At 66.8% G+C, this 55,630-nt stretch carries 55 protein-coding genes (1 of these 55 cut by a window edge); 29 read left to right on the top strand and 26 right to left on the bottom strand.

The window, feature by feature from the left end:
* Positions 1 to 231, top strand: the final stretch of a protein-coding gene (locus QMZ16_RS11245; RefSeq protein ID WP_282603323.1) for a PAS domain-containing protein. Its footprint begins 1,347 nt before the window's first position; the window shows 231 of its 1,578 coding nt (coding positions 1,348-1,578); its start codon lies off the left edge, out of view; its stop codon occupies positions 229 to 231.
* 9 nt (positions 232 to 240) lie between these two features.
* On the opposite strand, the gene QMZ16_RS11240 is transcribed toward QMZ16_RS11245, so the two are convergent.
* From QMZ16_RS11240 to QMZ16_RS11210, 7 genes are all read right to left on the bottom strand, one after another.
* Positions 241 to 4,716 carry a translocation/assembly module TamB domain-containing protein gene (locus tag QMZ16_RS11240; RefSeq protein WP_282603322.1) on the bottom strand — a complete coding sequence of 1,492 codons (4,476 nt, stop codon included), beginning with the start codon at positions 4,714 to 4,716 and terminating at the stop codon, positions 241 to 243.
* Positions 4,716 to 6,572 (bottom strand): autotransporter assembly complex family protein, encoded by a 1,857-nt coding sequence (locus tag QMZ16_RS11235; RefSeq protein ID WP_282603321.1) that lies wholly within the window; start codon positions 6,570 to 6,572, stop codon positions 4,716 to 4,718. Before QMZ16_RS11235 ends, QMZ16_RS11240 begins: the two co-directional genes overlap by 1 nt.
* Before the next feature lie 99 nt (positions 6,573 to 6,671).
* A complete protein-coding gene (locus QMZ16_RS11230) occupies positions 6,672 to 7,598 on the bottom strand; it encodes a glucokinase (protein ID WP_022708087.1) in 927 nt (308 codons plus the stop codon).
* Positions 7,599 to 7,611: 13 nt separating this feature from the next.
* On the bottom strand, positions 7,612 to 8,718 hold the full coding sequence (gene ugpC, locus QMZ16_RS11225; protein ID WP_282603320.1) for a sn-glycerol-3-phosphate ABC transporter ATP-binding protein UgpC: 1,107 nt from the start codon (positions 8,716 to 8,718) through the stop codon (positions 7,612 to 7,614).
* Between the two features lie 4 nt (positions 8,719 to 8,722).
* Positions 8,723 to 9,577, bottom strand: a complete 855-nt coding sequence (locus tag QMZ16_RS11220; RefSeq protein ID WP_022708085.1) for a carbohydrate ABC transporter permease — start codon at positions 9,575 to 9,577, stop codon at positions 8,723 to 8,725.
* Positions 9,567 to 10,439 (bottom strand): sugar ABC transporter permease, encoded by an 873-nt coding sequence (locus tag QMZ16_RS11215; RefSeq protein ID WP_090732106.1) that lies wholly within the window; start codon positions 10,437 to 10,439, stop codon positions 9,567 to 9,569. The genes QMZ16_RS11220 and QMZ16_RS11215 overlap by 11 nt, the downstream gene beginning before the upstream one ends.
* A 71-nt stretch (positions 10,440 to 10,510) precedes the next feature.
* Entirely contained in the window at positions 10,511 to 11,746 is a 1,236-nt protein-coding gene (locus tag QMZ16_RS11210) for an ABC transporter substrate-binding protein (protein WP_282603319.1), read from the bottom strand.
* 186 nt (positions 11,747 to 11,932) lie between these two features.
* Here QMZ16_RS11210 and QMZ16_RS11205 point away from each other — a divergent pair, with 186 nt between their 5' ends.
* The 3 genes from QMZ16_RS11205 (at position 11,933) to QMZ16_RS11195 (ending at position 14,542) form a co-directional block, all read left to right on the top strand.
* Positions 11,933 to 12,637, top strand: a complete 705-nt coding sequence (locus QMZ16_RS11205; RefSeq protein WP_022708082.1) for a response regulator transcription factor — start codon at positions 11,933 to 11,935, stop codon at positions 12,635 to 12,637.
* Entirely contained in the window at positions 12,630 to 14,036 is a 1,407-nt protein-coding gene (locus QMZ16_RS11200) for an ATP-binding protein (RefSeq protein ID WP_282603318.1), read from the top strand. The genes QMZ16_RS11205 and QMZ16_RS11200 overlap by 8 nt, the downstream gene beginning before the upstream one ends.
* Positions 14,037 to 14,113: 77 nt before the next feature.
* Positions 14,114 to 14,542 (top strand): hypothetical protein, encoded by a 429-nt coding sequence (locus tag QMZ16_RS11195; RefSeq protein ID WP_022708080.1) that lies wholly within the window; start codon positions 14,114 to 14,116, stop codon positions 14,540 to 14,542.
* 54 nt (positions 14,543 to 14,596) lie between these two features.
* Here QMZ16_RS11195 and QMZ16_RS11190 read toward each other — a convergent pair whose 3' ends face one another.
* From QMZ16_RS11190 to QMZ16_RS11180, 3 genes are read right to left on the bottom strand one after another with little or no spacing between them, the layout of a single operon-like run.
* Positions 14,597 to 15,337: an amino acid ABC transporter ATP-binding protein gene (locus tag QMZ16_RS11190; protein WP_282603317.1), complete on the bottom strand. Its 741-nt coding sequence runs from the start codon at positions 15,335 to 15,337 to the stop codon at positions 14,597 to 14,599.
* Positions 15,334 to 16,008: an amino acid ABC transporter permease gene (locus tag QMZ16_RS11185; protein WP_282603316.1), complete on the bottom strand. Its 675-nt coding sequence runs from the start codon at positions 16,006 to 16,008 to the stop codon at positions 15,334 to 15,336. The genes QMZ16_RS11190 and QMZ16_RS11185 overlap by 4 nt, the downstream gene beginning before the upstream one ends.
* 4 nt (positions 16,009 to 16,012) lie before the next feature.
* A complete protein-coding gene (locus QMZ16_RS11180; RefSeq protein WP_282603315.1) occupies positions 16,013 to 16,786 on the bottom strand; it encodes an amino acid ABC transporter substrate-binding protein in 774 nt (257 codons plus the stop codon).
* Positions 16,787 to 17,016: 230 nt separating this feature from the next.
* On the opposite strand from QMZ16_RS11180, the gene QMZ16_RS11175 reads away from it, so the two are divergent.
* From QMZ16_RS11175 to QMZ16_RS11160, 4 genes are all read left to right on the top strand, one after another.
* On the top strand, positions 17,017 to 17,358 hold the full coding sequence (locus tag QMZ16_RS11175) for a DUF2853 family protein (protein WP_028725948.1): 342 nt from the start codon (positions 17,017 to 17,019) through the stop codon (positions 17,356 to 17,358).
* A gap of 116 nt (positions 17,359 to 17,474) precedes the next feature.
* A complete protein-coding gene (locus QMZ16_RS11170) occupies positions 17,475 to 19,028 on the top strand; it encodes a DUF2125 domain-containing protein (protein ID WP_282603314.1) in 1,554 nt (517 codons plus the stop codon).
* A gap of 11 nt (positions 19,029 to 19,039) precedes the next feature.
* Positions 19,040 to 20,383, top strand: coding sequence for a TldD/PmbA family protein (locus tag QMZ16_RS11165; RefSeq protein WP_282603313.1), 1,344 nt, complete (start codon positions 19,040 to 19,042; stop codon positions 20,381 to 20,383).
* Entirely contained in the window at positions 20,370 to 21,149 is a 780-nt protein-coding gene (locus tag QMZ16_RS11160; protein WP_282603312.1) for a 3'(2'),5'-bisphosphate nucleotidase CysQ, read from the top strand. Before QMZ16_RS11165 ends, QMZ16_RS11160 begins: the two co-directional genes overlap by 14 nt.
* Here the strand turns inward: QMZ16_RS11160 and QMZ16_RS11155 are convergent.
* On the bottom strand, positions 21,146 to 22,684 hold the full coding sequence (locus tag QMZ16_RS11155) for a tetratricopeptide repeat protein (RefSeq protein ID WP_282603311.1): 1,539 nt from the start codon (positions 22,682 to 22,684) through the stop codon (positions 21,146 to 21,148). The two genes, QMZ16_RS11160 and QMZ16_RS11155, sit on opposite strands and share 4 nt — an antisense overlap.
* Positions 22,685 to 22,794: 110 nt before the next feature.
* Between QMZ16_RS11155 and QMZ16_RS11150 the strand changes: the two genes are divergently transcribed.
* The 4 genes from QMZ16_RS11150 to QMZ16_RS11135 all read left to right on the top strand — a co-directional run bounded on the left by QMZ16_RS11150 (position 22,795) and on the right by QMZ16_RS11135 (position 26,189).
* Positions 22,795 to 23,856 (top strand): phosphatase PAP2 family protein, encoded by a 1,062-nt coding sequence (locus QMZ16_RS11150; protein ID WP_282603310.1) that lies wholly within the window; start codon positions 22,795 to 22,797, stop codon positions 23,854 to 23,856.
* Positions 23,847 to 24,035: a hypothetical protein gene (locus QMZ16_RS11145; protein ID WP_282603309.1), complete on the top strand. Its 189-nt coding sequence runs from the start codon at positions 23,847 to 23,849 to the stop codon at positions 24,033 to 24,035. Before QMZ16_RS11150 ends, QMZ16_RS11145 begins: the two co-directional genes overlap by 10 nt.
* Positions 24,032 to 25,765: a hypothetical protein gene (locus QMZ16_RS11140; RefSeq protein ID WP_282603308.1), complete on the top strand. Its 1,734-nt coding sequence runs from the start codon at positions 24,032 to 24,034 to the stop codon at positions 25,763 to 25,765. Before QMZ16_RS11145 ends, QMZ16_RS11140 begins: the two co-directional genes overlap by 4 nt.
* 91 nt (positions 25,766 to 25,856) lie before the next feature.
* Entirely contained in the window at positions 25,857 to 26,189 is a 333-nt protein-coding gene (locus tag QMZ16_RS11135) for a hypothetical protein (protein WP_022708068.1), read from the top strand.
* A gap of 107 nt (positions 26,190 to 26,296) precedes the next feature.
* On the opposite strand, the gene QMZ16_RS11130 is transcribed toward QMZ16_RS11135, so the two are convergent.
* The 7 genes from QMZ16_RS11130 to QMZ16_RS11100 are packed head-to-tail and all read right to left on the bottom strand — an operon-like array spanning position 26,297 to position 32,947.
* The gene (locus tag QMZ16_RS11130) at positions 26,297 to 26,932 is read right to left on the bottom strand and encodes a PqiC family protein (protein ID WP_022708067.1); all 636 of its coding nucleotides are present in this window, start codon (positions 26,930 to 26,932) and stop codon (positions 26,297 to 26,299) included.
* A gap of 3 nt (positions 26,933 to 26,935) precedes the next feature.
* A complete protein-coding gene (locus QMZ16_RS11125; protein WP_282603307.1) occupies positions 26,936 to 28,987 on the bottom strand; it encodes an MlaD family protein in 2,052 nt (683 codons plus the stop codon).
* 37 nt (positions 28,988 to 29,024) lie between these two features.
* Positions 29,025 to 29,684, bottom strand: coding sequence for a paraquat-inducible protein A (locus QMZ16_RS11120; RefSeq protein WP_022708065.1), 660 nt, complete (start codon positions 29,682 to 29,684; stop codon positions 29,025 to 29,027).
* Positions 29,681 to 30,355, bottom strand: a complete 675-nt coding sequence (locus QMZ16_RS11115) for a paraquat-inducible protein A (RefSeq protein WP_051142378.1) — start codon at positions 30,353 to 30,355, stop codon at positions 29,681 to 29,683. The genes QMZ16_RS11120 and QMZ16_RS11115 overlap by 4 nt, the downstream gene beginning before the upstream one ends.
* Positions 30,356 to 30,395: 40 nt before the next feature.
* Complete coding sequence (locus QMZ16_RS11110) at positions 30,396 to 32,186, bottom strand: sensor histidine kinase (RefSeq protein WP_022708063.1); 1,791 nt, start codon at positions 32,184 to 32,186, stop codon at positions 30,396 to 30,398.
* A 7-nt stretch (positions 32,187 to 32,193) separates the two neighbouring features.
* Entirely contained in the window at positions 32,194 to 32,760 is a 567-nt protein-coding gene (locus QMZ16_RS11105; RefSeq protein WP_022708062.1) for an RNA polymerase sigma factor, read from the bottom strand.
* Positions 32,761 to 32,800: 40 nt separating this feature from the next.
* The gene (locus tag QMZ16_RS11100; protein ID WP_022708061.1) at positions 32,801 to 32,947 is read right to left on the bottom strand and encodes a NepR family anti-sigma factor; all 147 of its coding nucleotides are present in this window, start codon (positions 32,945 to 32,947) and stop codon (positions 32,801 to 32,803) included.
* 94 nt (positions 32,948 to 33,041) lie between these two features.
* Here QMZ16_RS11100 and QMZ16_RS11095 point away from each other — a divergent pair, with 94 nt between their 5' ends.
* Positions 33,042 to 33,845 (top strand): response regulator, encoded by an 804-nt coding sequence (locus tag QMZ16_RS11095; protein WP_282603306.1) that lies wholly within the window; start codon positions 33,042 to 33,044, stop codon positions 33,843 to 33,845.
* 15 nt (positions 33,846 to 33,860) lie between these two features.
* On the opposite strand, the gene QMZ16_RS11090 is transcribed toward QMZ16_RS11095, so the two are convergent.
* From QMZ16_RS11090 to QMZ16_RS11075, 4 genes are read right to left on the bottom strand one after another with little or no spacing between them, the layout of a single operon-like run.
* Positions 33,861 to 34,754 carry a YihY/virulence factor BrkB family protein gene (locus QMZ16_RS11090; protein ID WP_022708059.1) on the bottom strand — a complete coding sequence of 298 codons (894 nt, stop codon included), beginning with the start codon at positions 34,752 to 34,754 and terminating at the stop codon, positions 33,861 to 33,863.
* Positions 34,755 to 34,808: 54 nt separating this feature from the next.
* Entirely contained in the window at positions 34,809 to 35,516 is a 708-nt protein-coding gene (gene dnaQ, locus QMZ16_RS11085) for a DNA polymerase III subunit epsilon (protein ID WP_282603305.1), read from the bottom strand.
* Positions 35,509 to 36,096: a dephospho-CoA kinase gene (gene coaE / locus QMZ16_RS11080; RefSeq protein ID WP_282603304.1), complete on the bottom strand. Its 588-nt coding sequence runs from the start codon at positions 36,094 to 36,096 to the stop codon at positions 35,509 to 35,511. Before coaE ends, dnaQ begins: the two co-directional genes overlap by 8 nt.
* Positions 36,093 to 36,947 carry a shikimate dehydrogenase gene (locus QMZ16_RS11075; protein ID WP_282603303.1) on the bottom strand — a complete coding sequence of 285 codons (855 nt, stop codon included), beginning with the start codon at positions 36,945 to 36,947 and terminating at the stop codon, positions 36,093 to 36,095. The genes coaE and QMZ16_RS11075 overlap by 4 nt, the downstream gene beginning before the upstream one ends.
* 501 nt (positions 36,948 to 37,448) lie before the next feature.
* Between QMZ16_RS11075 and hemJ the strand changes: the two genes are divergently transcribed.
* The 7 genes from hemJ (at position 37,449) to QMZ16_RS11040 (ending at position 44,710) form a co-directional block, all read left to right on the top strand.
* Positions 37,449 to 37,895: a protoporphyrinogen oxidase HemJ gene (hemJ, locus tag QMZ16_RS11070; RefSeq protein WP_282603302.1), complete on the top strand. Its 447-nt coding sequence runs from the start codon at positions 37,449 to 37,451 to the stop codon at positions 37,893 to 37,895.
* 129 nt (positions 37,896 to 38,024) lie between these two features.
* Positions 38,025 to 39,296: a transcription termination factor Rho gene (rho, locus tag QMZ16_RS11065; protein ID WP_022708054.1), complete on the top strand. Its 1,272-nt coding sequence runs from the start codon at positions 38,025 to 38,027 to the stop codon at positions 39,294 to 39,296.
* A 10-nt stretch (positions 39,297 to 39,306) separates the two neighbouring features.
* Positions 39,307 to 40,572 (top strand): tRNA uridine-5-carboxymethylaminomethyl(34) synthesis GTPase MnmE, encoded by a 1,266-nt coding sequence (mnmE, locus tag QMZ16_RS11060; RefSeq protein WP_282603301.1) that lies wholly within the window; start codon positions 39,307 to 39,309, stop codon positions 40,570 to 40,572.
* A gap of 2 nt (positions 40,573 to 40,574) precedes the next feature.
* On the top strand, positions 40,575 to 42,443 hold the full coding sequence (gene mnmG, locus QMZ16_RS11055) for a tRNA uridine-5-carboxymethylaminomethyl(34) synthesis enzyme MnmG (protein WP_282603300.1): 1,869 nt from the start codon (positions 40,575 to 40,577) through the stop codon (positions 42,441 to 42,443).
* A complete protein-coding gene (gene rsmG / locus QMZ16_RS11050) occupies positions 42,440 to 43,033 on the top strand; it encodes a 16S rRNA (guanine(527)-N(7))-methyltransferase RsmG (protein WP_282603299.1) in 594 nt (197 codons plus the stop codon). Before mnmG ends, rsmG begins: the two co-directional genes overlap by 4 nt.
* Positions 43,026 to 43,811: a ParA family protein gene (locus QMZ16_RS11045; protein WP_282603298.1), complete on the top strand. Its 786-nt coding sequence runs from the start codon at positions 43,026 to 43,028 to the stop codon at positions 43,809 to 43,811. Before rsmG ends, QMZ16_RS11045 begins: the two co-directional genes overlap by 8 nt.
* On the top strand, positions 43,811 to 44,710 hold the full coding sequence (locus QMZ16_RS11040; RefSeq protein ID WP_282603297.1) for a ParB/RepB/Spo0J family partition protein: 900 nt from the start codon (positions 43,811 to 43,813) through the stop codon (positions 44,708 to 44,710). The genes QMZ16_RS11045 and QMZ16_RS11040 overlap by 1 nt, the downstream gene beginning before the upstream one ends.
* A 43-nt stretch (positions 44,711 to 44,753) precedes the next feature.
* Here QMZ16_RS11040 and QMZ16_RS11035 read toward each other — a convergent pair whose 3' ends face one another.
* Genes QMZ16_RS11035 through rph form a run of 4 tightly spaced genes read right to left on the bottom strand, consistent with a single transcriptional unit; the run spans position 44,754 to position 47,607 of the window.
* Positions 44,754 to 45,110 (bottom strand): YbaN family protein, encoded by a 357-nt coding sequence (locus tag QMZ16_RS11035; RefSeq protein ID WP_022708048.1) that lies wholly within the window; start codon positions 45,108 to 45,110, stop codon positions 44,754 to 44,756.
* A gap of 1 nt (position 45,111) precedes the next feature.
* Positions 45,112 to 46,296: a radical SAM family heme chaperone HemW gene (gene hemW / locus QMZ16_RS11030; protein ID WP_282603296.1), complete on the bottom strand. Its 1,185-nt coding sequence runs from the start codon at positions 46,294 to 46,296 to the stop codon at positions 45,112 to 45,114.
* Entirely contained in the window at positions 46,280 to 46,897 is a 618-nt protein-coding gene (gene rdgB / locus QMZ16_RS11025) for an RdgB/HAM1 family non-canonical purine NTP pyrophosphatase (protein ID WP_282603295.1), read from the bottom strand. The genes hemW and rdgB overlap by 17 nt, the downstream gene beginning before the upstream one ends.
* Entirely contained in the window at positions 46,894 to 47,607 is a 714-nt protein-coding gene (rph, locus tag QMZ16_RS11020) for a ribonuclease PH (protein ID WP_282603294.1), read from the bottom strand. The genes rdgB and rph overlap by 4 nt, the downstream gene beginning before the upstream one ends.
* A 72-nt stretch (positions 47,608 to 47,679) precedes the next feature.
* Here rph and hrcA point away from each other — a divergent pair, with 72 nt between their 5' ends.
* The 9 genes from hrcA to rfbA all read left to right on the top strand — a co-directional run bounded on the left by hrcA (position 47,680) and on the right by rfbA (position 55,544).
* Positions 47,680 to 48,735, top strand: coding sequence for a heat-inducible transcriptional repressor HrcA (gene hrcA, locus QMZ16_RS11015; RefSeq protein WP_022708044.1), 1,056 nt, complete (start codon positions 47,680 to 47,682; stop codon positions 48,733 to 48,735).
* A 6-nt stretch (positions 48,736 to 48,741) separates the two neighbouring features.
* A complete protein-coding gene (locus tag QMZ16_RS11010; protein ID WP_282603293.1) occupies positions 48,742 to 49,269 on the top strand; it encodes a nucleotide exchange factor GrpE in 528 nt (175 codons plus the stop codon).
* A 146-nt stretch (positions 49,270 to 49,415) separates the two neighbouring features.
* Positions 49,416 to 50,543, top strand: a complete 1,128-nt coding sequence (locus QMZ16_RS11005) for an S-(hydroxymethyl)glutathione dehydrogenase/class III alcohol dehydrogenase (protein WP_022708042.1) — start codon at positions 49,416 to 49,418, stop codon at positions 50,541 to 50,543.
* An 81-nt stretch (positions 50,544 to 50,624) separates the two neighbouring features.
* Entirely contained in the window at positions 50,625 to 51,257 is a 633-nt protein-coding gene (locus QMZ16_RS11000) for an ATP-dependent Clp protease proteolytic subunit (RefSeq protein ID WP_022708041.1), read from the top strand.
* 54 nt (positions 51,258 to 51,311) lie between these two features.
* On the top strand, positions 51,312 to 52,145 hold the full coding sequence (fghA, locus tag QMZ16_RS10995; protein WP_282603292.1) for an S-formylglutathione hydrolase: 834 nt from the start codon (positions 51,312 to 51,314) through the stop codon (positions 52,143 to 52,145).
* A 78-nt stretch (positions 52,146 to 52,223) separates the two neighbouring features.
* Positions 52,224 to 52,784, top strand: a complete 561-nt coding sequence (gene rfbC, locus QMZ16_RS10990; protein WP_282603291.1) for a dTDP-4-dehydrorhamnose 3,5-epimerase — start codon at positions 52,224 to 52,226, stop codon at positions 52,782 to 52,784.
* Positions 52,781 to 53,818: a dTDP-glucose 4,6-dehydratase gene (gene rfbB / locus QMZ16_RS10985; RefSeq protein WP_282603290.1), complete on the top strand. Its 1,038-nt coding sequence runs from the start codon at positions 52,781 to 52,783 to the stop codon at positions 53,816 to 53,818. Before rfbC ends, rfbB begins: the two co-directional genes overlap by 4 nt.
* Positions 53,818 to 54,675: a dTDP-4-dehydrorhamnose reductase gene (gene rfbD, locus QMZ16_RS10980; protein WP_282603289.1), complete on the top strand. Its 858-nt coding sequence runs from the start codon at positions 53,818 to 53,820 to the stop codon at positions 54,673 to 54,675. The genes rfbB and rfbD overlap by 1 nt, the downstream gene beginning before the upstream one ends.
* A complete protein-coding gene (gene rfbA / locus QMZ16_RS10975) occupies positions 54,672 to 55,544 on the top strand; it encodes a glucose-1-phosphate thymidylyltransferase RfbA (protein ID WP_282603288.1) in 873 nt (290 codons plus the stop codon). Before rfbD ends, rfbA begins: the two co-directional genes overlap by 4 nt.
* Positions 55,545 to 55,630: the final 86 nt, after the last annotated feature.

The raw sequence follows: 55,630 nt of genomic DNA, 5'->3' as shown, positions 1-55,630 counted from the left end.
TGGGAGGCCCGCATCGGCGCCGGACCCGCGCTTGCGGCCCTGCGCGACGCCCTGGGACGGGCCTTCGAGGACCGCCCCCTCAGCGGGGCGATGGCGGGGCCGGGCGACCGGCTGCTGGGTTGGACGCTGACCCCGCTGTCGGGCGACCGCGCGATGCTGCGTTTCCGCGCGGTGGCGGCCCAGCCCGTTCCGGGCCGGGCCGAACTGTTCGAGGCCGTGGGCGATTACTGAGGCGCGGCCTCAGTAATCCCTCTCGAAGAAGACGCCCACGCTGCTGGTCCCGTCGCTGCCGACCGAGCCGCGCGCGCGCAGCGAATTGGTCAGGTCCAGGTTCAGGTTGATCGTGCTGGTCCCGTCCGCGTCCACCGCGACATCGGTATAGACGTTCTCGGAGATGTAGCGTCCGGCGCGGACCTGCACGTTCCCGTCGTCATCCGTCGTCAGGTCCAGATCGTCCAGCCCCGCGCTTTCGCGCAGGCTGCCGATGATCCCGTCGCCCCCGCGCCCGGCCAGCACCGCGATGGCATTGGCCAGCTGTGCCGCCTGCAGCGGGCTGATATTGTCCAGCCCGCGCCCGAACAGCAGCTGCGACAGCACCTCTTCCTGCGGCAGCTCGGGCGAGGATTCGAACGTGATCTCGGGATCGCGGACCTCGCCGTCGATGATGATGCGGGTGGTGATCCCGTCGCGATCCGTCTCGGCGACAAGGCGGATCACGGGGATCAGGCTGCCCTGCAGTTCGACCAGGCCCTCGGTCAGGTCGAACCGGTTGCCCAGCAGATCGACCCGGCCCCGGATCAGCTCCAGGTTCCCGATCGGCACCACGTTGCGCGAGGTGCCCTGGATGCGGAAGCCGCCGCCCATCTCGGCATCGACGCCCCGACCGCGCACGAAGACCTGGTTCTGCGCGTTGATGACCAGGTCCAGGCGCGGCGGATTGGCGGGCGGCGTCGCGGGCGGACCGCCAAGACCCGCCTCGGATGCGGCGCGGCTGGGGTACCCCTCGAGGCCGGCGCGCGCACGGGTGGCCCGGACCGGCGGCCGCTGGCTGCCCACATGGTTGATGTCGGGAATGGCGGTCGCCCCGCCCAGCCCCGTCGAGGGGATGCGGAACTCGGTCTGCAGCAGGTCGATCTGCCCCGAGACCAGCGGCCCGGCGGCAAGATTGCCCGCGATCGTGATGTCGCCATCCACCAGCGTCTCGTAGAGATTGGGATCGCGCAGCTTCACCTGCCGCAGCCCGATGCCCAGATCCAGCGTGTTGCGCGTGATGTCGAAGGGCCCGCTCATGCGCATCTGGCCGCCGGCGGCCACGTCCACAAGCCCGTCGATATCGACGATGCCGCCCCGGAAGCCCATGGTGAAGTCCATGTTCTGCAGCCGAAGCCCCAGCCCCGGATCGACCATCTGGCCATCCGACAGGCGGATCTGGCCGCCAAGCGATTGCAGCGCGGGCGGCCCGTCGATGCGCAGCGCGATGTCCAGCGGCCCCGCGAAGTTCCGCGTGCGCATGACCATGTTGGCCAGCGTCGCGCTGGAGCGGCCGTCGATGCCGATATCCAGGTCCGAGCCGTCCTTGGCCGCGGTCCCCGTGATGGCCAGCCGCGTGTCGCCGGGCGCCGTCGCGTCCAGGTCCAGCGCATAGGTCGCGCCCTGTTCGCGCACCACGCCGTCCAGCGTCACCGGCCCCGCGAAGTTCGGAACCAGCAGCTCCAGGTTCGCCAGCCTCCCGTCCAGGTCGATCCCCGCGGCGGGCGATCCGCTGGCGACCAGGCTGACCTGCGGATTGCGCAGATCCAGCCGCTGGACGGTCACGCCGCCCGCACCCTGCGATGCCGCAAGGTCGAAGCTCGTCTGGCCCGCCAGCACGGCATCGGCCTTTTCCTGCCCGATGCGCAACCCATTGGCGGTGCCGTTCGCTGTGATGCTGCGACCATCGGCGGTCTCGGTCAGGCCCAGCTGCGCATTGACCGATCCGCCGAAGCCGCCGCCCAGAAAGCGCAGGTCGCTGGCGCGCAGATCCGCGGTGACATCGGTTTCGCCGCCGCCCACGCGTCCATCCGCCTCGACCTGAAGCCGGGGGTTTTCCACCTGCGCGGTCTCGATGCTGAAGACGCCGTCCTGTTCGGTCCCGGCGACGCGCAGGCGGGTCTCGCCCGCCAGCGCGCCATCGACCTGCGCCTGCCCGAAGGACAGGTCGCGGCCCGTGCCGTCCACGCTCAGCCTGCGGATGCCGTCACCGGCCTCGGCAAAGGTGCCGCTGGCGGTGACGCTGCCCTGCCAGCCCTGGCCGAAGGGCGCGAGCGAGGCGATCTCGACATCGCCGCCCAGATCGGTGACGCCCTGGCCCAGAACGCCCGACACGACCGCGCGCAGCTGGTCGTTGCTGACCCGCCCGTCCGAGATGGTCAGCACGCCGTCCTTCTCGGTCGCCTCGACCAGCAGGCGCGTGGTGCCCGTCAGCGCATCCGGCCCGGTCCCGAGCGACAGGTCCTGCCCCGTGCCCGTCAGCCGGATGCTGCGGGTGCCGTCATCCTCGGACAGGGTGGCATTCGCGTCCAGCCCGCCCGACCAGCCGTCCTGAAGGCGGCCCAGATCGGTCAGCGACAGGTCCATTTCGGCGTCCAGATCGCCGGGCGCGAAGCTGCCCTGCGCATCCGCGGCGAATTGCGGGTTCGACACCTGGAAGCCCTGCAGGACATAGCTGTCGTCGGACTGCACCGCCTCGGCGGTCAGGTCGGTGCGGCCCGCCATCAGCTTGTCCAGCATCTCGATGCCCAGGCGCAGATCGACGGCCTGCCCGTCCAGCGACAGCTTGCGCGCGTCGTTGGGGCCGGTCACGCGGGCGGTCACGTCCAGCGAACCGCCCATCGTCTCGTCCGCCTGCGCCAGCGAGGGGGCCTCGATCCGGGCGGTCACATCGCTGGCATCGGAACTGATCGTCCCCGAGGCATCCGCCGTCAGACCCTGTGCGCGGATCGCCAGCGCGTCCAGCGTGGTGCCGGTCTCGTCGCGGCGGGCATCCAGGTCGATGGTCGAACGCCCGCGCAGCAGCCCGTCCAGCTGCGGCTGGTCCAGCGTGATGTCATCGCCCGCGATGCTGGCCTGGATGTCGAAACCGTCGGTCAGCAGGGTGTAATACCCGCGGAGGCTGGCATCGGCAGCGCCGCTCATGGGGCGTCCCGCCAGCGTCGAGATGCGGGCCAGATCGCCATAGCGTGCCGTCGCGTCGGCGGTCAGGGTGATGCCGCTATCCAGCCCCGCGACCAGGAAATCGCCGTCCAGCCCGAAATCGGCGCCTTCAAGCGTCACGTCGCGGATATCCAGCGCATTGCCGGGGGCAAAGTCGAAATCGGCGCGGCCGGTGATGGCGGTGCCGATGGCTTCGGTCAGGCCGGGATCGACAAAGCCCATGTCCTCGGCCGCGAACTCCAGCGCGCCGGTCACGTCGGTCAGGGCACCGCCATCCAGCAGCACCTCGCCCGCGCCGTTCAGGTTCAGGTCGCCCATGCGGACCGAGCCCGTGTCCAGCTGGCCGATATTGCCGGACAGCGTCCAGCCCTCGCCCTGCGCGGCGTCGTAATCCAGAAGCAGCCGCCCCGATTCCACGGTCGCGTTCTCGCCCGCCATGGGCAGGGCCACGGGCAGCTCGGTCGCGCCGGCATCCTTGCCCAGGGTGACGGTCAGCAGCGCGCGTTCGGGCGCGGACTGGTCGTTCGTCGCCAGCTGGCCTTCGACATGCAGCGCGCTGGTGCGCAGGTCCAGTTCCGGGATCGACAGGCGGCCCGTATCGGCGCGGAAGCCCTGCGCGACCAGCTGCGTGTCCCGCCCGAAGAAGGCGCGGTCGTCGGGCGGCAGCAGCGCCGCGATGTCGCCGCCGATCCGCATGTCGAAGCCGGTGCCCGTGGCGCCAGTGTCATCGGTGGTGCCGGTGGCGCTGACGCGGCCGGTGATGCGGGGCTGGCCATCGCTGGACAGGCGGATGTCGGCGGCGAAATCGCTCAGCGCGCCTTCGCCGCTGATCTGCGCGGCAAGGGCAGGGCGGTCGTGGATGCCCACGAGGTTCGCCAGGATCCCGTCCTCGGCCTCGTCCAGGCCCAAGTTCAGGCGCAGTACCTCGGTCTCGTTCGAGTATCCCGCGTCCAGCACGAACTGGCCGCGCGGGCCGTCCAGGCGGTCGATGGTCAGGTCGGCATCGCCCTCGCCCCCGGCAAGGCCAAGATTGCCCGCCACCTTCAACGAGGCCGCGACGCCCATCACCGGCTCGCCCAGGCGGACGCGATCGGCGCGGATCTCCTCGATGTTCAGCGACACGGGCAGCTCGGGCAGGGCGAAGGGGGTGGCCTCGGCCTGAACCTCGTCCTTCTCGCCGCCGGGCAGGCGGGGCAGGTCGATCTCGGATGCCGACAGCTCGGCGATCTCGACGCGGCGGCGCAGCAGGGCCGAGCGGTTCCACTGGATCGCGCCGTCCTTCAGCGTCAGCCAGGCGCCGTCCTCGTCGGCGATGCGGATCTCGTCGAAGGTCGCGCGCGAGGACAGCGCGCCCTCGAAGCCGATGATGGTGATCTGCCGACCCTCGCCCGACAGGTTCTTTTCCAGAAGCCGCGTCAGGAACCCCTTGTCGTCGGATTCCGATGCCGCGATCTCGGCGATGTCCTGCGCCAGCACGGCCAGCGGCAGCATGGTGACGGCGGTGATGATGAGGAACCTGCGCATCAGAATGCCTGCCCCAGCCCGAGATAGAGTTGAACGCCATTGGCGGTATCGCCGCTGACCGGTCCCGCCACGTCGAAGCGCAGCGGCCCGACCGGCGTGTCGTAGCGCACGCCGACCCCGGCGCCGACATGTTCGCCCGACGCGCCGTCGAAGGCCCCCTCGGACCAGACGCGCCCGTAATCGGCAAAGGCCACCAGCCCGATCTTCTCGCGGACCTGGAAGCGGAACTCGGCGGTGGCGGTCGCGGTGGACATGCCGCCGGTCTTGATCGCGCCGTCGCTGCCCTCGATCACCTCGACGCCCAGGGATTCGTAGGGATGCCCGCGCACGGTGCCCCCCCCGCCCGAGAAGAACAGGTAGTTGCGCGGCGTGTTCTCGATCTTGGCCCCCAGGATCGAGCCGAGGCGCGCGCGACCCGCCAGCGTGAAGCGGTCGTCGCCGAAGCTGTAATAGGCCCGCCCCTCGCCCAGGGCGCGCAGGCCGCTGTCGGTATCCTCGAACCCGTAGAAGGGCGTGGCGTCGCCCTGCAGCCAGAAGCCGTTCTTGGCGTTGTTCTGGTCGTCGCGCTTGTCCCAGGTGACGCCGGCGGGCAGGGCCAGCACCTTGAAGTCGCGTTCCAGGTCGTCGTCATAGGCGCGCGAGAACTGGTATTGCAGCGCGATGTCGGCGGTCAGCTCGTCGCTGAAGATGTGGTTGAACCCGAAGCCGAGCGTCGCGACATCCTCGTCGTAATCCTCCTCGCGGATCTGGTCGGCCTCGAATTCGACGAAACCGGTCGTGTCGGGCGTCAGCGTGGCGGGACGGTCGATGCGGATGCTGTAGCTGTCGTCGCGGCCGCTGCTGTCGGACCCGATATCCTTCACCTCGGCGTCGATGCGCAGGCGCTCTCCTCCGCCGAACAGGTTGCGATGCATCCAGTAGCCCGAGACGAGGATGCCGTCGGTGTTCGACACCTCGAAGCCCGCGCCCAGGCGGCGGGTCTTCTGTTCGATCACGGTCAGGTCCACATCCATGCTGTCATCGGGATTCAGCGTCTCGGATTCCTCGAGCGTGATGGCCGAGAAGACCCCCGAGCGGCGCAGGCGCTTGCGGACGTCGGACAGCTCCTCGGGGTCGAAGCGCTCTCCCTCGGGGAAGCCCGCGATCTTGCGCAGGCGGCGTTCGGACAGGCGGCGGTTGCCGCTGACGTTCAGGCGGCCGAAGGACACGGCGGGGCCGGGGTCCAGCCCGATCCGGGTATCGACCTGCCGCGCGTCGTGATTGGCGGTGATGGACTGGGACGCGACATCGGCCTTGGCATGGCCGTAATTGCGCCAGCCCTCGACCCCGGCCAGTGCGGCGCGGCGCATGACGCCGGTGCCCGCGGTCTCGCCCACGGCGAATTCGGGCGGGATCTCGGATTCGGGGGCGACGGGGGCAAGGTCGGCGCGGGCGAAGGTGAATTCCGGGCCGGGGGTCACGACCACATGGGCGCGACTGACGGCATCGGGCGCGTCCAGCAGGGCGACCTCGGCGGCCTCCTGCCCGTCCAGCGTGATGCTGACCTCGGCGTCGTAGAAGCCGTTGTCATAGAGCACGCCCAGGATGCGCGCGTAATCGCCCCGCGCCGCCGCCAGCACGTCCTGGCCGGTGGTGCGATCCTCGGACAGGGCGCCCGCGATCAGCGAGGTCTGCCGGATGCGCGTGGCCAGCGTGTCGTTGCCGCCCTCGACCGTGATGTCCAGATCGACCGGCCCCTCGGTCGGGTCGTCCCGCGAGAACAATCCCGAAAACGGCGAGGAGGACTGCGCCCAAGCGATCCCCCCGCCCGAAATGGCCGTGGTGGCGACCAGCATCGCCGTCACATATGCGCGCATCGAACCTGCCCCTGCTCGTATTCTGGCTTGCGCCGATCAAACCAGCTTGGGGCCTCGGGGTCCAGCAATTGTTGCGAACCGAACGGTTCGCGGCAGGGTTCAGCCCAGTGCGGCAAGGCAGCCGTGAAGCGCGGCCATGTCGTCCAGGATCAGGTTGACCGGCGTGTTGGCCGGGATGTGGCCCATATGCGCCTGCGACAGGAAGGCCGGGGTGAAGCGGTCCATCCGGTCCGCGATGCTGCGCCCGACGCTGCCCGCAAGGAACAGCCCCTCCAGCGGCATGAACCGCAGGGACAGTTCGCGGCACAGAAGGCCGACCAGCTCGGTGAAGAACTCGTAGGTCTCGATCGCGGCGGCATCGCCGGCCTCGGCGGCGCGGGCGACCTCTTCGCTGCGCACCGGCTCGGTTCCGGTCATCGCAGCGTGCAGGCGCGACAGGCCGCGACCCGCGAAGGTCTCCTCGGTCGAGAAGAAGCCAGCCGCGGCCTCGGGCCCCACGCGCTCGACCAGGCGGGCCATGATGTTGGCGGGAAGGTGGGTATGCCCCTCCTCGGCCTCCAGCGCGGTAATCGCGCCGCCGGGCAGGACCCGCACGGCGCAGACGTTGAAGCCGGTGCCCAAGCCCACGACAAGGCCCTGGCCGTTGCGGGCGCGATCCTCGGGCGCCTCGCGCAGGACGGCGATGCCGCTGCCCCGCAGGGCGGGCGTGGCATAGCCGAGCGCGGTCAGGTCGTTGATCAGGCGCACGTGATCCGCATCGGTCAGGCGCGCCAGCTCGTTCTCGTCAAAGGACCAGTCGCGGTTGGTCAGCCGCGCGCGTCCGCCGCTGACCGGGCCCGCGACGGCGATGCACATGGCCGAGATGTTGGGCTGGTGCTGTTCCGCCATGAACTGGCGCACCACGTCGTCGAAGCTGGCGAAGTCGTCCCCGCGAAAGCGCGTGACCGTCGCCGCATCGATCAGACCGTTCCGCGCGATCGCAAGCCGCGCGTTGGTCCCCCCCACATCGCCAAGAAGCATCGCCATCCGTCTACCCCGCTCAGTTCAGCCTCTGGCCATCCTTAGGCGAGAAGTAGGACACTTTCGAGAGGTCGAATGCCAGCGGAAACGGCTGACGCGCCTGAACCGGGCTTTCGGCCCGAAGACGCGCCGTCACCGGCTTGCCGCCCAGCTGGGCGACCGCGAAGGTGTCCGCGCCCGCGGGTTCGACGATGTCGATCAGCACGTCGCCATCCGCGCGTTGGGCATTGCCCGGCAGATGCGCGCCTTCGGTCGCCTCGTGGATATCCTCGGGGCGGACGCCCAGGACGATGTCGGCGGGCAGGTCGCGGGCCACCGGATCGGTGATGACCAGGGGGGCTGCGCCGGGGCGGTCGATCTCGATCCGGGTGGTGCCCGCATCCGCGCGCGCGCGGGCCGGGATCAGGTTCATCGCCGGGCTGCCCATGAAATCGGCCACGAACATGTTGGCCGGGCGGTTGTAGATTTCCGCGGGCGTCCCGATCTGCTGGATCACGCCGCCCTTCATGACGACGATCTTGGTGGCCAGCGTCATCGCCTCGATCTGGTCATGGGTGACATAGACGATGGACGCGTTCAGGTCCTGGTGCAGCTTCTTGATCTCGGTCCGCATGCTGACGCGCAGCTTCGCGTCCAGGTTCGACAGCGGCTCGTCGAACAGGAACAGCCGCGGATCGCGCACAAGGGCCCGGCCCATCGCGACGCGCTGGCGCTGGCCGCCCGACAGCTGGCCCGGCTTGCGGTTCAGCAGCTGTTCGATCTGCAGCTGGGCCGCGACCTGTTTCAGCTTGGCGTCCTGCGTGGCCTTGTCCACGCCGCGCACCTTCATGCCGAAGGTGATGTTCTTGGCGACCGACATGGTCGGGTACAGCGCGTAGGACTGGAACACCATCGCGATGTCGCGGTCCTTGGGCGACACGCCCGTCACGTTGCGCCCCGCGATGCTGATGTCGCCCCCGGTGATGGGTTCGAGGCCCGCGATGCAGTTCAGCAGCGTGGACTTGCCGCAGCCCGACGGGCCCACCAGCACCAGGAAGTCGCCTTCCTCGATGCTGATGTTGATGTCGTGCAGGATCTGCGTCTCGCCATAGGATTTCTGCAGGTGGTCGATTTCGAGGATCGGCATGGGATCACCCTTTCACGGAGCCGGCGGTCAGGCCGCGGATGAAGTATTTGCCAGCGACGACGTAAACCAGAAGCGTGGGCAGGGCGGCGATGATCGCGGCGGCCATGTCCACGTTGTAGGCTTTGACGCCGGTGGTCGAATTGACGATGTTGTTCAGCGCGACGGTGACGGGCTGGCTGCCCGGACCGCTGAAGCTGACCCCGAACAGGAAGTCGTTCCAGATCTGGGTGAACTGCCAGATGACCGAGACGGTGATGATCGGCAGCGAGATCGGCAGGAAGATCGCGAAGAAGATGCGGAAGAAGCCCGCGCCGTCGACCTTGGCCGCCCGCACCAGTTCCTGCGGAATGGTGACATAGTAGTTGCGGAAGAACAGCGTGGTGAAGCCGATCCCGTAGATCACGTGCACGAAGATCAGCCCCGGAATGCTGCCTGCCAGCCCCAGGAAACCGAGCGCCTGCGCCATCGGCAGCAGCACGACCTGGAAGGGGATGAAGCAGCCGAACAGGATCGCCGCGAAGAACAGGTTCGCACCGCGGAACTGCCATTGCGCGAAGACATATCCGTTCAGGGCGCCCACCACCGTGGAAATGGCGACCGCGGGCACGGCCATCAGCACGCTGTTCCAGAAGAACGGGCGCAGCCCCTCGCACTGGGTGCCGGCGCAGGCGGTGGACCAGGCCTCGGCCCAGGGGGCGAAGGTGATCTCTCGCGGCAGGGACAGGAGCCCGCCGGTGCGGATCTCCTCCAGCGACTTCAGCGAGGTCGTCAGCATCACGAACAGCGGCATCAGGTAGAAGGCCGCGAACAGGATCAGGACCGCATAGAGGCCCCAGCGAAGCAGGGTGTTAGTGGTCACGGCGCGGCCTCAATTCACTGTAGAGATAGGGAACGACGATCGCGAAGATGACGCCCATCATGACCATGGCGCTGGACGCCGCCTGGCCCAGATCCCCGCGCGAGAACGCCATCGCGTACATGTAGGTCGCGGGCAGGTCGGTCGAGTAGCCGGGGCCGCCATTGGTCAGCGCGATGACAAGGTCGAAGGCCTTGATCGCCAGGTGCGCCAGCACGATGAAGGCCGACAGGAAGATCGGCGCCATCGTCGGAATGATGATCGCGGAATAGATGCGGTGGTTCGGGATGCCGTCCACCTGGGCTGCGCGGATGATCTCGGTATCGACGGACCGCAGGCCCGCAAGGAACAGCGCCATCACGAAGCCCGAGGCCTGCCACACGGCGGCCAGCACGACGGTATAGATCGCCATCTCGGGCTTGATCAGCCAGTCGAAGGTGAAGCTCTCGAAGCCCCAGCCGCGGACGGTCTCCTGGATGCCCAGACCCGGGTTCAGGATCCATTTCCACGCGGTGCCCGTCACGATCAAGGACAGCGCCATCGGGTACAGATAGACCGTGCGCAGGACGCCCTCGGCCCGGATCCTCTGGTCGAGGAAGATCGCCAGCAGCAGGCCGATCACCATCGAGATCACGATGAACAGGCCGCCGAAGATGAACAGGTTGTTCATCGCCACGTCCCAGCGCGGGGCCGCGAACAGGCGTTCGAATTGCCCGAAGCCGTCGATCTCGTATTTCGGCATCAGGCGCGATTTCGTCAGGCTGATCCAAGCGGTCCAGGCGATGAAGCCGTAGACGAAGATCAGGATCGCCACGAAGGACGGCGCCAAGACAAGCTTGGGCACGTTGCGTTCAAGCCATTCCATTCCGGATAACCCTTCAAAGAAAAACCCCGCGCCCTGACCGCAAGTCGGGGCGCGGGGCGTTCAGCCTTCGATCACATCGCGTTCGCGACGGCGTCGGCCAGTTGCTGGACCGCGTCTTCCGACGACATGTCGCTGTTGAAATGCGCGGTCACGACATCGGTGATCGCGCCTGCGGGTGCGCCGCGCAGGGCCATGCCATGGGCATAGCTGGGCAGCAGCGAACCGTCGGCCGCATCCTCGTTCATGTCCTTGTTCGACTGCATGGCGCAATCGTCGAACTCGTCCAGGGCCACGTCGGTGCGCGCCGGGATCGAGCCCTTGTTGAGGTTGAACGTCTTCTGGAAGTCGGGGCCCATGATCAGCTTGGCCAGCAGTGCCTGGCCGTCCTGCTTGTCCTGGCCGTCGACCTCGAAGAAGGCGAAGCTGTCGACATTGTAGAGGAAGCCCTCGCCCGGGGTGGGGGCGCAGACGAAATCGGCGCCCGGCTCCTTGCCGGCGGCCAGGAATTCGCCCTTGGCCCAGTCACCCATGATCTGGAAGGCGGCCTCGCCGTTCATGACCATGGCGGTGGCCAGGTTCCAGTCGCGGCCCGAGAAGTTGTCATCGACATAGCCGCGGATGGTCCGCATCTCGTCGAAGGCCTGCTTCATCGTGTCCGAGGTCAGCGCCTCGGGGTCCAGGTCGACCAGCGCCTGCTGATAGAACTCGGGGCCGCCAAGGCCCAGCACGACCGCCTCGAAGACGGTCGCGTCCTGCCAGGACTGGCCGCCATGGGCCAGCGGCGTGACGCCCGCCGCCTGCAGCTTTTCGGCTGCGGCGTTGAATTCGTCCCAGGTGGTCGGCATCTCGATGCCGTGCTCGTCCAGGATCTGCTTGTTGCCCCAGATCCAGTTGACGCGGTGCACGTTCACGGGTGCGGCGCACCATTCGCCCTCGCACTTCATGTGCTCGGCGATCTGTTCGGGCAGGACGTCGGCCCAGCCGTTCTCCTCGGCGACGGCGCCGATATCGGCAAGGCCGGTCTCCTCGTACCATTCCTGGATGGCGGGGCCCTTCAGCTGCACGGCGGTCGGCGCGTTGCCGGCCAGCACGCGGGCGCGCAGCGCGGTCATCGCGGCATCGCCGCCGCCGCCCGCGACGGGCATGTCGGTCCAGGTGCCGCCCTCGGCGCCGAACTGTTCCTGCAGGACGGCGACGGATTTCGCCTCGCCGCCCGAAGTCCACCAGTGCAGAACCTCGGCCTGCGGTTCGGCCATGGCCGGTGCGGCCAGCATCACGGCGGTCGAGGCCGCCAGAACGGATTTCATGTGCATGGATCCTCCCAGATCTTGTCGAGACGGAATCGGGTCCGCTTCGGTGATCCGATCATGCCCGATCGCCTGCCATGCGTTCAACGCAGGACAGCCATGCAACAGGCAGATTTCGGGCGCAGGTGTTACAAACTGTTACGAAGCGCCGCGCGGGATGCTAAGCCCCGTGGCAGGAGGACCCGCATGACCCTGCAACGCCTGCTTCTGGTCGAGGACGACGCCGAGATGGCCGCGATGCTGGCCGCCTATCTGCAGCGGCAGGGCTTCCACGTCACGCAGGCGCATGACCGCGCGGGGGCGCTGGCCGCGCTGAAGGGGGCGCGGGTGGACCTGATCCTTCTGGACGTGTCCCTGGGCCCCGACGACGGCGTGGCGCTGTGCGCCGAAATCCGGGACCAGCAGGACGTGCCGATCATCATGGTCTCGGCCCTGTCGGCGGATCACCAGCGCATGGCGGGCTACGAGGTGGGCGCCGACGACTATATCGCCAAGCCCTTCAACCCCGACCTGCTGCTGGCCCGCATCCGGGCGGTGCTGCGCCGTGCGGGGCGCGTTCCCAGCCTGGTCCATCGCCGCCGCGACGGCGTGATCGGCTTCGCGGGCTGGAGCTATGACGCAAGGCGCGACGAGGTGACGGCCCCGGGCGGCTGGCAGGTCGCGCTGTCATCGCGGGAACTGGCCCTGCTGCGAGTGTTCCTGGCCAATCCGCGCATCCCCCTGACCCGAGAGGAGATCGCCGCCGCGCTGGACGACGGCGACGCCGCCGAGGGACGGGCCATCGACATGCTGGTCGGCCGGTTGCGCCAGAAGACCGACCCCGCCCTGATCCGCACCGAACGCGGCACCGGCTATGTCATGGCGGCCGAGGTGGCGCGGCAGGATGGCTAGGCGTGCCAGCCTGCGCCAGCTGGCGGGCGTCTGGATCGTCGCGGCCATGCTGGCGGGGGCCGCCTCGGCCTGGCTGTGGATGTCCAGCGTCGCCGCCTGGAACGCGCATCTGGATCGCGCTTATGTCGCGGGTCTTGCGCTGCACGACGCGCTGGAGAATGCGGGCGGCCTGCCCCCGGGCCTGGGCCTCGTGCAGATGCGCGCCGAACCCGTCCTGCCCCCCGGCTGGCGCGAGACGCGCATCACGCTGACCGGCGGCGGACGGCCCGACCTGACGCAGGGCGAACGGCTGGGCGTGCGGATCATGTCGCCCGACATCCGGTACCCCGTGGCCGAGGTCCAGAGCCTGGGCGGCGGATCGCAGGCGGCGGGGCTGGCATCGCTGACCCGCGCGATGGCCCGCTTCTGCAGCGACCCGCAGCTGTTCATCCAGCGCGACGATGCCGACTGGGTCCGGGTCGAGGGCGCGACCGTCTGGGGATGCGATGCGGCCCCCGCCGACCGTCGCCTGCTGGCGGCGGCCATCGGCATCGGCGTGCTGGGCCTGCTGCTGGGCTGGGTGGCAGAGGTGTCGGGCGCCTTCGCGGGCTTTGCCGCCGCGCTGCGCGATCACCGCGCACGCAATGCCGACCTGCCCGTCGGCGGGGTCGAGGAGCTGCGCCAGACCGCCGAGGCCGTGAACGCCTATGTCGCCCATGACCGCGCGGCGCTTGAAAACCGCGCGATGGTCCTGTCGGGCATCAGCCACGACCTGGGCACGCCCGCGACCCGCCTGCGCCTGCGCGCGGCCCTGATCGGGGATGACGACCTGCGCGGGCGGCTGGAACGCGACATCGACGAGATGACGACCATGATCGACGGCGCGCTGACCTATACCCGCGCCGAGATCGGGGCCGAGCCCTTCCGCCGCATCTCGCTGGTATCGCTGGTCGAGGCGGTGGTGGCCGATTACCAGGATGTCGGCATGGGCGTGACGCTGCGCGATGCGCCGCCCCATCCGACGCAGGCGGGGACGCTGTTCTCGCGCGTGACCTCGCGGGACGCGCCCGAACGGCAGGTGGTGCTGATGCGCGGGCAGCCCACGTCGCTGCGCCGCGCGCTGTCGAACCTGATCGACAACGCGCTGAAATACGGACGAGAGGCCGCCGTCACCGTGGATGCCAATGCGGATCGCGCCTGGATCGACGTGACCGACCGCGGCGCGCGCCTGACCGAGGCCGACATGGCCCGCCTGACGGGCGCCTTCCAGCGGGGCGAGAATACCGTCGGCAAGCCCGGCGTGGGGCTGGGTCTGGCCATCGTCTCGACCATCGCGGCGCAGCATGGCGGGACGCTGGAATTCGCCAACGAGCCCGACGGATTGCGGGCCCGCCTGACCCTTGCGCGGCGGTGGGCCTGAGGGGCGCCGCGGGAACCCTGCGGCGAAAACCTGCGTTTTGCTGGCGAATTCGCATCGTCAGATGAAAGGCAAGGACCATGAAACGCATCGCCAAGAACATCGCCTGCACGACCGCAGCCGCCGGTGTCGCGCTGCTGTCCGCTCTGCCCGCAGCCGCCGCCCCGCAACCCGGTGCCCCGGTCGAAGGCTGGAGCGCGATGCGCGGCATCCAGCCCGCCGCCATGCTGGAACATATCGACGCCATGCCCCTGTCCGAGGACGCCGTGGCCGACCAGCCCTATTGCGCCAGCGACGAAGAAATTCAAGCGACCCTCGCCCATGACTTCAGCGAGGAGCTGATCGTCACCGCAGGCTTTGCCGCGACCGAGCTGTGGGGCTCGGACCAGATGGGCACCTGGACGCTTGTCGCCGCCCGCGCCGACGAAACAAGCTGCATCATCGCCTCGGGCACCGGCTTCGACGACCAGCGCACGCCGGACGTCTATTTCCAGACCGCCGGACTTTGATCGCGACCGAAATGAAAAGGGGCGGCCATCGCGGGCCGCCCCTTTCTCATGTCCTCAGCCGACGCGCCGCAGGAAGGCCCGTGTCCGGTCGTCCTGCGCATTGCCGAAGATCTGCGAGGGCGGGCCCTGTTCCACGATCCGCCCGCCTTCCATGAAGATCACGCGATCCGCGATCTCTCGGGCGAACTGCATCTCGTGGGTGACGATCAGCATGGTCTGGTTGCCGTCGGCGATGCGCCGGATCAGGTCCAGAACCTCGCCCACCCATTCGGGATCCAGCGCGCTGGTCGGTTCGTCGAACAGCATCAGTTCGGCATCCAGCGCCATCGCCCGGCCGATGCCCACGCGCTGCTGCTGGCCGCCCGACATCGCGGCCGGATAGCTGTCGCCCCGGTCGCCCAGCCCGATCTGGCGCAGGATGTCGTCGGCCTTGGCCGCGGCATCCTGATGCGACCACCCGCGCACGACGGTCAGACCCTCCATCAGGTTCTGGCGCGCGGTCTTGTTGGCGAACAGCGCATAGTTCTGGAACACGAATCCCGTCCGGCGCCGCAGCGCCAGCACGTCCGCCTTGCTGGCCCGCGCGGCATCGACCGACAGGTCGCCGATGGCGATGCGCCCCGCGTCGGGACGGTCGAGGAAGTTCAGACAGCGCAGCAGCGTGGACTTCCCGGTGCCGGACGGCCCGATGATCGCGACCCGTTCGCCGGGCTCCAGCGCAAGGTCGATCCCCGCAAGCACCGTATTGTCGCCGAACCGCTTGACCAGCCCTTCGATGCGGACCTCACCGCTCATCTTGCCACCGCCTTTCCAAGCCGCGTCTCCAATGCGCGCTGCCCGACGGACAGCGTCTCGACGATCACCCAGTAGAAGATCGCGACGATCAGATAGGCCTCCAGATAGAGGAAGCTGCCGGCGGCCTCTTTCTGGGCCGCGCCCATCATCTCGGTCACGCCAAGGGTGAAGGCCAAGGACGTGCCTTTGATCATGTCGATGAAGTAGTTCATCAGCGTCGGCGCGACGGTGCGCGTCGCCTGCGGCAGGATGATCCGCCGCAGCAGCTGGCCCTGCGTCATGCCGATCGACTGCGCGGCCTCCCACTGGCTGCGGTCGACGCCCAGGATCGCGCCGCGGATGCTTTCGGCCATGTAGGCCGCGAAATGCAGCGTCAGGCCGAAGATCGCGGCACTGACGCCGTTGATGCCCTCCAGCGCGGTCAGCAGCTGGGGCAGGCCGAAATAGAACAGGAACAGCTGCACCAGCAGCGGCGTGCCCCGGAAGAAGCTGATGAACAGCGCCACCACCCGGTCGAGGACCGGCAGGCGCTGCACGCGCACGATCGCCAGAAGCGATGCCAGCACCAAGGCCGCCAGCATCGACACGACGGCCATGAACAGCGTCAGCGGAACATAGCCGAGGATCACCGGCACGAGGTCCAGCATGTATCCCAGATCGAGCGCGCGCATCGGCTCAGCCGTCCGTTTCGGCGGCGTCGGCGGCGGGCTGGGTCACGTCGGCGTTCAGCCATTTCTCGGAAATCTCGGCCAGCTTGCCGTTCTCCTTCAGGGTCGTGATCGCCGCATCGACGCGGTCGCGCAGGGCGCGGCCTTCCTCGTCGTCACGGAAGGGCAGCGCGTTGCGGATCTCCGAGAAGGGCTCTCCGGCCAGGGCCAGGGGCAGCGGGCTTTCGGCGATGACCTGACCCGAGCTGACGCGGTCCATCACGAAGGCATCGACGCGGCCCAGGGCGGTGTCCTGCGCGATGTTGCTTTCATAGGTGCGGATCTCGATCTCGTCGCTGTAGGGCAGCTCGCGCAGCAGCGTCTCGAAGTTGGACCCGAGGTTCACGGCGACCGCACGGCCCTTCAGGCTCTCGGGGCCGGTGATCTCGGTCTCGTTTCCGGCCTTCACGACAACCTGCGCCCCGTCGAAGACATAGGGCTGGGTGAAGGTGAAGCGCGCCTCGCGTTCGGGCGTGACGGTGATCTGGTTGGCGACCGTGTCGATGCGGCCCGAATCCAGCGCGCCGATCAGACCGGAGAAGGACATGGTGACGAACTCGATCTCGTCGCCGGTCTCCTCGCCGATGGCGTTCAGGAAATCGACCTCGAAGCCCTGCAGTTCATCGGCGCGGGTGAAGGTGAACGGGAAGTAGCCGCCCGACATGCCCACGCGGATCGTGTCGGCTGCGGCGGGCAGGGCGGCGGTCAGGCCCAGGATGGCGGCGATGGCGAAACGGCGCATCGGAATCTCCTACGATTGTCTGGCCCCCAGATGCGGATTGGCATCCGAAGGCACAAGCCGTGACGGCAAGAAAAGGACATGCGGACCACTGCCGCGCGCCCACAGGAACGCCTGTCGCGTCCCAAGGGTCCGTAACGGAACGACATTCCTCGATTTTTCTTGATCGGGAAAGGGGGGCTGGGCAATCTGGTCGCGCGACAACGATGGACTGGGACGAGGAGGAAACGGACATGGGAAGACGTGACGACCTGATCGCGAAATACGCCAACGACATCGAGACCAAGCTGGGCGAGACCCCCGACATGGACCTGCTGCGCAAGGTCACGATCGGTCTGGGGCCGTCCATCTACAACGCCGATTCCGAAACGGTGGCCGCCAGCGACAAGACCGAGCTGGACCGCTTCCGCGACAACTATCTCAAGAAGAAGCTGGGCCTTTCGGACGGCGACGGGCTGGATGCCGCGCTGGACAAGGCCATCGACCGCTATGGCCGCGCGAACCGTGCGAAATACCGCGCGGTGCTGTGCTACATGCTGTGCCGCCAGTTCGGCCGCGAGGGCGTCTACGCCTGATCCGGCGCATGGCCGGGGGCGCCCGCTCTCGGCCATGTCACGACATGTTCCCTTCACCTTTTGCCGGTGCTGTGTCAGGTTTCCGACCAGACAATGCCCAGTGAAAGGCCAGAGCCATGTTGCGTACCGTCTCGACATCGTCATTCGCCCTGATGCTCGGGGCCGGAGCAGCCTTCGCGGATGTGACCCCGGCCGAGGTCTGGGACAGCATCCGCAGCGGCTACGAGGACATGGGATATTCCGTGACCGTGGGTTCCGAGGACGCCTCGGACGGGCGCCTGTCCCTGAGCGACATCACCGTCGCGACCGACACCGAGGATGGCGCAAGCTTCGAGGTCGGCATCCCCGGTCTGGTCATGGAGCAGGACGGCGCCGATGTGCGCAGCGTGTTCGAGGGGCAGATGGCCCTGACGATCCGCGACACCGTGACCCCCTACGTCCCCGAGACCGCGGGCGAGGATGCGCCCGAGCCCGAACCGCGCGAGGTCGGCTTCGACGCGACCATCGACGCCCCCGGCAACGTGATGATCTCGTCGGGCAGCGCCGGGGACATGACCCACAGCATGTCCATGCCCACCGCCACCCTGAAGGGCAGCCCCCTGGACGAGGTGAATTCCGGCACGGTCGAGATGACCCTGACCGACCTGACCAGCACGCAGCGCAGCGTGACGGCGGAGAACGGCGACATCTCGCAGGAATTCCAGGGCGCCATCGCCGAACTGGCGGGCAGCTTCGCGGCCTCGGGCCCCTCGGCCGAGGGGCAGGACGGCACCGACAGCTTCGATGCGACCTTCGCGATGGCCGACCTGAGCTTCGACGGCAACGCGACCCAGCCGGGCGGCACCACCTTCGAGACCGATCCAGAAGCCTCGCTTGCGGCGGGCTTCGTCGTGGACGGCACGATCGGGACCGGTCCCTTCGATTTCAGCTTCGACGGCACCGCCACCGACGAGACCGGCGCCGAGGTCGCGACCAGCGGCGCGATGAAGGCCACCGGCGGCGAGCTGACGGTCGAGATGTCCAAGGACGGCTTCGGCTATGGCGGTTTCGCCGAGGGCACGGAATACAGCCTTGAATCGGGCGACATGCCCTTCCCGATCAATTACGGCATCGCGCGCAGCGAATTCAGCCTGCGCATGCCGGTCAGCCGCTCGGACGAGGCGCAGCCCTTCGCGCTCAAGCTGGGCCTGACGGACCTGGCGCTGGACGATGCTATCTGGCAGGGCCTCGACCCGCAGAACACCCTGCCGCGAGAGCCGGCGAACGTGAACATCGACCTGTCCGGCACCGCCTTGGTGACCGAGAACCTGATGGCGCAGGACGCCGCCCCGCAGATGGGCGACAAGCCCCCGTTCACGCCCAGCAGCCTGCAGATCAACGAGATCGCGCTGGATGCGGTCGGCGCATCGGCCAACGTGACCGGCAGCCTCGAATTCGGCGACAACCCGAACGAGCCCGTGGGCCAGCTGAAGGGCAGCTTCACCGGCATCAACGGCCTTCTGGACAACCTGGTCGCCATGGGCCTCGTGCCGCAGGAACAGGTCATGGGTGCGCGCATGATGATGGCGATGTTCACGCGCCCCGCCGAAGGGCAGCCCGACACGCTGGAAACGCAGCTGAAGTTCACCGAAGGCGGCTCGATCTTCGCGAACGGCCAGCAGGTGAAGTGACCGGACCCGCGATGACCGAACTGCAGAACCTTGCCGAAGCCCTGGTCGACGCCGCCCGCCGGGCCGGGGCCGACCAGGCCGATGCCATGGCCGTCGATGCCCGCGCGACGGGGATCGACGTGCGCGACGGCGCGCTGGAAAACGCCGAACGCTCGGAAGGGGTGGAAATCGGCCTGCGCGTGCTGGTCGGCGGCAGGCAGGGCGCGGTGTCCTCGTCGGATCACGGGGCCGATGCCATCGCCGCGATGGCCGAACGCGCCGTCGCCATGGCCCGCGCCGCCCCGGTGGACGACTGGCTGGGCCTTGCCGATCCCGAACAGCTGTCGCCCCGCCGCGACGCCGAGGGGCTGGAGCTGTCCGAGAACGCGCCCGAACCCGATCCGGCGCATCTGCAGGACCTTGCCCTGCGGGCCGAGGCCGCGGCCCTGTCGGTCGAGGGCATTTCCCAGGTCGAAAGCGCCAATGCCAGCTATTCCAGCCGGCGGATGTGGCTTGCGGCCTCGAACGGGTTCTCGGGCGGATACGGGCGCACCAGCCACGCGATTTCCGCCGTCGCCATCACCGGCGAAGGGCTGGGAATGGAGCGCGATTACGCGGGCGAGGGGCGCATCTTCGCGTCCGACCTGCCCACCCCCGAAGAGATCGGCATCCTGGCCGGCGAACGCACCGTCGCCCGCGCGGGTGCGCGCAAGCCGCCCACGGGGGCCTTTCCGATCCTGTTCGACCGCCGCGTCTCGGCCTCGCTGATCGGGCACCTGCTGTCGGCGGTGAACGGCACCGCCATCGCGCGGGGCGCCAGCTGGCTGCGCCGCGACCTTGGCGAACAGGTGCTGCCCGCAGGCATGACCCTGACCGAGAACCCGCTGCGCCCGCGCTTCCCGTCCTCGCGCCCCTTCGACGCCGAGGGGTTGGCCACGCGCGAACGCCGGATCGTCACCGACGGCATCCTGAACGGCTGGACGCTGGATCTTGCCACCGCGCGCAAGCTGGGGATGGACAGCACGGCCTCGGCGGTGCGGGGGCTGGCATCCGCGCCATCGCCCGGCAACAGCAACATCCACCTGACCCCCGGCAATCGCGACCAGCAGGCCCTGATCCGAGAGATGGGCCGCGGGCTGATCGTAACGTCGATGCTGGGGGCCTCGATCAACGGGACGACGGGCGATTATTCGCGCGGCGCGGCAGGGTTCTGGGTCGAGAACGGCCAGATCGCATGGCCGGTCAACGAATGCACCATCGCGGGCAACCTGCGGCAGATGCTGCTGACGCTGGTCGCGGCGGACGATGCGCTGCCCTGGCGCGCGCTCGAGGTGCCCAGCCTTCTGGTGCAGGGGATGACCGTTGCAGGGGCCTGAGGCCGACCTGCAGCTGCTGACGCAGGCCGCGCTGGATGTCGGCCCCATCGCCCTGCGCTTCTGGCGCAACGATCCGCAGGCATGGGACAAGGCGGGCGACGCCGGTCCCGTGACCGAGGCCGACCTGGCCGTGAACGACGCGCTGCTGGCACGCCTGTCCGCCGCGCGGCCGGGTTACGGCTGGCTGTCCGAGGAAAGCGAGGCCAACCCGGAACGCCTGGACGCCGAGCATTGCTTCATCATCGACCCGATCGACGGCACCCGCGCCTTCATCGACGGGCAGGAGGGCTTTGCCCATTCGCTGGCCGTGGCGCGGGGCGACCGCATCACGGCGGCGGTCGTGCACCTTCCCGCGCTGGAGCTGACCTATGCCGCGCATGAGGGCGGGCCCGCGCTGCTGAACGGGCAGCCCATCGCGCCGACCGATGCCGATATCGACGGCGCGCAGGTGCTGACCTATCGCGGGGTGACCGATCCCGCGCATTGGAAGGGGGGCCGACTGCCGCCGTTCCAGCGGCAGTTCCGGTCGTCGCTTGCATGGCGCCTGTGCCTTGCGGCCGAGGGGCGCTTCGACGCGGCCCTGTCGCTGCGGGCGGCATGGGAATGGGACATCGCCGCGGGCAGCCTGATCGCGGAACGCGCGGGCGCGACGGTCAGCGACCGGCGGGGCGGGCGGATGCGCTTCAACAGCCCGCGTGCGCTTCTGGACGGGATGGTCGTCGCGGGACCGCGCCTGCACGGCCAGCTGATCGCGGCACTGGCCTAGATCAGCCCCGATTTCGCGATCTTCAGCAGCCCCAGCCTGCGCAGCGTATCGACCGGATACCCGTCGCTGGCCATCAGATCCAACGAGAAGTCGGGCTCGAGCGCCTTGAGCGCGCGCAGCGCCTGCAGGGCGCCTTCCTCGTCATGGGTGGCAAAGCGCAGGGCCGACAGGAAGCGCAGCGCGGGCCGGTTGTCGGGCGCGTGGCGATGCACCGATTCCAGGTGGCGCATCGCGCCGGGCAGGTCGCCCGCCCGCATCAGTGCGACCCCGATGCCAAGGTGCCAGTTCGCGGGGTTGATGCTGGACAGCGCCTGCGTCAGGCCCTGCTGCGCCTGCATCGCACTGTCGGCATTGCGACCGATCCCCGCCAGCGCCCGCGAATGCGCCAGCCGCGCAAGCGGGTTCTGGCTGTCGATCACCACCGCCTGGCGCGACAGCTCGAACGCAAGGTCGTCGCGGTCCAGGAACGCCTCGACGACCGAACTGACGGCAAGCGCCGTCGCGTGGAAGGGGGCCGCCTGCCGTGCCTTGGCCGCGAATTCCGCGGCCTCGGCGATGGCGCCCGCGGGGTTCGGCCCCAGCCGCTCATAGGCGTGGGTCGTGCGGATCCAGGCCCGCAGCGACAGGGTCACGGCGGGGGTCACGCTGTCGCCCAGCCGCCCCAGCACGTCGTCGGCACGCTTCAGGCGGTCGGTGCTGAAGCTGAAGATGTCCCCGAACGAGATCTGCAGCGCCGCTCCCAGCCGCGTTCCCTGGTCCAGCACCTGCAGCATCCCCAGGCAGGCGCGCGCGACGAAATCCCCCATCTGCGTCCCCAGATCCGCGATCGAGGTCGAGAACCTCTGGGACCACATCATCCGCCCCGAGGGCTGATGCGTCAGCGTCACGAGGAAGTTGAAACTGTCGCCCTGCATGTTCGCCATGGATTTCACGACGATGCAGGGACCGGTCAGCCCGCGGGTGTCGCCCAGGATCTCGACCGGCAGCAGGTCGCCCACGCGGCCCGCGGCCTCGGACAGGATCATGCTGCCGATGACCTGGGCGTCCTGGCTGGAGGATATCGGCTCTTGCAGGATCAGCGCGGGCAGGTTGTCGCCATGCGGCTCGGGTTCGGGCATGGCCGAGGCGGCGGCCTGGCGTGCCTCGCGCAGCCAGTCCTCGAATTCGGGGTCGGGGATGTCCAGGTCCGCGCCGAATTCCGGCACCTGCCCGTCGGCCCCCACGCGCGGCACCATGTCCACGCGCACCATTTCAGGATCCAGCCCGACCCAGCCCGGACCCGATACCAGCGCATCGCGGTGATCGCCCAGGGCGATGCGGATTTCCCGCAGAAGCTGGCGCAGGCTGGCATTGCCGTGTTCGGGCTCGCGGTCGCTGAACAGCAGGTCCTGCAGCCTTGCGCGATGCAGGCGCAGCCCCCGCGCCGTCCCCATCACAGCAAGCGCCCCCCGCGCGCGCATGCCGCGCGGGGTCAGGCGAAGATCGCCGGGGCCGGTCAGTTCGACCGGGCCGATCAGGCTGAGCGTCAGTGTCATCGGACCGTGAGCGGGTTCAGGGGCGCATGAAAGTTAACCAATCACACGATTTTGTGATAGAGTCTTCTGATCGAACGCCCTTGGTTTTAACCCATGTTGCCGGATCGCCGATGTCTCTTTTTCATGCCAAGCACGCGAAACACGCCAAACATGCGAAATCTGCCGAAAGCGACGAGGCCGCGCTTCTGACCGCGATGGCGCTGATGCGATCGCGCGACGCGATCGTCGGATCGGAACATATGGACCCCGTCCCCGGCCAGCAGCCGAACCTGTCGCCGGGCGCAAGGCTGATGCGGCTGGACGACGATCAGCGTGCCGCGATCCTTGTCGCCGAACTGCTCGAGGGGCTGCGCTTCGAGGCATCGGCCCCGCCCGAGGCCTCGGACAGCTGCGCCATCCTGTGGGACGGCAACGTGCTGGCCAAGATCGCGCGCCCGTCGCTGTCGCAGTTCCGCGACGCGGTCGAGATGGTCGGCAACTATGCCGAACTGCGCCCCGACCGCATCCCCGAGATCGAGGTCCAGCGCGCCGAGTTGCTGCCCTTCTTCGCGACCATCCTGCCGATGGAGCCGTCTCGTGCCGCAGCGATCATCGAGATGCTCTATCGCGGGCTGGACATCACCACGCATCTGGTGATGCGGGTCAAGCTGGCACTGGCCTGTCCGCGCCCCTCGCGGTTCAGCGACCGGGTCCAGCCGGTGATCCCGGTTCCGGCCCATGCGACCCTGCCCAGCGGCCATGCCACGCAGGCCTTCTGCCTTGCGACGATGCTGGCGCTGCTGCGCGACCCCGCCGCCCCGATCGAGGCCGGCGACCGGCTGTACCGCATGGCCTGCCGCATCGCGATCAACCGCACGGTCGCGGGGGTGCATTTCCCCGCCGACAGCGCGGCGGGGGCGGTTCTGGGCATCCAGATCGGGCGATACCTGATGGCCCGTGCGGGGCGCTTCGACCACATGACGACCGGCAGCTTCGACGGCACGCGCTTTGTCGACGACACGCCGGCGGGACCGATCGCGCGGGACTTCCACTATCAGGTCCTGCAGCAGATGGTCGAGGGCACGGACCCCTCGACCGCATTCGCGCCGGTGGGCGCGACCGTGCCCCCGGCGCCCCTGTGGGCGCATCTGGTCAAGCGGGCGCATGACGAATGGGTCGCAAGATGGAGCTGAAGGACCAGCACGCCTGGGACCCGCCCGAACCCATGGCCGAGGGCGGGATCGCGGGCCTCTCGCCCTATCTGCAGGACCGCCTGGAACGCGAGGGGATCCCGAAATCGGCCCCCGCGCCCCTGCCGCAGGATCAGGACCAGCTGCTGGAGGAGCTGCTTCTGGCGGCGTTCACGGAATGATCGGCGGCACCGATCTGCAGGCCATGACCGCCGCGCTGTTCGCGCCGGGGCTGGTCGTGCTGCCCGACGCCGTGAACCCCGCGCCGCAGCCCATCCCCCTGCAGCATCCCAACCACCCCATGATGGCGGCGGACGACCTGCCCGACCCTAAGACGGGCTGCATCATCGGCGTGATCGACGATGCCATCCCCTTTGCGCATGAACGCCTGCGCAGGGGGGCCGCGCGGTCCCGCGTCGCGGCGCTGTGGGCGATGGACGTGGCACATGACCCGCAGGGACCGGGGCTGGACCTGCCCGCCGGGATCGAGCTGCGGGGCGCGCGCATCTCGGGGTGGCTGCGCGATCTGGAACGGGGCCGCATCGCGACCGAGGACGGGATCTATCGCGCGGCGGGGATCCTGGACATGAACCGCCAGACGACCCATTCCGCGGCCTTCGCGGCGGGGCATGGCGCGGCGGTGTCGCTGCTGGCCGCAGGCTTTGCGCAGGACGATCCGCGCGGGGCGGACCTGCCGCTGATCGGGGTGAACCTGCCGCCGCGCATCCTGGCCGACACGACCGGCACGCTGGCACCCGGCGTCATGATCGCCGCCGTGCTGTTCGTGCTGACGCGCGCGCGGCGGCTGTGTCGCCAGATCGAGGCCGTGCGCGGCCTGCCCGCGAACTCGGTCCGCCTGCCGGTGGTCCTGAACATCAGCCTCGGCCTGACGGCGGGCCCGCGCGACGGCTCCAGTCTGGTCGAGAGGTTCCTGGACGCAGTGTCGGGGTTCGACGCCCCCGATCTGGGGCCCGTGCGGATCGTGCTGCCCTCGGGCAATCACCGCATGGGGCGGCTGCGCGCCGATCTGCCCCCGGGGCGGTTCCTGGGCTGGCAGCTGCCGCCGGACGACCGCACCGTGACCCCGCTGGAGATATGGGGCCCGCCGCTGAGCGCGCTGCCCGCCTCGCCCATGCAGGTCACGCTGCAGGGGCCGGGCCTGCCGCCGACGACGACCGGCTTTACCGCGCCCGGGCAGGTCGCGCGGCTGCGCGATCCGTCGGGGGCCGAACTGGCGCGCGCCTATTACACGCCGACCCCGCGCGTCGGCTCCGGATGGCGCGAATGCGTCACGCTGATCCTGAACCCCACCTGCCCGGAACGGCCCGGCGATCCGTGGCTTACGGCGGGGCTGTGGTCGGTGGCCGTGGCACCGGGCGCGCAGCCCGGCGACTATGCGCTGTCCCTGCAGCGCGACGAGGTGCTGCGCGGCTTCCCGCGCGAGGCACGCCAGAGCAGGCTTCACGATCCCGCCTATCGCGACCTTGCCCCCGACGGCTTTCCCATCCCCTATGATCCGGCCGGAAGCCCGTCTGCGGTCCAGCGTGCCGACACGATCAACGCCTATGCCACCGGTACGACCACCCTGCGGGCAGGGGCGGTGGACAGGTTGTCCGAGGGGTGCGTGATCTACAATTCGCTGATCGGGCAGCGACAGGGCGGCGACGTGATGGTGCGCGTGGATTCCGCGCCCTTCGATGGCGGCATGATCGTGCGCGGGCGCGGCTCGGGCAGCTTCGGTATCATGTCCGGCACCTCGCTCGCGGCGCCCTGGGCCGCGCGCTGGCTGGCGCAGGCGATGGCCGCCGGCGCACGGCCCGCAGATCGCGCGGCGATGATCGCGATGGCCCCCGCGGACCCGCGCCACCCCGATCCGATCCTGCCCGGACCGCCCGCGCCCGCATATCGCTGACGCTTTCACGGGCGCCTTTCACGCCCGTTTCACGGGGGGGTGCGAATCACGTTTCACAGGCCGCGCAAGGTCGGGTCGAAGGAGACGGAACATGGACAAGGGCATCACCGAATATCAGGACATCATGGCGCAGCTGGGCCTGCTGGGGGCCGAACCCGCGCGTGGTGCGGGCGACAGCGCCGAGAAGGTCAGCCTGCGCCGGCTGGAGCGGGAGAACGCCCTGCTGATCGATCACGCCGAGATGCTGGCCTGCGCCCTGGGGGCCTGCCCGAACTGCTGGGGCACCATCTCGGATTGCGAGGATTGCGGCGGCATCGGCAGCCCCGGCGCCTTCAAGCCCGACCGCGCCTGCTTCGACCATTTCGTCCTGCCGGTCATCGCAAGGGTCATCGGCCAGGACCCCTTCAAGTCCGAGATCGGCTGAGAACACGGAATATCCGCGGGCGATGTTTGTTTGACGAGTCACCCCCTGGTTTTGGGAATACCCGCGGATGGAACCGGCCCGGCAGCACGCCGGGCCGGTTCTTTTCTTCAGAAGATGCCTGCGAAATCCAGATCGTCCACGCGCGGGGTGACCGTCGCGATGGCGGCACCCGGCCCCGACAGGCTGGCGATCTGCTGCGCCAGCTGGCTGATGGCCTCGCTTGCGGCGCGGGCGGTCGCGCCGGGGCCGGGTTCGGCCAGCGGCACGCGGATGTCGAAGCTGCGGGCATAGTTGGTGCCCGACCCCTTCAACCCGTCATCGGACACGAAATACCGCCCGCTGAGGCGATAGATCCCGTCGGCCTGCGCCAAGGCCCGCTCGACCCGGACCTCGACCACGCGGGCCGGGGGTTCGGCCAGGGGCCAGGGTTCGCCGATGACGGTCGCGCCCGACACCTCGGAGATGGTGCGTGCCAGCGTCGTCGTGAACGCGCGCGAGGGGTTGTCGGCCCACAGGCTGTCGGGGTTCGAGCGGACGGCCCCGTCTTCGGTCTGGAAGGCGACTTCCTGGTCCGAGGCGTATTCGGGCAGCTGCACGTCCTTCAGCTCGGCCGTGCCGAGACGGTTCGGCACCTGGACGCCCGCGGTCGGCGGGTCGATCAGGTACCGGCCCGTCGCTTCGGGGTCGGAACAGGCCGCCATCAGCAGGCAGATTGCGGGGAACGCGGCGCGGAGGATGGTCATGGCTTATCGTCCCAGAATGAAGGCGCGGGGGTTGCGTTCGATCAGCCGGGCGACCGATCCGAAGGCCGCCGTGGCGCGGCGCAGTTCGCGCAGCGTGGTGATCAGTTCGTTGTTGAAGGCCGAACGTTCGCCATAGCTGGCAAACAGCGTGTCGGCGCGACCCGCAGTCGCCTGCAGGCTGCGGATCAAGGCGGGCAGGGCCTCGACCGATTTCGCGATCTCGTCGGCGGCGACGCTGGCGGAACGCAGCGCGTCGTTCAGGCTGGTGGCCGCACCGCCGTCGCGCAGGTCGTTCATCAGCCCGGTCGCGGCGGCCAGCGTGTCCGACAGGTTCCGCGGCAGCTGCTCGGCATCCTCGCTGCCCAGCATGGCGCGCAGATCGGCCATGATGCCCTCGGCCTGGGCGCTGATCTCGGCAAAGCCGAACTCCTCGACGGCGGCGGCGGCGACGTCGATCTGCTCGACCATCTCGGGCATGTCGGCGGCGGCCTCGGTGACGGCGTTCACGGCGGCGGTCGCGTCCTCGATCAGGGTCGCGATGGACTGCCCGCTATCGGCCTCGCGCAGGCGCGAGGTGATCTGGGCCACATCCTCGAGCGCGACCGAGCCGTCCTCGACGGCCTTGCGCAGCGCGCCCGGAATGGCGCGGGTTTCCTCGGATGCGGCGATGGCGGTGATGCTGTCCATCATGTCGCGGGCGCTGTTCATCACCTCTTCGATGGGCAGATCGCCGATCCGCGTCACCAGCCCCTGTGCGCTGTTGGTGAAATCGTCCAGGTCCCCGGCAACCGAGGGGATCAGCGGGACCGGATCCGCCTCGACGTCGATCACGGCCTGCGGTGCGTCGGGCACCGGCACCAGCTCGACGATCAGGGATGTCCCGAGGAAGCCCGAGCTGGCGATGCGGCCGCGCACGCCGGCAGCCACCTCGCGCGAGAGCAGCTCCAGCGCGTCGTCGGCGGTCGCGTCCTCGGGCAGGCCGAGGCGGCGCGGGGCGATGGTCAGCGTGATCAGCTGCTGGACACGCTCGGCGCCCTGGTCGTCCTGGCCCAGCCGGACCGCGATGTCGGTCACGCTGCCGACGCGCAGGCCCTGGTACTGGACATCGGCGCCCTTGCTCAGCCCCTCGACGGAATCGTCGATCAGCATGGCGACGCGCAGGCGTTCGCTGTCGTCGCTGACGAACAGCTGGCTGCGGGCCGTGTCCTCGTCGGGCAGCAGCTCGAAGCTGTGGCCCGGCTCGACCGGCTGGCCGCCGCTGATCAGCGTGTCGAAGGCCACGCCGCCCTGCAGCACCGAGGACAGCGAATTCACGTTGAAGGCCAGCCCCTGCGACCCCAGCGACAACGAAAAGCCCGAGGTGTCCCAGAAGACCGAGGCGCTGGTCAGGCGCGCGTCATGCGGGGCCCTGATGAAGGCATCGACGCGGACGCGCTCACTGTCCTCGGACAGGCGGATGTTCTCCAGCCGCCCGACCTCGACCCCGCGGAACAGGATCGGGGCGCCCTCGCTCAGGCCGTCGGCATCGTCCATCATCAGCTTGACCCAGGTGCCCTTCTGGTCGCTGCGGATCAGGGGCGGGCGCTCCAGCCCGGCAAAGCGGGTGGCGGTCTCGGTGATCTCGGCGTCCCAGTAGCCTTCGATGAAGGCACCGGTCAGCACGGTATCCAGCCGCGTGACGCCCTGCGCGCTGACCTGCGGGCGCACGATCCAGAACGAAGATTCGTCGTCGATATAGGGCGCGACATCCTTGTCCACGCGGATCGAGACCACGACGCTGGACAGGTCGTCGGTAAAGCGCACCCCCTCGACCTGGCCCACGACGATCTCGCGGAAGCGCAGGGTGGTGTCGCCGGGCGTGATGCCGGTCGCGTCGGCGAATTCGATGTCGATCAGCGTGCCGCGGTCGCGAAAGCTGTTCCACGCGATCGCCAGCGTCACGATCAGCGCGACGATGGGCACGATCCAGATGACGTTTACCCCTGCCTGTGCGGCGCGTGCCGCGGTCTTGCGGACCGGGCTGGCGGGCTTGGGGGGCTGGGGCTTGTCTGTCATCGGCAGTCGTTTCTCATGGCGAAGGGATGGGATGGGTTCAGTCGGTCGCGCGGCGCAGCGGCAGGCCGCGCCAGATCAGCCGGGCATCGAAGCTTTGGGCCGACAGCATCGTGAAGGCGACGGACAGCGCGAAGGACACGGCGGCGGGGCCGGGATGGATCGAGGCGACGAAGCCCAGCTGGACCAGCGCCGACAGGATGGCCACGACGAAGACGTCGATCATCGACCATCGGCCGATGAATTCCACGACCTCGTAGACCTTCAGCCGCGAATGGGCCTGATCGACGGTGGCGGGCTGCCCCGCGACGGTCGCCAGCCAGGCGATGGCCAGGAACTTGCCGATGGGCACGATCACCGAGGCCACGAAGACGATCAGCGCGATGTCGTAGCTGCCGTGGTGGATCAGCTCCATCACGCCGCCGAGGATGGTGGATTCCGTATTGCCCGCAAGGCCCGCGAAGGTTTCCGTCCGCATCATCGGGAACAGGTTGGCGGGCACGTAGCAGATCAGCCCGGCGAACCACCAGGCCCAGACCTTCTGCAGGCCGCGACGGTCGGGCGGAACCAGATGCGCGCCGCAGCGCGTGCAGCGGTGCTGTTCCAGCGGCCAGACCCGGCCGCAGCGATGGCACCCGACCAGCCCCGCGCGATGCGCGGTCAGGATCGGTCCCTTGTGGTCGCTGTCGGGGGCGCTCATCCGCGGGCCTTCCGGGTGAATTCGGTTTCGATGCCCGCATCCTCGATCGCGTCCCAGATCGAGGTCTGGCACATGAAGGCGCGGCTGGCGACGTTCACGAAGATCAGCGCGCAGAAGGCCCAGAAGGCCGGACCCAGATGCACGGTGGCAAGCCCCGCGACCTTGATCAGCGCGACCGCCGTGCCGATCACGAAAATCTCGGCCATGGACCAGGGGCGCAGCAGTTCCGACCAGCGGAAGGCGCGGGCGGCATGGCGGAAGGGTGGCCGCCCCTGCGCCAGCGGCACGAGGGTATAGACCAGCAGGAAGGACCGGAAGATCGGCAACCCGATGATCATGGCCAGGACCGCCAGGACCAGCGGCAGCATCACCCCTTCGGCAAAGGCCAGCGCCACGTCGAAGAGAGAGCTGGCATTGCCGAAGCCCATGGTCGACACCTCGAGGAAGGGAAAGAAGATCGCCCCCACCAGCAGCACCATCGAGGTGAAGGCCAGCGCGATCAGCTGCGCGAAGGCACCGTCGCGCGGCTTGGCCAGGACCGTGCCGCAGCGGATGCAGCGGGCGGTCTCGCCCAGCTCCAGTTCTTCCTCGACATGCAGGGCATCGCAATTGGGGCAGGCGATCAGCCCGCGCCCGGTGCCCATGTCGTATTTCGCGGACCCGTCATTCATGCGTGAAAGATAAAGCAGCTGGCCGCAGGCGCAAGCAGGCTCAGTGCTGGGCCCCGTCCCGCGCCGCCGAGGTCAGCACCACCTGCCGCGGATCGCCGCCCTGCGGGACATGCGTGCGCGCGATGCGGAAGGGCAGCGTCAGCCGGTAGCGGTCGGCCATGTCCTCCAGCTGGACCTCGCCCTCGAGCTGCATGGCGAAGGCCTCGATCAGCTGGCTGCCAAGGCCCGTCCCCTGTTCCTGATCGGTCCCGTCTGTCGAATTCTCGACCACCAGAAGCCCGCGCCCGGGTTCGGGCGACGACAGCGCGACGCGCACCCAGGGCGCCTTGTCCGCAGGTCCGCGGCCCGCGTATTTCAGCGCGTTGGTGAAAGCCTCGGTCGTCAGCAGCGTCAGCGGCACGGCCTGGTCGGGCATCATCGTGACGGGCTGGATGTCGGTATGCACCACCAGCCCCGAGACGCTGCCCTGCGACACGTTCGTCAGCTGGGTGATGATGTCGCGCATCAGGCGGTCAGCCTCGACGGAATCCAGCTGCTCGGCCTGGTAGAGGTTGCGATAGATCGTCGCCAGCGCCGCCACGCGGTCCTGCACGGATCGCAGCACGCGCTTGGCGTCGGGATCGTCGATCAGCCGCCCCTGCATGTTGATGATCGAGGCGATGAGCTGAAGGTTGTTCTTCACCCGGTGGTGGACCTCCTTCAAGAGGACGGTCTTCTCGGACACGGCCTGCTCCATCGCCTCTTCGTCGCGGATCAGGATGCGGGCCATGTTGTGGAAGGTCTGGCTGACATCCGTGATCTCGGTCGGGGCGCCCTGCAGGACGGGCGGGGCCTTGTCGCGGGCGCCGATGGCGAAGCGGCGCATCTGGCCGCGCAGGACGGTGATATGGCGCAGGACCAGCCGGAACACCGCGAAATAGGCCACGGCCAGCGACACGATCCACAGCGTGACGGGCAGCAGCACCGCGCCGAAGCGCGACAGCTGGAAGACCCCGATGCCCGCGATCTGTGGGCTCCAGCTGCCAAGCGCATAGACGAGGCCGGGGACCACGGGAACGACGGTGAAGACGCGATCCTCGCCGTTGTTGGCGACAGCGCGGAAGGTCGTCTCGCCCTGGCCCTGCAGCGACAGCAGGTCGACATCGCGCGGCAGCAGCTGCTGGGCATCCGCGCCCAGCATCCCGTCGCCGGTCAGCACGTCGCCCAGGTTGTTGAAGGTCAGGACGCGCGCGCCCTCGGTCCCGAAATCGACGGCATGGGTCGAGCGAAGCAATTCCTGCGAGACCGAGACCGAGACATAGCCCAGCAGCTCTCGGTCGCGATAGAGGGGCTGCAGCACGACCACGACGGGACGCTTGCTGATCGGGCCTTCCGCAATCGACGAGACCGCCGTCATCGGGTTTTCGAGGAAACGCTGGAAGACCAGCAGGTCGTTGATGTCGACCGGACCGGTGCCTGCCGGGGCCGACGTGCATTCCGCCATCCCGTCCAGCGGCACGAAGCCCGCATAGACATAGGTCCCGCTGCGTTCGACGAAATTGCGCATCAGGTCGCCGCACAGATCGGGCCGGTCCAGCGTCTCCAGCACCGCCGGCCCAAGCGCATCCGCCGAGCCGAGCGCGCTTTGCAGCAGCGCCCGTTCACCCGACGCCGCCGAGGCCGTGCGCCCCAGAAGCGCGATCTCGGCGCTACGCTCGGCCTCTCGGGCAAGGTGCAGGTTCTGGACCAGCGAGATCAGCCCGATGGGCAGGATCGCGACAGAGAGAAGGGCGCCCAGGCGGAAGCCCAGACGCCTCGTGAAATCCAGCCGATCGGAGATCCGCCCGAGCACACCTGCCTCAGCGGGAAGAGCTGTTGTTCTGTGCCATGACGGCCAGCGTCGCCTGATCGGTCATGTTCAGCTCCTCTCCCTCGGCAAGGTGCAGCAGTTCGGCAAGGCGGCGGCGACCGCGGTTCGCGCGCGACTTTACGGTGCCGACCGCCACGCCGGTCATCCCGGCCGCTTCCTCGTAGGAAAAGCCCGAGGCACCGACCAGGATCAGCGCCTCGCGCTGTTCATCGGGAAGCTTCTGGAACGCCTCGCGGAAATCGTTGAGGGCAAGGCGACCGTCATGGTCCGGTCGCGTGGCTTGGCGCGCGGCGTGGATGCCGTCGGTATCGCTGACCTCTCGCTTGGTCTTGCGACGCGCCGAATAGAAGGTGTTGCGCAGGATGGTGAACAGCCAGGCCCGCAGGTTCGTCCCTGCCTGGAACTTGTCCATGTTGGTCCAGGCCTTGACGATGGTGTCCTGCACCAGGTCGTCGGCGGAAGCCCCTTCGCGGGTCAGCGACAGGGCGAAGGCACGCAGGGCGGGCAGGTGATCGACAAGCTGGTCGCGCGGATCCGAGGAGGCTGAACTGGTCATGCAAGAACTTTCCGGACGGGGAAATGGGGCGGAAGGGGAATCATCCCTGTTCCTTCAGCTTCTTCAGAAGGTCGAGGAACCTTTCAGGAACGTTGTCCGTAACGTCTTGTTCGTAGACGCGTTTCAGGTTTTCATCGATTTGCTGTTCCACGGCCTGTTTCCGCCGATCGTCCCGCTTCGGTGTCATAGTGAGGTAGGTCCTGACAATCTTGTGCGCACAGGATGCAACCGATAGGGGCCCAAGATGGTTCCTTGCAATATGGAATTAAGAGGACTGTGAAATGACTGCTGCCGATCTGGCCCAAAATATCGGACGCGAACTGCCCTATCTGCGCCGTTACGCCCGCGCCCTGACCGGCAGTCAGGGTGCCGGCGACAATTACGCGGCAGCGACCCTCGAAGCCATTCTCAGCGACCGTTCGGTGCTGGATGGCGAGGATGATCTGCGGATCGCGCTGTTCAAGACCTTCCACGCCATCTGGATCAGCTCCGGCCAGCCGGTCGAGGAAGCGGACCTGACCACCCGCGAACGCCGCGCCCAGGATCACCTTCGCGGCCTGACGCCCAACTCGCGCGAGGCGCTGCTGCTGCGCACCATCGAGGAGCTGCGCAGCGACCAGATCGCCCGCGTCATGCAGATCGAGCCCGCCGAGGCCGACGAGCTGGTCCAGATCGCCCTGTCCGAGATGAGCAGCGCCCTGCGCGGCAAGGTCATGGTGATCGAGGACGAGATGATCATCGCGATGGACCTCAAGGGCATCGTGCAGGCAATGGGCCACGACGTGACGGGCGTCGCGCGCACCCATACCGCCGCGATCGACCTTGCCGCCAAGGAGCGTCCGGACCTGATCCTGGCCGACATCCAGCTGGCCGACGGGTCCTCGGGGGTAGAGGCCGTCAACGAGCTGCTGGAGAGCATGGGCGATATCCCGGTGATCTTCATCACCGCCTTCCCCGAGCGTCTGCTGACCGGCGATCGCCCGGAACCGGCCTTCCTGATCTCGAAGCCCTATGGCGAGGAACAGGTGCGTTCGGCCGTCAGCCAGGCGATGTTCTTCGCCTCGACCGAGGGGATGCAGGTCTGATCGGCGCGCGGCGGGTCAGCCCGCCGCGTCCTTCCCCGCCATCTGCATGAATTCCTCGCGCGCCTCCCGGACGGCGCGCAGTCGACGCCTGCGGGCCAGTTCCACGTTCACCAGTGCCCCCAGCAGCACCGAGAACCCGGCGACATAGAACCACATCAGCAGCGCCACGACCGTCCCGATGGACCCGTAGATGCGGTTGTAGCTGTTGAAGCTGCCCAGATAGCTGGAAAACGCGATCGAGCCCGCAGACCACAGCAGCGCCGCGAAGACCGCCCCCCAGGTGAAGATCGGCGTGCGCGGCGTCTTCACGTTCGGGCCATAGCGATAGAGGATCCCGATGGTCAGGATCACCAGCATGAACAGCGCGGCCCAGGGCAGATAGGTCAGCAGCATCGACCGCAGCGGCGCGATGACAAAGAAGTTCAGCACCACCGGCACGATGACGATGGTCGCAAGGCCCGCAAGCGATATCCCCACGATCACCAGCGTCAGCGCATAGGCCAGCACGAAGCCGAAGATGGTCGAATGGGTCCGCACGCCATAGGCCGCGTTCAGCCCGCGGATCAACGCGTCCACGCCTGCCCGCGCGGCAATGGTCGCGATCATGAAGGACAGAAACGACGTCCAGCCCATCGATGTGCGCCCGTTCGAGGTCAGTGACATCACCTGGTCGTCGACCAGCGTGGCCGCGCCCTCGGGCAGGAATTCATGCGCGACCTCCAGATAGGTCAGCACGACGGCCGGATCGAACCACAGGCTCCACAACGCGATGATCGCGGCAAGGCCCGGAAAGACCGCGAACATGGAATAGAACGCGACCCCGGCCGCGATCAGCGTCATGTGGGTCTTGTCCATCCGTTCCAGAATGGCCCCGAGAAAGCTTCCGAAGTCGCGCAGACGTTCCAGCATCCGACCTCCCGTTGACGCGACCAGCATGCGGGGCCGTGGCCCCGCTGGCAAGGCTCAGCCCTGCGACATCCGCGCCCAGAGGGATTCCTCGCCCAGGGATGCCACGAATTCGGCATGGGCGCGGGCCTCGTCCTCGGACAGGCGGGACGGCAGGGGGCGCGGGCGTTTGGCGCGGCTGCGCATGACCGCGCCCTCGGCATCCTTGTCGTCCCGGTCCTGCGAGGGGCCGCCCAGCACCAGGTCCGGCTGCCGCCCCCCGATCAGTTCCAGATAGACCTCGGCCAGCAACTCGCTGTCCAGCAGCGCGCCGTGCAGTTCGCGCCCCGAATTGTCCACGCCGAAGCGACGGCAGAGCGCATCCAGCGTCGCCGGAGAGCCGGGGAACCGTTCCCGCGCCAGCGCCAGCGTATCCAGCGCCCGCGCCCAGGGCAGGGTCGCATGGCCCGCGCGGCGCAGTTCCGCGTTCAGGAATTTCATGTCGAAGGCGGCGTTGTGGATCACCAGCTTCGCATCGGGACCGATGAAGTCGATGAAGCCCTGCGCGACCTCGGCGAATTTGGGCTTGTCGGCCAGGAACTCGTCGCCAAGACCGTGGACGTCGAATGCCTCCTTGGGCATCGAGCGTTCGGGGTTGATATAGACGTGGAACGTGTTGCCCGTGGGCAGGTGGTTCAGCAGCTCCAGCGCGCCGATCTCGACGATGCGGTCGGCACCCTCGGCGTCGAAGCCTGTGGTTTCCGTATCGAGCACGATCTCACGCATGGGCGGTCACCTTCTGGACGATCTTCTGGACGGCATCTTGCGCCGCATCGAGGGTATCCGACGGGATCACCCAATCGGCGCGGGCGCGCTTATCGGCGTCCGGCATCTGGCGCGCAAGGATCATCGCGAAGGTTTCCTCGGTCATGCCGGGGCGGGCAAGAACCCGCTGCCGCTGCGTCGCCGCATCGGTCGAGACGACGGCGATCCCGTCCAGTTCGGGCGGGGCCGCGCTTTCGAACAGCAGCGGGATGTCCAGGACCACCAGCGGCGTATCGGCATGGGCTGCCACGAAGGCATCCCTGTCGGCCGCGACCAGCGGGTGGACGACACCCTCCAGCCGTTTCAGCGCGGTATCGTCGCGCGCAATGGCACGCTTCAGCGCCGCGCGATCGACCGCGCCGTCGGTGATGGCACCGGGAAACAGGTCGCCCACCGGACCGACCGCCGCGCCCCCGCGGGCATAGAGCCTGTGCACCGCCGCATCCGCATCCCAGACCGGATGGCCCAGATCTGCGAAGATGCGGGCCGTGGTCGACTTGCCCATGCCGATGCTGCCGGTCAGGCCCAGCCGATAGGTCATGAGAGGATCAGCCGGCGGGTCTCGTCATCGACCTCGGGGCGGTGGCCGAACCAGCGCTCGAACCCAGGTGCGGCCTGGTGCAGCAGCATGCCAAGGCCGTCGACGACATGGCAGCCGCGCTCGGACGCCTCGGTCAGGAAGGGAGTCATCAGCGGGGTGTAGACCAGGTCCGTGACCAGCGCATCCGGCGACAGCGCCTCCAGCGGAATGCGCAGCGGCTGCTTGCCGTCCATCCCGAGCGAGGTCGCGTTCACCACCGTCGCAGCCCCGTCCAGCATGTTCCCGACCTGCGCCCAATCGTAGACGACCAGCCTTGCGCCAAATTCGGCCTTGATCTGTTCGGCCCGCAGCCTGGTGCGGTTGGCGATGCGCAGCTCGGTCGCGCCGCTGTCCAGAAGCGAGGCCACGACCGCGCGCGCGGCGCCCCCCGCGCCGATGACCGCGGCGGGACCGGCCCCCGCATCCCAGTCCGGCGCATGCTGCCGGATATTGGCGATGAAGCCGTAGCCGTCCGTGTTGTCGGCATGGATCTTGCCGTCGGGGCGGAAGATCAGCGTGTTCGCGGCCCCGATCAGGGCCGCGCGGTCGGTGACCGTGTCGGCAAGCGTCAGGACGGCCTCCTTGTGGGGGATGGTCACGTTCGCGCCGACGAATCCCATGCGGGGCATCATGCGAAGAACCTCGGCCAGGTGTTCGGGCATGACCGGGATCGGCACGTAATGCCCCGACAGGCCGTAACGATTCAGCCAGTATCCGTGCAGCTTCGGCGACTGCGAATGCGCGATTGGCATGCCGATGACCCCAGCGAGGGGGGCGTGGCTGATCGGGGCGGTGGCTGTCTCGTCGGTCATCTGGCCTTGGATCGCTGAAGTTCTGCACAGGCAGCCTATGCCGCGATCCCTCGGGAAAAAAGGTCGTCTGGGCCGATGATTCGCTCTCTGTGGCGAAAGCGGCGCATCTGTCCGCAGGTCGGTGTGGACAAGTTCTTGGGGGAATCGGGTCGAATCACGAGGGCGAATCGCAGCGTATGCTGATTCGGTCGATTCAGGACCTGGAACGGAGGCGGAACCAGGACGCGTTTTCCACAGGTGGACCGTCAGGGACGGCGGGATAACTCGGTTGTGGGCGAATCGGCGGCCATTTCATTATCCGCAAAGTTATCCACATCGTGAGTGATTGTTTACAAATGGCTTTTCAGTTCTCGCACAGTAAATACACAGGGTTTTCCACAGGGTCGAGAATCTGGGGAACGAGTCGCGAGAAAGCCTGTAATCCCCCTATCAACAGGCCCTACTTCAACATCATTCCTTTCTTATCTTTCTTTATTTAAGGGAGAGGGAACGGAGGTCCGGATGTTCGACTGGCTTGGCCTGATCTATCCTTGGGTGAAGGCGTTTCACGTCATGGCCGTCATCAGCTGGATGGCGGGCCTGTTCTATCTGCCAAGGCTGTTCGTCTATCACGCCGAGCGTGCGGACCGCGGCCAGGAGCCCGTCGCAAGCTTTGCGATCATGGAGGAAAAGCTGCTTCGGGTGATCATGAACCCGGCCATGATCGCCACCTGGATCAGCGGGATGTCACTGGTTCTGACGCCGGGAATCGTATCGTTTTCAATGGTTTGGCCTTGGACCAAGGCGGCCGCGGTCATCGGGATGACCTGGTTCCACATGTGGTGCGCCCGTGAAAGGCGGATGCTGGCGCGGGGGCGCATCGGGACGGGCCGTCGCTACCGGATGATGAACGAGGTTCCGACCCTTCTGATGATCGTCATCGTCACCTCGGTCATCGTGAAGTTCTGAGCCGAAGATTGACTCGTGGGTCGCGGGGGCTTATCTCGCCCTCCAAGCCCGGCCGTCCGGTACGGGATTCTCCGATACAAGTCTGCAACGCCGCCGCATGATGCCGGTTGGCCGAGGGTTCATGCCGATATGACCGAAGAACGTCTCAACCTGTCCGATCTGAAGGCCAAGAGCCCGGCAGACCTGCTGTCGATGGCCGAGGAATGGGAGATCGAGAACGCCTCGACCATGCGCAAGGGCGAGATGATGTTCTCGATCCTGAAGGAGCATGCCGAGGAGGGCTGGGAAATCGGCGGCGAGGGCGTCCTCGAGGTCGTTCAGGACGGCTTCGGCTTCCTGCGCTCGACCGAGGCGAACTATCTTCCGGGTCCGGACGACATCTATGTCAGCCCCGACATGATCCGCCAGCATTCGCTGCGCACCGGCGACACCGTCGAGGGCGTGATCCGCGCTCCGGGCGAGAACGAGCGTTATTTCGCGCTGACCAAGGTCGAGCGGATCAACTTCGAGAGCCCCGAGAAGGCCCGCCACAAGGTCGCCTTCGACAACCTGACGCCGCTTTATCCCAACGATCGCCTGAAGATGGAGATCGAGGATCCGACCATCAAGGATCGCAGCGCGCGCATCATCGACCTGGTGGCGCCCATCGGGAAGGGCCAGCGTTCGCTGATCGTGGCGCCTCCGCGCACCGGTAAGACGGTGCTGCTGCAGAACATCGCGCATTCGATCGAGAAGAATCACCCCGAGTGCTATCTGATCGTGCTGCTGATCGACGAACGCCCCGAGGAAGTCACCGACATGCAGCGCTCGGTCCGCGGCGAGGTCGTGTCCTCCACCTTCGACGAGCCCGCAAGCCGCCACGTCGCCGTGTCCGAGATGGTGATCGAGAAGGCCAAGCGCCTGGTCGAGCACAAACGAGATGTTGTGATTCTTCTGGATTCGATCACAAGACTTGGTAGAGCCTTCAACACCGTGGTGCCCAGCTCGGGCAAGGTGCTGACCGGTGGTGTGGATGCGAATGCGCTGCAGCGCCCGAAGCGGTTCTTCGGCGCCGCGCGGAACATCGAAGAGGGCGGCTCGCTGACGATCATCGCGACCGCGCTGATCGATACCGGTTCGCGCATGGACGAAGTGATCTTCGAAGAGTTCAAGGGCACCGGCAACAGCGAGATCGTGCTGGACCGCAAGGTGGCCGACAAGCGCGTCTTCCCGGCGATGGACATCCTGAAATCGGGCACGCGCAAGGAAGAGTTGTTGGTCGACAGCAAGGACCTGCAGAAAACCTATCTGCTGCGCCGTATCCTGAACCCGATGGGCACGACCGACGCCATCGAGTTCCTGATCTCGAAACTGAAACAGACCAAGACCAACTCCGAGTTCTTTGACTCGATGAACGCCTGACGAGGCAAGCATGGACCTGATTTTCGCAGAAGCCACCCCGCCTGGGCGGGGGGGCGTTTCCGTCATCCGCCTCAGCGGAAGTGGCGCGCGCGCGGCTGCCGAGAAGCTGGTCGGTCCGATGCCGAAGCCGCGGCATGCCTATTTCCGCGATCTGGTAGATGAGGGCGAGAATATCGATCAGGTCCTGGCGATATGGTTCGCCGCCGGAAGCAGTTTCACGGGCGAAGAGGTCGCTGAACTACATCTGCATGGCGCGCTGGTCGTGGTGCGTCGGGCGGTCCGGGCGCTTCTGAACCAGGGGCTGCGACCAGCCGAAGCTGGAGAATTTACGCGGCGCGCCTTCCTGAATGGTCGGATGGACCTGGCCGAGATCGAGGGATTGGGCGATCTTCTGGCGGCCGAAACGGAAGCGCAGCGGAAACTGGCATTGCGTGCCGCGTCCGGTGAATTGGCGAAGAAAGCCGAGATATGGCGGTCCTGGCTGATCGAGGCCGGTGCCTTGGTCGAGGTCAGCGTCGATTTCGCCGATGAGGACGTGCCGGAAGAGGTTCCAGACAGGGCTTTCGAGTTGATCGACAAGCTGCGGGCAGAGATCGAACGAGAGATCGACGGGTTCTCGGCCGCAGAGCGGATCCGCGAAGGTTTCGAGATCGCCATCGTCGGCCCGCCAAACGCCGGAAAATCGTCTCTTCTGAATCGCTTGGCCAAGCGCGAAGTTGCGATTGTCTCTGATATCGCGGGCACGACGCGCGATGTGATCGAAGTTCGCATGGATCTGCAGGGTCTTGCGGTGACGGTTCTGGATACCGCCGGGTTGCGCGAATCCGACGATACCGTCGAGTCGATCGGGATCGGTCGTGCGCGTAAGCGTGCGGCAGATGCCGACATGCGGCTCCATATGTCCGATACCGGAGAGGTTTCGTTTGATTTGTGGAAAGATGGTGACCTGCGCGTATCAAGCCGAGCCGACCTTGGCGTGAATCTTGGAGATGTTCAGATATCCTCGGTGACGGGGCAGGGAATCGACCAACTGCTGACCAGGATCCATGATCGTTTGGCTGATCAAACCGCCGCGGCGGGAATTGTAAGTCACGAGCGGCAGTTGAAGGAACTGTCGGTCGCAGCGATGGCGCTTACCGGTACCAAAGATCTGCCCGTCGAACTCGTCAGCGAATCCTTGCGAGTCTGTAACTCGGCGCTTGATCGACTTCTTGGTCGAATCGACGCGGAGGACTATCTTGATCTTATCTTCTCTTCGTTCTGCATCGGAAAATGAGAATGCTTCACGTGAAACAATTTGATGTTGTCGTGGTTGGCGGCGGGCATGCGGGCTTGGAGGCAGCTACCGCTGCGGCGCGTATGGGTGCCAAGACTTGTCTGGTCACGATGCGGAAAGAAGATATCGGGACGCTTTCCTGCAATCCGGCAATCGGCGGATTGGGTAAGGGGCACTTGGTTCGAGAGGTTGACGCGCTTGACGGTGTGATGGGGCGCATTGCTGACCGCGCGGGCATCCAGTTTCGACTGCTGAACCGGCGAAAAGGACCGGCAGTGCAGGGACCGCGTGCGCAGATGGACCGCGCGATTTATCGTCGCGTCGCGCTGGAGATCGTCGAGAACTACCCGAATCTGGAGCTGATCTATGCAGAGGTGTCTGATCTTCTGCGTCAGGGCGATACGATTGAGGGAGTGCAAACGGCCGACGGGGCAGAGCTTCGGGCGCGTTCGGTCGTCGTGACAACCGGCACCTTCTTGAATGGAACAATTCATATTGGTGATGTCTCGCGCAAGGCTGGGCGGTGGGGCGATAAGGCCTCGACTGGCTTGGCGGGCGCACTGGCAAAGTTGGAGTTGCCGCTTGGCCGGCTCAAGACTGGTACGCCGCCTCGGTTGGATGGGCGAACCATCGACTGGGGTGTTCTGGACAACCAACCGGGCGACGATGAGCCTGTCGTCTTCTCGTATCTGAACGATGCGCCGGAAGCGAAACAGATTTCCTGTGGGATAACGCATACCAATCCTGAAACTCACCGTATCATCACGGAGAATCTGGATCGATCTGCAATGTATGGTGGGCATATTTCAGGAAGAGGTCCGAGATATTGCCCGTCGATCGAGGATAAGGTCGTTCGGTTCGCAGATAAGGAATCGCACCAGGTATTCCTCGAACCCGAGGGGTTGGACGACTTCACGGTTTATCCAAACGGCATCTCGACCTCTTTGCCCGAAGACGTCCAGCTTCGGTATGTCCGTACAATGAAAGGGCTGAAGAATGTTGAGATCCTGCAGCCGGGATACGCGGTCGAGTACGACTATGTGGATCCAAGGGCGCTGGATGCATCGCTGAAGGTTAGGAAGGCTAAGGGGATATACTTCGCTGGCCAAATTAACGGTACTACGGGCTACGAAGAAGCCGCCGCCCAAGGGCTTGTCGCTGGCGTGAATGCTGCGCGCCACGCTGCCAGTGCCGAGCCTGTCGTGTTTAGCAGGGCGGATAGCTACATCGGCGTGATGATCGATGACCTGACGACGCGTGGTGTCACTGAGCCATATCGAATGTTCACATCGCGCGCTGAATTTCGGCTTTCCCTGCGTGCCGATAATGCGGACCAGCGGCTGACACCGATGGGGATTGAACTGGGGCTCGTCGCTGAGCCTCGGGCGGGCTCTTTTGCTATCCGGAAGGCCGCATACTTGAAGGCCCGAAATGCGCTGGAGGATCGCAAGGTTTCGCCGACTGAGTTAAAAGGTCTCGGGTTTCAGGTGCGTCAAGACGGGAGCAAACGAAGTTTGTTTGAGCTGCTGGGGCTCGCAGATATTAACGTTGATCGCCTTATTTCCTGCTTTAGCGAGTTTGAGGGGATCACGAATAGCACATTGAAGCAGCTGCAGAACGATGCGCTCTATAGCCAGTATACCGAGCGTCAGTCTCGCGATGCAGAGGCCCTGCGCGAAAGCGGATCGATCGTTCTATCGTCTGACCTTGACTACAAAGCACTTGGAGGGCTGTCGGGCGAATTGGTTCGCAAGCTGTCCGAAGCCAAACCTGTCACGCTTGCCGAGGCAGAGAAGATCGAAGGTATGACGCCCGCTGGCTTGACGATACTGCTGGCAGCAACGCGTATCCGCGAAAGGAAGCGCGCGTGAGTACTGTTTCACGTGAAACACAGGATCGGCTTGCGGCCTATGCCGATCTTGTCCGCAAATGGAATCCAAAGATCAATCTGGTTGCACCTTCGACGTTGGACGATCTTGAGAATCGTCATATTGCCGATTGCATGCAACTGACTGCGGCGGTTGTCGATCCGAAGGGGAAATGGGTCGATATTGGAAGCGGCGGCGGGTTCCCAGGAATTGTCGTAGCTGCTGCATTTCAGCAATGCGACTTGGAGATTGTGCTGATCGAAAGCGATCAACGAAAGTCGACCTTTCTAAGAACTGCGATAAGAGAACTGTCCTTGGCTCGCACCTCTGTCCTTACGGGTCGGATCGAGGTAGCGCGCCCTCAGAACGCCGACCACCTATCGGCCAGGGCATTGGCCGCCCTGCCTGAGCTTCTCGGTTATTGCCAACGGCATCTCAAACCCGAAGGCACGGCGTATTTCATGAAGGGGAGGACCTGGCCCGACGAGGTTGCGCTCGCCAAGCGGGATTGGCGCTTTTCGGTCGACGCGATCCCAAGTATCACCGACCAAGAAGCAGCAATTCTCAGAATATCCGAGGTTTCCCATGCCTGATAAGCATGTCATCGCAATCGCAAACCAGAAGGGTGGGGTGGGCAAGACGACCACCGCGGTGAACCTCGCGGCCGCACTTGCCGAGGCAGGGCACAAGACGATCCTGATCGACCTGGATCCGCAGGGGAACGCGTCGACAGGGCTGGGGATCGAGACGGATCAGCGGGAAAAGACGGTCTATGATCTTCTGACGGGCGAGGCGGATATCGAGTCCATCATGCAACCGACCGATGTGCATGATCTGATGCTGGTTCCGGCGACCTCGGATCTTTCATCCGCCGATGTCGATTTTGCCCAGCATTCCGACCGGATCAAGCGTTTGGACGCACAGCTGGCAAAGGCGCCAGAGGGGACGATCATCCTGATCGACTGCCCGCCGACCTTGGGCTTGCTGACCCTTAACGCGATGGTCGCTGCGACCGGCATCCTGATCCCGCTTCAGGCCGAATTCTATGCGCTTGAAGGGCTTACGCAGCTTTTGGGTACCTTTCGGCAGGTCCGTGAATCCGCGAACCCCAAACTTCGAATCAATGGCGTCCTGCTGACCATGTCGGACAACCGCAACAACCTGTCGCAACAGGTCGAGGCCGACGCCCGTGCCACGCTTGGTGAACTGGTCTATCCGACTGTCATTCCGAGAAATGTTCGTGTTTCCGAAGCTCCCTCTTTCGCGCAGCCGGTTCTGGCGTATGATCCGAACTCGAAGGGCAGCGCCGCCTATCGTCAGTTCGCGGCAGAGTTCCTCGCGCGTCTGAAACTGGTCCCGGAGGTGTCATGATGGCAGAGAACAAGCTTGCGAAACGTGGGTTGGGTCGAGGTTTGTCTGCGCTGATGGCGGATATCGACGTCGCTGCAGGCCCGTCCGGGGGCGAGAGTATCAAGCCGTCCAAGGATCGAACGCTGATTCCGATCGAGCAGATCACCGCGAATCCCGACCAACCCCGCCGCGCATTCGATCCGGGAGCGCTTCGCGAGCTGGCCGAATCGCTGAAATCTCGCGGCGTTCTGCAGCCGCTGATCGTTCGTCCTCATCCGAAGGACAGCGACCTGTTCCAGATCGTCGCAGGGGAACGTCGCTGGCGCGCTGCGCAGATGGCGCAGCTGCACGAGCTTCCGGTGATCATCCGCGACTTCTCGGACAACGAGGTCCTCGAAGTCGCGATCATCGAGAATATTCAGCGGGCCGATCTGAACTCGATCGAAGAAGCGTCGTCGTTCCGTCAACTGATGGACCGGTTCGGGCATACCCAAGAACGCCTGGCCGAGGCGCTGAACAAGAGCCGCAGCCACATCGCGAACCTTCTCCGCCTGCTGAATCTGCCCGATCAGGTTCAGGAGCTGGTCAAGGATGGCAAGCTGAGCGCCGGTCACGCCCGCGCCTTGATCACCGCGCCTGACCCCTTGGGGCTGGCCAAGAAGGTGATCGAGAAGGGCCTGTCGGTCCGAGAAACCGAGGATCTTGTCCGCAAGCTGAACCAGTCGGGATCCGAGGCTCCGAAGGAACAGCGCAAGCAGCAGGAAAAGGACGCCGACACCCGCGCGCTCGAATCGGATCTTGGCGCACATCTGCGGATGAAGGTCTCGATCAACCATGCAGGTGCCAAGGGCGGTCAGATCACGATCAGCTACAAGGATCTGGATCAGCTGGACAAGCTCTGCCAGATCTTGGGAAGCTGACGAAATGCAGGGGATGCCGCATCTGCGGCACCCCCATCTGGTGTCACGCTTCGGGACGTGTCACGAGGAAGGCGCCGACACAGATCGCCACGGCTGCCTGGGTGGCGACGACCCAAGGCGGCATCCCGTAAGCCCATGAAATCACGACGCCCGCGCTCATCGCGCTGATCGCCCATATCTTGGCGATGCGACCCACGGCACCGCGTTCCTGCCACGCGCGCACCGGCGGCCCATAGCGTGGATGATCGCGGATGCGCTGCTCCAACGCGGGCGAGGATCGGGCGAAGGCCCATGCGGCGACCAGAAGGAAGGGCACGGTCGGAAGGACGGGCAGGGCGATGCCGATGACGGCGAGCGCCATGAAGAACCATCCGACCGCAAGCCAGATCCCGCGCCGCATGTCAGACCGCCAGCTCGCGCAGGATCGCGTTCAGGACGGGGCGCCCGTCGCGGGTGGCGCGGATACGGCCATCGCCACGCTCGATCATTCCCAGTTCCAGAAGATGCGCGATGCGGCTTTCGTCCAGCGTCTGGCCTGCAAGCGCGGCGAAACGGGCCTCGTCCAGCCCTTCGGCAAGTCGCATCGACATCAGCAGGTATTCCGTCGCCTGTTCGGATCGGGGGATGAACGCGCGGGGCAACTCGCCCGTTCCCGACGCCTCGACCGCCTTCAGCCATTCGCCGGGTGCGCGCAGCGCCTCGGTGGCCATGCGGCGCTCGGGCAGGGTCAGGCGACCATGCGCGCCGGGACCGACCGCAGCCCAGTCGCCCTGGCGCCAATAAACAAGGTTGTGGCGGCTCTCGGCGCCCGGACGCGCGTGGTTGGATATCTCGTAGCCCGCCATGCCGGCAGCCTCGCAGATCTCCTGCGTGTCGGCATACATGTCCGCAGAGACGTCGTCGTCGGGCAGATCGCGCAGCTTGCCGGCCTCGGCGCGCGCGCCGAAGGCGGTCCCCGGCTCGATCGTCAGCTGATAGAGCGAGAGGTGATCGACCGCCATCGACAGCGCCTGCCGCAGTTCGTGCCGCCAATCGTCGCGGGACTGCCCCTGTCGAGCATAGATCAGGTCGAAGCTGACGCGCGGAAAGGCATCGCGGGCGACATCGAACGCGGCCTGCGCCTCGGCCACGGAATGCATCCGGCCAAGGCGGCGCAGGTCGTCGTCGTTCATCGCCTGGATGCCCATCGACAGGCGGTTCACGCCCGCCTGTGCAAACCCCTCGAACCGGCCGCGTTCGACGCTGGTCGGATTCGCCTCGAGCGAGATCTCGATATCGTTGGAAAAGCCCCAAGCCGCGCGTGCGGCGCGGATCACCGCATCCACCGTTTCGGGCAGCATCAGCGACGGCGTTCCGCCCCCGAAGAAGATGCTGCGCAGGTGGCGGCCCGGCGTTTCGGCGGCCAGGCGTGCGATCTCGGACGACAAAGCGCGCGCCCAACGTGCCTGGTCGACCTGCGCCACGACGTGGCTGTTGAAGTCGCAATAGGGGCATTTGGCCGCGCAGAAGGGCCAGTGGACATACAGTCCGAAGCCGCCGGCGCGCCAATCCTCGCCGGCGGCGGTGGTGTCACTTGCGGGAAGCAAAGGGTCCCTCGATCAGTTGCGCCACGGCGCGGCCACGATGGCTGATCGCGTTCTTCTGCGCCGAGGACATCTCGGCCAGCGTCACCTCGTGACCATCGGGCTGGAACACCGGGTCATAGCCGTGCCCTTCGGCACCGCGCGGGGGCCAGACGACCTGTCCGGGCAGAACGCCCTCGAACACCTCGTCATGGCCATCGGGCCAGGCAAGGACCAGCGTGCACCGGAACTGCGCGCCATGCGGGGCAGGGGCGGCCTTGGACTGGATTTCGGACCAGACACGCTCCATCGCCATGGCGAAATCGCGACCGTTGCCGGTCTCGGCCCAGTCGGCGGTGTGGACGCCCGGCTGGCCGTCCAGCGCGTCGACGCAGATGCCGCTGTCGTCGGAGAGCGCGGGCAGACCGGTGGCCTTCGCGGCGGCATGGGCCTTGATGCGGGCGTTGCCGACGAAGGTCTCCTCGGTCTCGTCCGGCTCGGGCAGGCCCATCTCGGCGCCGCCGACCACCGTCACCCCGAAGGGCGACAGCAGCTCGCGCATCTCGGCCAGCTTGCCCGCGTTATGCGTGGCGACCAGCAGGCGATCCTCGGTGAAGGCCCTCATGCGATGGCGGCCTTCTGGGCGGCGACCAGCTCGGCCATGCCCGCCTCGGACAGGTCCAGAAGCTGCGTCATCTCATCGCGCGAGAAGGTCGCCCCTTCGGCCGACATCTGCACCTCGATCAGGCGACCCGCGCCGGTCAGGACGAAATTGCCGTCCGTGCCGGCCTCGCTGTCCTCGGCATAGTCCAGGTCCAGCACCGGCTGACCGGCATAGATGCCGCAGCTGACGGCAGCCACGTGATCGACGATGGGATCGCTGCCGATCGTGCCGGCCTTCAGCAGCTTGTTCACCGCAAGGCGCAGGGCGACCCAGCCGCCGGTGATGGATGCGCAGCGCGTCCCGCCATCGGCCTGGATCACGTCGCAGTCGATGGTGATCTGGCGTTCGCCAAGCGCGCTGCGGTCGATGCCCGCGCGCAGGCTGCGTCCGATAAGGCGTTGGATTTCCTGCGTGCGGCCCGACTGTTTGCCGGTTGCGGCTTCGCGGCGGTTGCGCGAATTGGTGGCGCGGGGCAGCATGCCGTATTCGGCGGTGACCCAGCCCAGGCCCGTTCCCTTCAGGAAACGCGGGGGGTGATCCTCGATCGTGGCGGTGCACAGGACATGGGTGTCGCCGCAACGGATCAGGCAGGAGCCTTCGGCGTGCTTCGTGATGCCGGTTTCAATTGAAATCGGACGCATTTGGCTTAGATTCCGGCCAGAGGGGCGCATGGGTCATCCTTTTTTCCGAGAGTTGGTGCCCAATACCGCCCGAGGGCAACGACACGCAACCCCACGAGGCAGATGAGCCAGGAATCGCTGCTGAACGAGCTGAACGACAGATCGCGCGAAGTCTTTCGCCGCGTGGTCGAAAGCTATCTGGAAACGGGCGAGCCGGTCGGCTCGCGGACGCTGACGCGCGCGCTGTCGGAGCGGGTTTCGGCCGCGACGGTGCGCAACGTGATGCAGGACCTCGAATTCATGGGGCTGCTGGACAGCCCGCATGTCTCGGCGGGGCGGCTGCCGTCGCAGATGGGGCTGCGCCTGTTCGTGGACGGCATGATGGAGGTCGACAATGTCAGCGCCGATGACCGCGCGACGATCGACCAGACGCTGGGGAACGACGACCCGGAAACCGGCGTGCTGCTGGACCGCGTCAGCACGGCGCTGTCCACCATCACGCGCGGCGCGTCGCTGATCCTGATGCCCAAGCACGAGGCCCCGATCCGCCATATCGAATTCGTCAGCCTCGGGGCGGACCGGGCGCTGGTCGTGCTGGTCTTTGCCGACGGTCATGTCGAGAACCGGATCTTCACGCCCCCGCCGGGGCAGACCCCGTCCTCCATGCGCGAGGCGGGGAACTTCCTGAATGCCATGGCCGAGGGCAAGACCCTGGCCGAACTGCGCGGCCACCTAGTCCAGCAGATCGCCGCGCGGCGGCAGGAACTGGACGTGATGGCCGCCGAACTGGTGCAGTCCGGCATCGCGCTGTGGGGGGCCGAGGCCGCCGATCCACGCCTGATCGTGCGCGGCAGGTCGAACCTTCTGGACAGCGAGGCCGCCGACCTGGACCGCGTGCGGGTGCTGTTCGACGACCTCGAACGCAAGCGCGACATCGCCGAATTCCTGGAACTGGCCGAGGATGGCGAAGGGGTCCGCATCTTCATCGGCTCCGAGAACAAGCTTTTTTCACTTTCGGGTTCCGCTCTGGTGGTTTCACCCTATATGAATGCCGACCGGAAGATTGTAGGCGCGGTCGGCGTCATCGGTCCGACGCGGTTGAACTATGGCCGCATCGTCCCGATCGTCGATTACACCGCGCAACTGGTCGGGCGGGTGCTGTCCGGCCGGAAAGGATGAGTTGAGATGACCGAGCAGAACGAACAGCCGATCGACGACATGCTGGAAGATCCGCTGGCCCAGGATGATGCGCTGGACGCGCTGACGGCCGAGCGGGACGAACTGCGCGACAAGTGGATGCGCGCCCTGGCCGATGCCGAGAATGCCCGCAAGCGGGCCGACAAGGAACGCCGCGACGCCGAACAGTATGGCGGCTCGCGCCTGGCGCGCGACCTGCTGCCGGTCCACGACGCGCTGACCCGCGCATTGGCAGCCGCGACCGACGAACAGCGCGCGGCGGCCTCGGCGCTGCTGGAGGGGGTCGAACTGACCCTGCGCGAGCTGGAAAGCGTCTTCTCGAAGCACGGCATCACGGTCCTGCGCCCCGAGCTGGGCGAAAAGTTCGACCCGACCTTCCACGAGGCGATGTTCGAGGCCCCGGTTCCAAACACCACCGCCGGAGAGATCATCCAGGTCATGGATAACGGGTTCCGCATCCATGACCGGCTGTTGCGGCCCGCGAAGGTGGGCGTCAGCTCGAACCCCGGAAACTGACCCTTCGAACGCCGCCCCGACCGGGCGGCGTTCTTCGATGTCGCATGCGGGCCATGCCGCGTCGGTGGTGGAACCCGCCGCCATGTCGGGGCATGATCGACATAGGAAGGCCCGACCGAGGCCCGAGCATCTTAAGGAGTATCGCGATGAGAACCCGCGCCGCCGTGGCCCTCGAGGCCGGAAAACCGCTGGAGGTCATGGAGGTCGAACTGGACGGCCCCAAGGCCGGAGAGGTCCTGATCGAGATCAAGGCCACGGGCCTTTGCCATACCGACGAATTCACCCGGTCGGGCGCGGATCCCGAAGGCATCTTCCCCGCGATCCTGGGCCACGAGGGGGCGGGCATCGTCCTCGAGGTGGGCGAGGGCGTCACCTCGGTCCAGCCGGGCGATCACGTCATCCCGCTCTATACCCCCGAATGCCGCGAATGCGCGTCCTGCCTGTCGGGCAAGACGAACCTGTGCACGAAGATCCGCGCGACGCAGGGGCAGGGGCTGATGCCTGACGGCACCACGCGGTTCCGCATGCTGGATGGCACGCCGATCCATCACTACATGGGCTGTTCCACCTTCGCCAACCACACCGTCCTGCCCGAGATCGCCGTCGCCAAGGTCCGCAAGGACGCGCCCTTCGACAAGATCTGCTATATCGGCTGCGGGGTCACGACGGGCATCGGCGCGGTGATCAACACCGCCAAGGTCGAGATCGGCGCCAAGGCCGTGGTCTTCGGCCTGGGCGGCATCGGGCTGAACGTGATCCAGGGCCTGCGGATGGCGGGCGCGGACATGATCATCGGCGTCGATCTGAACGACGACCGGCAGGAAATGGCGACCCGCTTCGGGATGACCCATTTCGTCAACCCCACCAAGGTCGACGATGTCGTCCAGGAGATCGTGAACCTGACGAAGACCCCGCTGGATCAGATCGGGGGCGCGGATTACAGCTTCGACGCGACCGGCAACGTCAAGGTCATGCGCGACGCGCTGGAATGCACCCATCGCGGCTGGGGCCAGTCGATCATCATCGGCGTCGCCCCCGCGGGCGCCGAGATCAGCACCCGCCCGTTCCAGCTGGTCACCGGCCGCGTCTGGAAGGGCACGGCCTTCGGCGGCGCGCGCGGGCGCACCGACGTGCCGCGGATCGTGGACTGGTACATGGACGGCAAGATCGAGATCGACCCCATGATCACCCACACCATGCCGCTGGATGACATCAACAAGGGTTTCGACCTGATGCATCACGGTGAATCGATCCGCTCGGTCGTTCTTTACTGATCTGACACGGCTGCTTAGGTAGAAGAGGCGGGACGCGCCTGTCGCGTGCCGCCCTTGCGAAAGAACAAGAAGGATGAGGCCATGCGCCACCAGTGGCTGGATGACGACGACGATCACGAGGAAGACGACGACCGCCGCGACAATGGCGACAAGGGTCTCGGCCTGCCGGAAGGCGACCGCATCGCCAAGCTGTACTTCAAGTCGCGCACGGTGATCGTCGCCGGTGCGATCAACGACAAGCTGGCGCAGCGCACCGTCGCCCATCTTCTGGCCCTGGCCGAGGAAAGCGACGAGCCGATCAACATGCTGATCTCCTCGCCCGGCGGGCACGTGGAATCGGGCGACATGATCCATGACGTGATCAAGTTCATCCGTCCCACCGTGCGCACCATCGGGTCCGGCTGGGTCGCCAGCGCCGGCGCGCTGATCTTCGTCGGCGCCGAGAAGGAGAACCGCTTCTGCCTGCCGAACACGCGCTTCCTGATCCACCAGCCCTCGGGCGGGATCGGCGGCACGTCCTCGGACATGATGATCCAGGCCGAGCAGGTCCGCCTGATGCGCGACCGCCTGAACCAGATCTTCGCCGATGCCACCGGCCAGAGCCTGGAGCGCATCGAGAAGGACACGCATCGCGACTTCTGGCTGAACACGCAGGAGGCGCTGGATTACGGCCTTCTGGGCAAGGTCATCAGCAGCGTGGACGAGCTGAAGTGAACAACGGGGCGGGTCGGTGACCCGCCCTTTCTCTATCCGGGCCGGGAAACATCCATGACCATCGAGACCATCTCCGAGAACCGCAGCTTCGGCGGCACGCAGGGCGTCTATCGCCACCGCTCGACCGCGACGGGGACCGACATGACCTTCGGGCTGTTCCTGCCCGAGGTCGCGAAATACGCGCCCGTCCCGGCGCTGTTCTTCCTGTCGGGCCTGACCTGCACCCACGAGAACGCGATGATCAAGGCCGCGGCGCAGGCCCATGCCGACGAGGCGGGCATCGCGCTGGTCTTTCCCGACACCTCGCCGCGCGGCGAAGGGGTGGCTGACGACGAGGCCTATGACCTGGGGCAGGGCGCGGGCTTCTACGTGAACGCGACCGAGGCCCCTTGGGCCCCGCATTACCGCATGTGGGACTACATCACCGAGGAACTGCCCGCGCTTCTGGGGGCGAACATGCCCATCGACGAAGGCGCGCTGGGCATCACCGGGCATTCCATGGGCGGCCACGGCGCGCTGACCATCGCGATGACCATGCCGGATCGTTTCCGCAGCGTGTCGGCCCTTGCGCCCATCGCGAACCCGACGCGGTCGGATTGGGGGCGCAAGCAGCTGGCGGCCTATCTGGGCGATGACGAATCGGCATGGGCCGCCCATGACGCGACGCTTCTGATGACCGCGCGCGGATTCCCGGGCGACGTGCTGATCGACCAGGGCAGCGCGGACCAGTTCCTAGACCTGCTGATGCCCGAAAGCCTGGCCCATGCGATGGCGGCACGCCGCCAGCCGGGTCGGTTCCGGATGCAGGAGGGCTTCGATCACAGCTACTGGTTCGTCCAGAGCTTCATCGAGGAGCATGTGTTCTTCCACGCGGAAAGACTGCTCTGAACTATCGGGATTATCTGCGACGGGCTGACAAGCACGGCGGCTCATCCTAGACATGGATGAGTTGTTCACGAGGTCCCCATGCAGGTAGAGTTTACACCGTTACCAGATGTTCTTGTCCTGACGCCCAAGCGTCATGGCGATAGCAGGGGCTTCTTTTCCGAAAGCTGGAACCGCCGGACCCTAGAAGCCGCCGGCGTGGCGCTTCCCGAATTCGTTCAGGACAACCATTCCCTGTCCACGCAGGTGGGCACGGTCAGGGGGCTGCATTACCAGGCACCCCCTTGCGCGCAGGGCAAGCTGGTCCGCTGCGGACGCGGCAGCCTGTTCGATGTCGCGGTGGATGTCCGCCGCGGCAGCCCGACCTACGGGCAGTGGTTCGGCACCGAGCTGAGCTTCGAGAACGGGCGGCAGCTGTGGATCCCGGCGGGCTTTCTGCACGGTTTCTCGACCCTGCTGCCCGATACGGAAATCGTCTATAAATGCACCGCGCATTACGATGCCGAATCCGATGGGGCGGTCGCCTGGGACAGCCTGGGCATCGACTGGGGCGTGCAGACGCCGATCCTGTCGGACAAGGATCGCGCGGCACCCGCATTCGCGGATTGGGAATCACCCTTCACCTACGAGGCTGACACATGAAGATTCTGGTAACCGGCGGCGCGGGGTTCATCGGCTCGGCCGTCGTGCGGCTGGCCGTCGCGCGCGGGCACGAGGTGGTCAATGTCGATGCGCTGACCTATGCCGCCGACCTGCGCAACGTGGGCGATGCCGCGGACAGCGATCTCTACAGCTTCGAACATGCCGATATCCGCGATCGCGGATCGCTGGACCGCATCCTTGCGACGCATCGTCCCGACATCGTCATGCACCTGGCCGCCGAGAGCCATGTGGACCGGTCGATCGACGGCCCCGCCGCCTTCATCGAGACGAATGTCATCGGCACCTTCAACATGCTGGAGGCCGCGCGCGCCTACTGGGACCGCGAGGGGCGCCCCGAGACGTTCCGCTTCCACCACATCTCGACCGACGAGGTGTTCGGATCGCTGGGCGAGACGGGCCAGTTCACCGAGACCACGGCTTATGATCCGCGCAGCCCCTATTCGGCCAGCAAGGCGGGCTCGGACCATCTTGTCCGCGCGTGGCACGAAACCTACGGCCTGCCGGTCGTCCTGACCAACTGCTCGAACAATTACGGCCCATACCACTTCCCCGAGAAGCTGGTCCCGGTCGTGATCCTGAAGGCGCTGTCGGGACAGTCGATCCCGGTCTATGGCGATGGGGGCAATGTCCGCGACTGGCTGTTCGTCGAAGACCATGCCGACGCGCTGCTGCTGGTCGCCGAGAAGGGCGATCTGGGCCGCAGCTACAATATCGGCGGCGAGAACGAGGTGACGAATATCGACCTGGTCCGCACCATCTGCGCCCATATGGACGAACTGCACCCCGAAGGCGCACCCCATGCCGACCTGATCACCTTCGTGACGGATCGACCGGGCCATGACCGCCGCTATGCCATCGACCCCACCCGCATCCGGTCCGAGCTGGACTGGAAACCCTCGGTCACCGTCGAGCAGGGCCTGCGCCGCACGGTCGAATGGTACCTGGCCAATCGCGACTGGTGGCAGCCGCTTCTGGAACGCGAAGGCGTGGGCAAACGCCTGGGAACGGGCTGATGCAGGGGCTTCTGGTCTTCGGCCGCTCGGGGCAGCTTGCCACCGAACTGGCCGGAATCGCGCCGGGTGCCACCTTCCTGGGGCGCGGTGAGGCCGATCTGTCGGACCCCGCCGCCTGCGAGGCCGCGATCCGTGCGGCCGCGCCGCGGGCGGTCATCAACGCGGCCGCATACACGGCCGTCGATCGCGCGGAATCCGAGGCCGAGCTGGCCCACCGCATCAATGCCGAGGCGCCGGCCGCGATGGCCCGCGCCTGCGCGGATCTGGGGATCCCCTTCCTGCATGTCTCGACCGATTACGTCTTCGACGGCAGCGGTGACACCCCTCGGGCCGAGGACGCGCCCACGGGCCCCTTGGGCATCTATGGCGCGACCAAGCTTGCGGGCGAACAGGCGATCGCCAAGGCCGGGGGGCAATGGGCCGTGATGCGCACGTCCTGGGTGTTTTCCTCGCATGGCGCGAATTTCGTCAAGACGATGCTGCGCCTGGGGGCGGAACGGGACCGGCTGACGATCGTGGACGACCAGATCGGCGGGCCGACCCCGGCAGCCGACATCGCGGCGGCGGCGCTGGCCATGATCCAGGCCATGCTGGCGGATCCCGCGAAGGGCGGTCTCTATCATTTCGCGGGTGCGCCCGACACGTCCTGGGCCGGTTTCGCACAAGCGATCTTCGCCCGGGCCGGTCTGACCCCCGAGGTCGCGGGCATCCCGACATCGGATTACCCCACCCCCGCACGGCGTCCGCTGAACTCTCGGCTGGACTGCACCCGCATTTCGCGGGATTTCGGCATCTCGCGCCCGGACTGGCGCGAGGGGCTGGCCAAGGTCCTGATTGAACTGGAGAACGGGCAATGACCAACCGCAAGGGTATCATTCTGGCTGGCGGCTCGGGCACGCGGCTCTATCCGATCACGATGGGCATTTCGAAGCAACTTCTGCCGATCTACGACAAGCCGATGATCTACTATCCGATCAGTGCGCTGATGCTGGCCGGCATCCGCGAGATCGCGATCATCACCACCCCCGAGGACCAGGGCCAGTTCCAGCGTCTTCTGGGCGATGGCAGCCAGTGGGGCATCAGCTTCACCTGGATCGTCCAGCCCTCGCCCGACGGGCTGGCGCAGGCCTATATCCTGGCCGAGGATTTCCTGGACGGCGCACCTTCGGCCATGGTGCTGGGCGACAACATCTTCTTCGGCCACGGCCTGCCCGAACTGATGTCGGCGGCGGATGCGCGTCCCGAAGGCGGCACGGTCTTCGGCTATCGCGTCTCCGACCCCGAGCGTTACGGCGTGGTCGATTTCGACGAGGACATGCGCGCCCGCGCCATCATCGAGAAACCCGCGAACCCGCCCTCGAACTACGCGGTGACCGGGCTCTATTTCCTCGATGGCAGCGCGCCCGAACGCGCCCGCAAGGTCGAACCCTCGCCCAGGGGAGAGCTGGAGATCACCACCCTCCTGGAAAGCTATCTTCACGACGGCATCCTGAATGTCGAACGGATGGGCCGCGGCTTTGCCTGGCTGGACACGGGAACCCATGCCAGCCTGCTGGATGCGGGCAATTTCGTGCGCACGCTCGAGAACCGCCAGGGCCTGCAGACGGGCTGCCCCGAAGAGATCGCCTTCGACGCGGGCTGGATCGACGAGGCGCAGCTTCGCGTCCGCGCCGAGAAATTCAAGAAGAACGCCTATGGCGCATATCTTTACCAGATTCTCGGCTGACGAACGATTTAGGGTCAGGACTCGTTCTCTCTCAAAGCCAGAAGATTACGGTCGCAGCGAGTGCTATTGCTGAGAAGAAGGTTTGC

The sequence above is a fragment of the Paracoccus sp. PARArs4 genome (genome assembly GCF_947311865.1).
Taxonomy (GTDB): Bacteria; Pseudomonadota; Alphaproteobacteria; order Rhodobacterales; family Rhodobacteraceae; genus Paracoccus; species Paracoccus zeaxanthinifaciens.
The sequence above is the reverse complement of the archived record's forward strand: the minus strand, read 5'-3'. Positions and strand labels throughout refer to the sequence as shown.

Coding starts and splice junctions, on each gene's coding strand:
- QMZ16_RS11125 (WP_282603307.1), bottom strand. CDS start 28,987: ATGACAGACAAGCCCCAGCCCCCCAAGCCCGCCAGCCCGGTCCGCAAG.
- QMZ16_RS11170 (WP_282603314.1), top strand. CDS start 17,475: ATGTTGCGTACCGTCTCGACATCGTCATTCGCCCTGATGCTCGGGGCC.
- QMZ16_RS11195 (WP_022708080.1), top strand. CDS start 14,114: ATGAAACGCATCGCCAAGAACATCGCCTGCACGACCGCAGCCGCCGGT.
- dnaQ (WP_282603305.1), bottom strand. CDS start 35,516: ATGCGTGAGATCGTGCTCGATACGGAAACCACAGGCTTCGACGCCGAG.
- rfbB (WP_282603290.1), top strand. CDS start 52,781: ATGAAGATTCTGGTAACCGGCGGCGCGGGGTTCATCGGCTCGGCCGTC.
- QMZ16_RS11040 (WP_282603297.1), top strand. CDS start 43,811: ATGGCAGAGAACAAGCTTGCGAAACGTGGGTTGGGTCGAGGTTTGTCT.
- rfbA (WP_282603288.1), top strand. CDS start 54,672: ATGACCAACCGCAAGGGTATCATTCTGGCTGGCGGCTCGGGCACGCGG.
- QMZ16_RS11115 (WP_051142378.1), bottom strand. CDS start 30,355: ATGAATGACGGGTCCGCGAAATACGACATGGGCACCGGGCGCGGGCTG.
- rdgB (WP_282603295.1), bottom strand. CDS start 46,897: ATGAGGGCCTTCACCGAGGATCGCCTGCTGGTCGCCACGCATAACGCG.
- QMZ16_RS11010 (WP_282603293.1), top strand. CDS start 48,742: ATGACCGAGCAGAACGAACAGCCGATCGACGACATGCTGGAAGATCCG.
- rfbD (WP_282603289.1), top strand. CDS start 53,818: ATGCAGGGGCTTCTGGTCTTCGGCCGCTCGGGGCAGCTTGCCACCGAA.
- QMZ16_RS11140 (WP_282603308.1), top strand. CDS start 24,032: ATGATCGGCGGCACCGATCTGCAGGCCATGACCGCCGCGCTGTTCGCG.
- fghA (WP_282603292.1), top strand. CDS start 51,312: ATGACCATCGAGACCATCTCCGAGAACCGCAGCTTCGGCGGCACGCAG.
- QMZ16_RS11120 (WP_022708065.1), bottom strand. CDS start 29,684: ATGAGCGCCCCCGACAGCGACCACAAGGGACCGATCCTGACCGCGCAT.
- QMZ16_RS11100 (WP_022708061.1), bottom strand. CDS start 32,947: ATGACACCGAAGCGGGACGATCGGCGGAAACAGGCCGTGGAACAGCAA.
- coaE (WP_282603304.1), bottom strand. CDS start 36,096: ATGACCTATCGGCTGGGCCTGACCGGCAGCATCGGCATGGGCAAGTCG.
- QMZ16_RS11145 (WP_282603309.1), top strand. CDS start 23,847: ATGGAGCTGAAGGACCAGCACGCCTGGGACCCGCCCGAACCCATGGCC.
- QMZ16_RS11095 (WP_282603306.1), top strand. CDS start 33,042: ATGACTGCTGCCGATCTGGCCCAAAATATCGGACGCGAACTGCCCTAT.
- QMZ16_RS11005 (WP_022708042.1), top strand. CDS start 49,416: ATGAGAACCCGCGCCGCCGTGGCCCTCGAGGCCGGAAAACCGCTGGAG.
- hrcA (WP_022708044.1), top strand. CDS start 47,680: ATGAGCCAGGAATCGCTGCTGAACGAGCTGAACGACAGATCGCGCGAA.
- mnmG (WP_282603300.1), top strand. CDS start 40,575: ATGCTTCACGTGAAACAATTTGATGTTGTCGTGGTTGGCGGCGGGCAT.
- QMZ16_RS11105 (WP_022708062.1), bottom strand. CDS start 32,760: ATGACCAGTTCAGCCTCCTCGGATCCGCGCGACCAGCTTGTCGATCAC.
- QMZ16_RS11215 (WP_090732106.1), bottom strand. CDS start 10,439: ATGGAATGGCTTGAACGCAACGTGCCCAAGCTTGTCTTGGCGCCGTCC.
- QMZ16_RS11175 (WP_028725948.1), top strand. CDS start 17,017: ATGGGAAGACGTGACGACCTGATCGCGAAATACGCCAACGACATCGAG.
- QMZ16_RS11090 (WP_022708059.1), bottom strand. CDS start 34,754: ATGCTGGAACGTCTGCGCGACTTCGGAAGCTTTCTCGGGGCCATTCTG.
- QMZ16_RS11155 (WP_282603311.1), bottom strand. CDS start 22,684: ATGACACTGACGCTCAGCCTGATCGGCCCGGTCGAACTGACCGGCCCC.
- QMZ16_RS11150 (WP_282603310.1), top strand. CDS start 22,795: ATGTCTCTTTTTCATGCCAAGCACGCGAAACACGCCAAACATGCGAAA.
- QMZ16_RS11130 (WP_022708067.1), bottom strand. CDS start 26,932: ATGACCATCCTCCGCGCCGCGTTCCCCGCAATCTGCCTGCTGATGGCG.
- QMZ16_RS11210 (WP_282603319.1), bottom strand. CDS start 11,746: ATGAAATCCGTTCTGGCGGCCTCGACCGCCGTGATGCTGGCCGCACCG.
- rph (WP_282603294.1), bottom strand. CDS start 47,607: ATGCGCCCCTCTGGCCGGAATCTAAGCCAAATGCGTCCGATTTCAATT.
- ugpC (WP_282603320.1), bottom strand. CDS start 8,718: ATGCCGATCCTCGAAATCGACCACCTGCAGAAATCCTATGGCGAGACG.
- QMZ16_RS11075 (WP_282603303.1), bottom strand. CDS start 36,947: ATGACCGACGAGACAGCCACCGCCCCGATCAGCCACGCCCCCCTCGCT.
- rfbC (WP_282603291.1), top strand. CDS start 52,224: ATGCAGGTAGAGTTTACACCGTTACCAGATGTTCTTGTCCTGACGCCC.
- QMZ16_RS11035 (WP_022708048.1), bottom strand. CDS start 45,110: ATGCGGCGCGGGATCTGGCTTGCGGTCGGATGGTTCTTCATGGCGCTC.
- mnmE (WP_282603301.1), top strand. CDS start 39,307: ATGGACCTGATTTTCGCAGAAGCCACCCCGCCTGGGCGGGGGGGCGTT.
- QMZ16_RS11185 (WP_282603316.1), bottom strand. CDS start 16,008: ATGCGCGCGCTCGATCTGGGATACATGCTGGACCTCGTGCCGGTGATC.
- QMZ16_RS11230 (WP_022708087.1), bottom strand. CDS start 7,598: ATGGCGATGCTTCTTGGCGATGTGGGGGGGACCAACGCGCGGCTTGCG.
- QMZ16_RS11000 (WP_022708041.1), top strand. CDS start 50,625: ATGCGCCACCAGTGGCTGGATGACGACGACGATCACGAGGAAGACGAC.
- hemJ (WP_282603302.1), top strand. CDS start 37,449: ATGTTCGACTGGCTTGGCCTGATCTATCCTTGGGTGAAGGCGTTTCAC.
- QMZ16_RS11205 (WP_022708082.1), top strand. CDS start 11,933: ATGACCCTGCAACGCCTGCTTCTGGTCGAGGACGACGCCGAGATGGCC.
- QMZ16_RS11135 (WP_022708068.1), top strand. CDS start 25,857: ATGGACAAGGGCATCACCGAATATCAGGACATCATGGCGCAGCTGGGC.
- QMZ16_RS11235 (WP_282603321.1), bottom strand. CDS start 6,572: ATGCGCGCATATGTGACGGCGATGCTGGTCGCCACCACGGCCATTTCG.
- QMZ16_RS11190 (WP_282603317.1), bottom strand. CDS start 15,337: ATGAGCGGTGAGGTCCGCATCGAAGGGCTGGTCAAGCGGTTCGGCGAC.
- rho (WP_022708054.1), top strand. CDS start 38,025: ATGACCGAAGAACGTCTCAACCTGTCCGATCTGAAGGCCAAGAGCCCG.
- QMZ16_RS11165 (WP_282603313.1), top strand. CDS start 19,040: ATGACCGAACTGCAGAACCTTGCCGAAGCCCTGGTCGACGCCGCCCGC.
- QMZ16_RS11240 (WP_282603322.1), bottom strand. CDS start 4,716: ATGCGCAGGTTCCTCATCATCACCGCCGTCACCATGCTGCCGCTGGCC.
- QMZ16_RS11200 (WP_282603318.1), top strand. CDS start 12,630: ATGGCTAGGCGTGCCAGCCTGCGCCAGCTGGCGGGCGTCTGGATCGTC.
- QMZ16_RS11045 (WP_282603298.1), top strand. CDS start 43,026: ATGCCTGATAAGCATGTCATCGCAATCGCAAACCAGAAGGGTGGGGTG.
- QMZ16_RS11180 (WP_282603315.1), bottom strand. CDS start 16,786: ATGCGCCGTTTCGCCATCGCCGCCATCCTGGGCCTGACCGCCGCCCTG.